This window comes from Bacillus piscicola (genome assembly GCF_022458745.1).
GTDB lineage: Bacteria > Bacillota > Bacilli > Bacillales > Marinococcaceae > Alteribacillus_A > Alteribacillus_A piscicola.
Window position 1 is genome coordinate 56,755 of the sequence record NZ_JAJJJF010000003.1, and the last position, 57,671, is coordinate 114,425.

A 57,671-nucleotide genomic window follows, 5' to 3' on the forward strand; every position below is an offset into this window, starting at 1 on the left:
TCTGGAAATTTCCTTATGTTACGGGAATGAGCGGCGGCGGGGCCTTCTTTCTTATTTTTATTCTATTCACCGTTTTAATCGGCCTTCCACTACTTATCTCTGAATTTATTATTGGAAGAGGCTCTGGAAAAGAAGCGATTAGTGCATACAAAAAACTTGCTCCTGACAGTTTGTGGGTCTGGGTAGGACGGCTTGGCGTACTTGGATGTTTTTTACTGCTTTCCTTTTACAGTGTCGTTGGCGGCTGGGTTCTCATTTACAGCGCGATGTCCATCCCTGGCCAAGTTATTAATGACAGTGCCGATTATCCGGCGTTATTCGGAGCAGTTACCGGTTCCCCATCAGTTACTTTGCTAGGTCTTTTGCTGTTCACTCTCATAAACGTGCTCGTCATTTCGTTGGGTGTCCGGAACGGAATTGAAAAAGCAAACCGGTACATGATGCCGCTTTTATTTCTGTTCTTTATCATTATCGTCATACGTTCCTTAACACTAGAGGGCGCGATGGAAGGTGTGACATTTTTCTTGGCACCGGACTTTTCAAAAATTACTGGTGAATCAATCTTATATGCACTAGGGCAGTCATTTTTCTCTCTTGCTGTTGGTTTTTCGTGCTTAGTTACCTACAGTTCTTATTTAAAAAGAGATGTCAATATCGTTTCATCTGCAAGCTCCGTCGTTGGAATGAATATATTCATCTCTTTATTAGCAGGGCTTGCTATCTTTCCGGTCGTATTTGCTTTTGGGTATGAGCCGGCAGAAGGGCCAGGGCTCCTGTTTATGGTGCTGCCGTCTGTCTTTGCCGAAATTCCACTCGGGCAACTATTTCTCAGTTTATTTTTACTGTTGTTCCTATTTGCAACTCTGACCTCTTCCTTTAGCTTATATGAAATCATCGTTGCCGCTTTCACGGCTAATGGAAAATGGACACGAAAAGGGGTAACATGGCTTGCAGGAGTTATTATTTTTCTGGCTGCCATTCCTTCCGCGCTATCGTCCAGTACACTTTCGAACTTTATGATTTTTAATAATAGCGTGTTCGACGCAACCGATTATCTTGTAAGTAATATCTTGCTTCCACTTGGAAGCCTGCTCATTGCCTTCTTTATCATTCATCGAATGAGCAAGCCCCTAGTGAAGGAGGAGTTCCAGCTCAACAATAGCGGCTATCCATTCCTGTATGGAAGCTGGCGTGTATTAATGTCTGTGGTTGTTCCGCTTACGATTATTGTTGTCTTTTTAAATATCTTAGGTTTTATATAAGTCTACCATGATTTAGGAAAGGATAGTTGAATGGATCGTTATGACAAAACAAGAATGGATTGACATTACCCAGCCGCTTACAGATGATATCGGTCACTGGCCGGGAGATATCCCCTTCTCGTACCGGCTGACCTACCCGAAAGAACAAACCGGCTCTGTGAATATTGGGCAAATGACAACGAGCCTGCACACGGGAACACATGCTGATGCACCTTTTCATTTTGACAACGAAGGGAAGAAAATCGATGAATTAGATGTAAATATTTATATCGGCCCTACTCGCGTAGTAGATGTTACAGGTGTGAAGCGCATAGGCAGCCATGAACTGAGTCAATTTGATCTAACAGGTGTAAATCGGCTTCTTCTCCGAACAACGAAAGACCATAATCCAAATCGTTTTCCTGCTAACGTTCCTGAAATCCAGGAAGATGCAGGTCCATTTTTAAAAGAGAAAGGAATTTTTCTGCTTGGCGTCGATGTCCCGTCGATTGATGCGCTTGACAGTAAAACGATGACTGCCCACCACTCCTTACACGCAAATGGGATTCATATTTTAGAAAATCTATTACTTGCTGGTATTAAACCTGGCGAATATGAATTGATTGCCCTTCCCATGTTGATAAAAGGTGCAGATGGCAGCCCAGTGCGTGCTGTGATTCGTCCGCTGCGTGCGGGCAACCGCACACAAACCGAAGAGTAGGAAACAAGAAAGCCGTTATCCGTGGTTCAGTTCTATTCAGGATAACGGCTTTAAGAATTTGAAATCTGTCAATCACCTACAATTGTTATCTTGATACATAGGGGTTTCCCGTTTCCCAAAAACGCCATGGATAATCTTTTGCTTCACCTGCATTATCAATTCCAATCCGGGGACCGCTTGTCACGGAAGCAGGTGGTGTTCCTTCTGCTATAAAAAGAGGCCTTTCAAAAAAAGGCCGCCCATAGTCTGCCTTTATAATCCCAAGTGCTTTTGTCAGTTTTCCAGGACCATTCGTTAAATCTTTCTTTTTTTTATCTCCTCTTCTTTCATACATCAATTCCAGGCCTTCAACTGGCTCTACTGCTCTAATCAATACTGCTTGTGGCAACCCGGGTCTTTCGCATACGACATTAACGAGACAGTGCGTATGCATCTCGTACGTATACACATAGCCTGGTTCCCCGAACATGATTTCCGTCCGCTTTGTCCGCCTGTTACCAAAACTGTGAGCGGCCTGATCATCTGGTCCTTGATACGCCTCTGTTTCAACGATCCGGCCGGCTGTCACTCCTTCCGTCGTTTCCTTGATTAATACTTGCCCCAAAAGGCTCTTCGCCATTTCAATAGTTGGTTTGTTAAAAAACGATTTCGTAACTGGCTGATAGTTCAATCTGCTCACCTCTTCCATAAATGGCTGTTCTGTTATGTATATCATTAACCTGTTTTGCTGTACTGAAACCTTTCCTGCCCCCATATATATAAAAGGATAAGGATAATCTGTGAAAAGGCAGGTTGATATAATGGCTAATAAACCCCCGCTGCTACAGGAAGGTGATACAGTTGGTATTGTGACGCTGGGAAGCCCGCTTAATCCCTCTGTAGTAAATGCTCGCGTGGAAACATTAGAAGCCATGGGACTTCGTGTTGTTTTGGGTGACTATGTATTTGAACAAGAAGGCTTTCTAGCCGGTACTTCGCGGGAAAGAGCGGCTGATTTCAATCGCATGGTAGCTGCAGACGAAGTGAAAATGATTCTTCCCTCCCGCGGAGGCGTCGGCGTGGCCGGTATTCTTCCCTATCTCGATTATGAACGCATTAGACAGAATCCAAAAGTTGTATCCGGATATAGTGATATTACTATCTTGTTAAATGCCCTGTATCAATTTGGTAATCTTATTACATTTCATAGCTTGTTACTGATTAATTTCACCCTTAGTACGCCTGCATTTAATTTTAACCAATTTTTCAATGCGGTTTCCACATTGAATGCCCCCCGTCCAATTGAAAATCCTCCCGATATGCCGCTTGTCAGCCTTGTTCCCGGTAATGTAACAGGACCTATTGTAGGAGGGAACTTGACTTCTTTCATCGGCACTCTCGGTACACCGTTTGAAATAGACACACGGGGAAAAATCATCGTATTAGAGGAAACGCACGAACCAATAAATACCGTATATCGATACTTAAAACACCTTGAAATGGCAGGGAAATTTGATGATTGCCTAGGCATCGTGATGGGAGAGTGTACGGGCTGTTCTGTTTCTTACGGGGTGTCGTATGAGGAGTTGATTGCTGATTTTCTCGTTCCTTTTGGCAAACCATTACTGACAGGGCTTGCCACGGGGCATGGCCTGTTTAAAACGACTATCCCAATCGGGGCAAAAGCGAATCTAAATACGTTTGATGGCACCTTCACCGTGTTAGAACCGACTGTAGAACTTATGGATTAAGGTATAGCTTTTAAGTAAAAGTTTCTCCGACCTTTCTATTGATTTTTCCCTAAAATGTTTAACCTCTCTTGTAAACGGTTAAACCTTGAGAGAAACATAGAAAGGGAGGACTAGTCAGTGAAAATTAAAACAATGCTCGCGTTTATCACAATTATCTTGTTTGTGGCTGTGCTTACGGCTTGCGGTTCCGAAAACGACAATGCGGAAGAAAATAACACAGGTGAATCCGAAACAACAGAAGCTCCTGATGCTATTCCTGAGGCTGCTGACGATACAGAACAAGCAGAAGAAAATAATCAACAAGAAGCAAGCATGGATGAAACGACTGACACGGAGGAGCCTATTACTGTTTCTCTGAAGAACAGCGACGGAGAAGAAATAGGAACTGCTGAGTTAGAAGAAACGGGTGAAGGGGTTGACATTCACTTAGAGGCAGCCAACCTTCCTGAAAACAGCAAACACGGCTTTCATATTCATGAGACAGGTGCTTGTGAGGCTCCTGACTTTAAATCAGCCGGTGGGCACTTCAACCCCGCAGATACTGATCACGGAAAAGAATCAGAAAACGGCCCCCATGCTGGTGATTTACCAAATATTGAGACGGATGAGAATGGGGAAGTAACGACTGACATTACTGCCGAAAATGTAACCTTAAAGCCTGGCGAAGAAAATTCTTTACTGCAAGATGAGGGTACTGCTCTTGTGATTCATTCCGGTCCAGACGACTACCAGTCACAGCCTTCTGGAGATGCAGGTGAGCGCATTGCCTGCGGTATTATTTCTAAAAGTTAAAGAACATCTTCCACTAGTGGATTGTTATTGCACTCCACTAGTGAAAGCTATCCCCATATGCAGCCTCGCGCTCCATTTCATCAAAATACACATCGACCGGTTTTTCCGTTTGTGGATTCATTAATACGTAGACATTCACTATCTTTTCTTCGCCTCCCTTTTTTACTGCCATTGTATACGTATATTGATTTCTCATAGTGGAAATAGCATGTTCTCCCTCATAGGAGTAAGTGACCAGTTTATAGTCTGGATATTCTTCTAAAATTTGTTTAGCGGCGAGCTCCCCCCATTTCTCGTGATCTGGCTGATCATAACCATCCGCCATAAACAAGTGCGCCACCCAAACCCCGTATACGAACAGTCGAACAACATACATACACATCGTCCTCCTTCCTTCCCTCATTTTTTCTTGTTACCGCTAAATTATGCACACTGACACACTTTTTACTTTCTTTTGAATAGGCTGATGACAGCTAATAAAGAAGGAAGTGAAAAAATGGACAATTTTTATCAACGTCTTCCCGTTCAGGTACAGACACATGCTGTCACAACTTCCAACATATCTGTTTTCTTTCCCTATCTGTTGCTGTATCATCCGAGCACGCAGCAAAAGTTAAACAATGTCATTCATCAAAAGGTGAATTCTCTTTTTCAGGAATTGAATGACATGGGCTATTATGAACCTGGGGTGACAGAACTTATCGGTAATTACGAAATTAAAAACAATCAACAAGGAATCGTTAGCTTTACATTTTCCTTATTTGCCAATAAACCAGGTCTTGCTCACCCAGTTGAGTTGATGAATTCGCTAACAGCTAATGTGAACACTGGAGAGGTTTACCAATTGCATGAGTTATTCAAGCCAGGAAGCAATGCCAATGAACGGATAAATACCTTAATAGAAGCACAGATTAAAGAAAGACAGATACCGGTTTTAGAAGAATTCCCGGGTATTTCTGCAAATCAAAAATTTTATGTAGCCGATCAAGTACTTGTTGTTTATTTTGATAAATATGAAATTACACCCGGCTATGTTGGCTTTCCAACGTTTCCGATTCCTATCTATCAGCTCGAGGACCTATTGAGGGAAGACAATCCTTTTTCTATATAAGCCGCTTCCGTAACCATCTCCACAAATGATACAATATAGTAAAATCATAAATCGACGGAGGAACTATGTTAACTTTTGAAGAAAAACTGCGCATTATTGAATCATTTCCTGAATTAGAGAAAAAGGAAGTTTCCCTTGGTCGGGTAAATTTCCACTATGCGGAGAGTGAAATGGATAAAAAGAATGTTGTCTATCACCTCCACCCAAACGGCAATGGATTTGTTTATGCTAAGTTGCTTGATGGCTACAACACGGATGAAAAAGGAATGGTGAACATTCGTGACTTTTCGGAATCCGAACTTCGTGATATCGTTCAGGCTTCCATTGAGTCACTAACAGTTGGGGACGAAGAATTTTTTATGGAAGAATGGGTCAATCAAGATGACCACATGCTGGTGCTTATCCGAGAAGAAGACACTTGGAACATTTACGCCGGAGTCGATCTTGACGGTACCTTTAACTCCTACGGGGAAGCGGCTGATTTTCTTGATCAAGAGGGGTTCCACCGGGCATGATGAAATGTACACAAGTTCACCTTATAAAAAGCTTGGTTTATGAGTTTTAAACCAAGCTTTTTTGATTCTTCCCAAGTGTAAAAAGAGATGAATCTCAAAATATGTACATAATATACTAACAAATAAATTGGGGGTGATATAGGTGTCAAAGCCACAAGAGAAAATATAATATGTACGAGGAAGCCAGGGTCAAAGAGCATTGGATTGTAGACCCGGCTTATGAAATTGTTGACGTTTTCGTACTTGTAGATGAATCATTTCACCGTAAAGATGTATTCACCAAACAAGACAGGGTGTCTGTAAGTGGATTTGGTGATTTCGCTATTAATTTAAGTCAAGTATTCGAAAGCACTTGAGCGGGCATGAAGCATTCAATTAGATCATTAGTAGCCCTTTACAAATTGGAATACACTCTGACCCAGCCTCATGTTTCTTCATTGAGTCTTAATTCGAAAAATCTGTCGGGGACGCCCTGCTTTTGGCGCTTCCTTTCCAATAATTTCAGCAAGCCCATGTGTAACCAGACTATTTAAGATTCTTCGTGCGTTACGTTCCGTCATTTTTAACCATTCCGCAATAATAGAGGCTGTAAGGATATTGTCCCCGTAATTTTTTTGCACGGATAACATTTTATTATAGGTAGTAATTGTTACCCCAGCTTTCTCCAGCTGAGCGTTAATTTCTTTGTTTTCTGTTCGATATTCAAACGAAATATTCTGCCTTTGCTGCAGCGGACCTTCAACCCCTCCCTTGTTATCAACCAAAAATGCACAGAAATCACCATAAAGCTGAGCATGATACAAGGCTACACGAGCATTTTCTTCAGCTGCAAGAGCCGAATCTCCATAACCAATCCCGATGTGAGAGGGGTAATCCGTTATTAACGCCAGCTGCTCAAGCAAGGAAATCGCTTCAGATTCATACTGTTCAATCGAGCCTCTTGTTGAAAAAATAATGAATTTTCCAATACCAAGAGCCGCAAACGATCCTGTAACCGTTTCTGCGTAATCAATGATTGACGACTGAAGCTTAAAATTTAAACGATGGGCATCATAAGAGACCGTATGCTTGTCATCAACATTATCCATATCACCTGTTCTAATTAACATTACCGCGATCTGTGATTGTTTAAATTGTAACGTTTCCCATCTTTGCAGTGCAGTCTCAATCGTAGATCGCACATTTGTTTTTGTAGGGGTGATACGATACACAGGAATTCCTTTTCTCTTTAATTCATCATAAACATATCTCAAACAAGTAGCACACACCTTCACTTTCCCTTGCATGTACAAATTACTATGAAAGTCTACGATTTCCGATATAGGTGTGTATCCGGGATATTCATAAATAAACACGTCTGTTAACGGAAGATCCAGATCTTGATACGCCTCATAAATATCCCGCTCTTTTAACATATCCACGCTGATCCTGCTAATATCCTGATAATCTTTGTAGTGCATTTTAACTAACACGTGCGTCAGGCTCGTCCCATTTAATTCTAGATAGAAAAAAGGCTGTCGGACACGGCTTTTTTTTGCTAATGTGAAAGGGGTCCTGCCTGAAAAAAACCAAATATCCATGTCTCGCTGATTTTTCTTCACAATGTCCGTTGTCTCTTCAGCATGTTTATAAACAAAGGGATATGCTGTAATCTTGTCCTCATATTCCTTCACTATTTTTAAAATTAAGCTTACTGTATCTTCCGGACCAACTATCCCTACATTTATTTTCAACATAAGTGTCCCTCCATTCTATCTGCTCTGTCCCAATCCGTAAGCACACAAGACATAGGTTTCAACGGCAGAAGCCAACACTTCCTCGTCTATATCGAACCATTCATTGTGATGACCAGCTGCAAGCGATGTTCCAAATACAATATAAGCAGCTTCTCCGCCGTTTTCCTGTACCCGTCTCATCATATGCGTGGCATCCTCTGACCCACCCGATGTAAAATTTCTTGTAATCGTATGAATAGCAGACACTTCTGAAGCTGTTTCTGAAATAAAGTCCAGCAGCTTTTCGCTCGGTTCGCCACTTTCAGAGGAACCAGCTATTGTTATTGAACTTTTTACGTCATACATATCTGCGGCAGCTTCTATTACGCGCAGTGCTCTCTCATACATATAATTATTTATGGTCGTTGTCTCGCCTCTCGTTTCAACTTTCAGATGAGCACTGTCAGGGATAATATTCCGGCCGCTCCCGGCAATAAGTTCTCCGACATTTATCCGGGAAGTACCTTCACTGTGTCTTGATATAGCGTGCAAATTCAGTGAGGCGGTTGCTGCAGCAAGCAAGGCATTGTTACCGTTGTGCGGTTCAGCCCCGGCATGAGCCGCTTTACCGTGGTAAGAAACATCCAACTTTGTCGTTGCCAGAAATCCAAGATCCGCACACACTATTTCACCAAGCGCTGCGCCAAGACCAACATGAGAAGCGATAAAGAAATCTGCATCATCCACCACTCCGGCCGAAACCATCGAATGCGCCCCTCGTGCCCCTTCTTCAGCTGGTTGGAAAACAAGCTTAATGCGTCCCTTTAATTTATCTTTTATTTCTGAAAGTATACATGCAGTTCCCAATCCTATTGCCGTGTGCGCGTCATGGCCGCAGGCATGCATCACAGAAGGTATCTGAGAGACAAAATTCTTTTGAACAGGAAGGTGTTCTTCCGATAATGATTCTTGTATTTCTAATGCATCCATATCAAAACGAAAACATATCGTAGGGCCCGGAATGCCTGTATCCAGTGTCCCGACTACTCCTGTATATCCACCTTCGAAATAAGACATCCATTTTTGGCTATCACCTTCCGACATTGCTGCTGATTGATATCTTTGCAACATTTCATCCCCAGGAACACCCATTCGTTTTTCACCTTCGACCACTTCACGTCCTAAAGACAACTGATAACCCCAAGACTCAAGCCTGGATGCGACGATAGATGCCGTACGAAATTCCGCCCAGCCCGGCTCCGGGTGTTTATGAAAATCACGACGCCATTCAACCAACGATGGGACTAACTTTTCGATTAACTCCAATGTTGTTTTTTTCATTTTCTTCCCTCCTATTTTTAAAGACAGGACTTACACTTTCTTTTCTATAACAAACATTTGCTAAAATAGAATATAAAATAACAAATTAATATTGACAATTGTCTGATTAGTAATATATATTATAAATTAAGGAACTGTTAAAGACAAATTCCTTAATTTAATATTTTACTAAAAGGGGGGATTTTGTGAGGAAGTTCCCTGCCGAACCCGAAAATGTTGATTATGCGGACCATAATTTGTATCAAAAAGTAATCGAACATTTCACAAGCGGTGTTACGGTTATCACAACGAAAGATCAGGGGTGCAATTATGGTTTAACTGCAAGTGCCGTCACCTCGTTATCAACAGACCCGCCGAGGTTATTAGTTTGTATTAATAAGAAAGCCGGCACTTGCCAGGCTATTTCAGAATCCAAAATTTTTGGTGTCAACATTCTTAACGAAGAACAGGGTGAGGTAGCAATCCAATTTTCACGTCCGGATACCGATAAATTTCGGAATATAGATATCGCCCTGGGTAAGTTGGGTATTCCCTTATTAAATGACGCACTTGCTCATCTTGAATGCCGTGTTATAGAAGAAGTTTCTGGAGGGACTCATTCTGTTTTCATCGCTGATATTCAAGAAGCTTCTGCGGGTAAAGGAACGCCTCTCACCTATTACCGGGGAAAGTTCGGGCGCTTTCAAGAGGCCAATGATGAGCTTGTTTACCGGCAAATACGAAAACAAGTACTAGAGAGAGACCTGCCAGTTGGTGAAATTCTTTATATCAAAGACATCGCTTCTCAATTGGATGCCTCCGTACAGACCGTTTATTACGCTTTAAAGAGATTAGTTGGTGAAAACTTGGTATCGAGGGAGGAAGATGGTGGCTACACGATAAGCCCTCTTAATGCCAAAATGCTAAACGATGCATTGGACACTCGCTGCGCTCTTGAAATTGCAGCCATTGAAAAAACAGTAGGTTCATTATCAGATGAAGAACTTAGCGAAATGAGAAAGCGCGTAAGTGACACGCTAATCCAGCGCAATAGTGATTTTGTATCTGCCGATAGTTACGTAGAAGCTAACACTTCTTTTCATGATTATACGGTTGCTTTGGCTAATAACACTACATTATTGGAAACATACCGTAAATTATTTGCAGAAGCAGTGATGTCCAGTGCCCTTCGTCAGGCTTTTGCGGCAAATGATCATACTGTGAAAGTTGAATTGGAGAGCCTGGTAGATGACCATACTGACCTTTTACAAGCATATGAAGAAGCGGATGTACAAAAAGCAACACGAATTATCCACCGCCATACAAATGAAACAAAAAAACTTGGGCGATATTTAATCGACCATGCAGGCGGTAAAATTTAATTAACTAAAAGGGGGAAATAAAAAATGGCTCTTATGACTGGTGAACAGTATAAAAAGTCACTGAATGATGGCAGAGAAGTATATATGGATGGAGAGCGCGTCAAGAACGTTGCCGAACATCCCGCTTTTAAACCAATTGTGGATGCAAAAGCCCGTATGTATGACCTCAATCACGTGCCGGAGCTTAAAGACAAAATGACAACGAGACTTCCGGACGGGGAAGAAATTTGCCGGGCATATAAAACACCGGAAACAAAAGAAGATTTAACTGCGATCCGGACGTATGTTGAAACATTCTTAGATGATTTAGGTGGTGTTGTCTACCGAGTGGGCGATGAGACGATTGGAGAAATGTGGTCCTTGTACGATGCCCAGGACAGACTGAACGAAATTGATCCTACATTCGCTAAAAACATCAAATTTCACATTGACCGGGTTGCGAGAGAAGATTTATTCCACGTCTCAGCGAATACAGATCCAAAAGGAGACCGCAGCAAACTGTTCAGTGGAAAAGACGGCGGTACCTTGTTGCACGTCGTTGAGGAAAACGACAAAGGGATTGTAGTTCGTGGCGCGAAGTTTGAAACAGCTGCCGCGTACGCTCACCAAGCGTTCGTTAAACCAACGATTCTCGACTGGCAGGGTAGCGAAGATAGCATGGCTCCATTTGCGAATGGATTTATTTGCGACATGGGTGCCCCTGGTCTAAAGCACATTTGCCGTAGTGCATTAGACACCGATCGAAACGAGAAAGACTACCCGATTTCTACCAAATTTGATGAAATTGATACGTTGCTTATCTTTGATGATGTGTTAATTCCTTGGGAAAACGTCTTGTTCAACCGTTCCTTAGAATCAGCAGCATATATCCGTAGTACACTTCACCGTTATTCTGCCTTTAATTATGTTCTTCGTATTTTGCGCCGTGCCGACTATCTTCTCGGTACTGCCCTGATGAATGTAGAACAAACCGGTCTTACAAAACTGCAGCCAGTAAAAGAAAAGCTCTCTGAATTAATTAGCTATCGTGAAGGCATTAACGCACACTTAACTGCGGCAGTAGCCAATGCTGAAAAGAGCCCAGGCGGATTAATGATGCCGAATCAATCTCTACTTTACACAGGACGCATTTATGCCTTGAAGCATTTCCCGGCTATGGCTCATTTGACGAGAGAATTAGTTGGCGGCCAGCTTGCGGTTACTCCGGATGCTTCCACCCTGTTAGATCCGGAACTTAGCGAATATGTCGATAAGTATTATTCCATCGGAGAAGAATGGTCAGCGGAAGAAAGAGGAAAACTGCTATACTTCGCACGCGATTTGCTAAATTCTTCCTATGCGGGACACCGGCAAACCTTTGAACTATTTGCCCAAAGTCCGCCATTCGCGCAACAGATGGCTGCATACAGTAACTTTGACATGGAGCCGCAGCGTGAGTTAGTTCGAAAAGCAGCCAATTTAAAAACAGAAGAGTTTGCTAAATAAAGACTTTTTAAGCCTATTGGCAAGGGGGTGATGGAATGGAAGTGCATCGTGCAGAGACATTACAGTTGCCAGCTTCATTATTGACAATCGGGGCCCTTGACGGCATACATCTTGGACATCAAGCGCTTATAAACCATGCACGTAAGCGGGCTGAACGGTTTAACGTTCCCTTAGTTGTGTATACGTTTGATCCACCGCCAAAGGTTTACTTTCAACATTCCAAGCTCCTCACACCCCTGCCTGAAAAATTAAAAAGGCTTGAAAAAATGGGAGTAGAACATGTAGTGATCGCGTCTTTCGATGCAAAATTTCTATCTAAAGGAACAGACGCCTTTATTAAAGAAATAAAGTGTTTAAACCCGGTAGAAATATGGGAAGGGTCAGATTTCCGATTTGGACGCAATCGAGACGGCGATATCCACTTGTTAAGAAAGCACTTCTCAGTTGGTATTTTTGAACCTGTACGCTGTAACGCTGGTGAAATTATTTCTTCCACACGTATTCGTAAGCTTTTATCAAATGACAGCATGGAAAAAGCTGAACAATTATTGGGTTGGCCCATCCGTAAATGTGATTCATTACTGTCTTTAGATTAATTTCATTAACATACTATGATTTTTGATTTATTCTTCTACTAACATTTTAAAGGAGCTGTTTCCCAATGAAAATTGAGAGATTTAGAAAGTTTAAAACAAAAAACTTCTATCCTACTGAGCTAGGAAAACCAGAACATCATATTGACAATGAATTAAGCATGGCTGTACGTGCAGGCAACAGAATATTTTTAAGAGGGCAAACGGGATTTGACTTAGAGGGTAATTTTCACGGCGAAGGTGATGCTGCCAAACAAGCAGATAACGCTTGCCGCTGTGTAAAACAACTAATTGAAGAAGCAGGCGGTACTGTTAATGACATTTGCAAAATGACGGTTTATCTACTTAATCGTGAAGACCGCAGTAAAGTTTACCCAGTGATTGCAGAACATTTTAAAGATGTATACCCATGCAGTACTGGTTTGATCGTAAGCGGCCTTGCTATGCCAGAAATGCTTATGGAAATTGACGTAGAAGCTGTGATAAGCGACTCCGCTAATGACTAGGATTACTTATTGAAAAACAAATATACCTTAACCTTTACGGCTCGTTTACAACATAATACTGTAAACGAGCCATCAGAGTTCCATAAGAATGTGCTTGACATAGAGAGCTGATGTATCACTTATATTAAGTAGACATGGAGGAGAATATGAAAATTACAAACACTTTTTCAGTTGCAGGACGCTGTGCAAAAACTGGAGCACTGGGAGCTATTGTCACATCCAGCAGCCCAGCTGTTGGCGCTAGATGCCCGTGGGTAAAATCAAATACTGGTGTAGTCCTCACTCAGAATGTTACTGATCCAAGACTTGCAGAAATTGGCCTGAAAACAATGGAACTTGGTTATAATGCGAGCGCCGCTATTAGAACAATGAAGGAATCTAGTAATTATCCTGAATTTCGTCAACTTGCTGCAGTAGATGTTAACGGGGAGTCTGCAGTGTTTACTGGAAACGAGGCTCTCGGTGTGCATGGTGAGTTTTCCGGTGAAAATGTTGCTAGTGTTGGAAACCTATTGAGTGATCCGGAAATACCAAAGGCAATGGGGCAGTCATTTTTAGACACTAGTAACCTTTCTTTGCCAGAACGGCTTATCGAAGCCATTAGTACAGGTTTTGACATGGGGGGTGAATTAGACCAAGAACATTCCATTGCACTCATAGTTTATGAAGATGTTTCCTTCCCTTATGTCGACCTCAGAGTAGATTATAGTGAGGATCCTCTTCAAGACCTGAGAAAGCTTTGGGAAATTTATGGACCACAAGCAGAAGATTATAAAGTAAGAGCTATTGATCCTAACAGAGCTCCTTCCTACGGAGTAAAAGGTGACGAATAGAAAAAAAAGGGTATCATAAAAACAAGGAACCGCTGACAGAATCTGTCAGCGGTTCCTTGTTTTAATTTAATGTTTCGTCTGTCAACTGAAGGGCATTTAATAAAACCTTGCCGGCGGCTGCGATATCTTCGGTTGTGCTATACTCTTCTGGACAATGGCTTTTCCCGTCAATGCTTTTAACGAATAACATAACCGATTTTGTTACAGATGCCATATGTGCAGCATCATGCACTGCCATACTTGTTAAGGTCATACACGACTCATTTACATTTGCTGCCGAGCGCGTGAGAATATCTGCCATCCCTTTATCTAATAAAATGGGATCCTGATCAATAATGATCTCTTGATCCATCGAAACACCTCTGTCAGCTGCTGTTTGATTGCACGCTGTCAGGACACTATCAATCACCTGTCGAAAAGCTTCACTATCACTTTTTCCGCGAATTTCTATTGTGAATTCAACTTTTCCCGGAACGATATTCATTGCATTCGGGGAAACATCTGCTTTTCCAACGGTACCGACGACGTCTTCTTGGTGCTCTCGACACACTCTTTCTACACTTAGTATCATTTCTGCGGCAGCTGTTAAAGCATCTATGCGATTCCCCATTGTTGTCGTACCGGAATGATTGGCTTCTCCCGTGATGGTTATCTTATTTCGATAGACACCTGCTATGCGATCCACAGCTGCAACGGGAATGTTTTTTTCTTCCAAGCGTTTCCCTTGTTCAATATGGAGTTCAATAAAGGCTTTTTTATCTTTATGAGTCTCATACATCTTCGGATATGCGTCTAGGCTTCCTCCAACACTAACGAGAGCGTCAGTAAGCTTTGTGCCTGCACTGTCTTCAGCCGTTCTTAATTCGTCAATATCTAACTTCCCAGTAAAAGAACGACTCCCAAAGGTTGATAAATTAAAGTCATTCGACTCCTCAGCTGTAAAAGAAACAATCTCGACGTCGTGGTCTAATTCGATTTGTTGTTCCTCTAAAGTTACGAGAAGCTCTTTTGCCATTAGCGTACCTAAAGGACCGTCAAACTTACCGCCATTTGGCACGGAATCAAGGTGGGAACCAACCACAATTGTCCCTTTTTTCTTCCCGGTCCCTTTTTTCTTTCCCCATATGTTGCCCGCACCGTCAATGGTAACTTCGAGTCCCATCTCCTCGAGTTCACCAACAAACTTCTTACGTACTTTTATGTCTTCCGCAGAAAAACTAGGACGTGTCACCCCCTTTTGTTCATTCATTCCATACTGAGCGTATTCGTCAATCTCTTGCATCAGCCTGTCAATGTTGATTCCCCTCATGTCTGTCTGATTCAACACGGTATCCTCCTCGTAAGCTTTGAAGTAAAAAAAGGAGCACCTCTCAAAAGACAATTTCAATTTGAAAGATACCCCTTTATCCCTTAAGATAATGGATTAAATTGACCAAACTTTCCTTGGAAATGTAATAGTGGATCTTTCTCTTTTACTTCCACTTTCAGCATCTCACCCATAAATATGGAATGCGTGCCGCCAATTGATTCCTGCGCTACCTTGCATTCAATACGGACAAAGTAATCGGTTAATAACGGCGTTCCCTGCTCCCCTACCTCTAATTCCAACCCTGCAAACTTATCAGGATTAGGCTTAGCAAAGTGCATAGCCAGATCTGCTTGATCTTCTCCCATAATGTGAACCGCAAAATAACCACTCTCTGCGATTGCATCTCTTGTGCCTGTTTCTTTATGAACACATACTAGTAAAGATGGCGGCTCTGCTGTGAGCGATGTAACAGAACTAGCGGTTAATCCGAATTTCTCCCCTTTGCTACTCTCTGCTGTAACGACAGATACCCCTGTCGCCAGTCTTCCCATCGCGGTCTTAAAAGAATCCAAGTCTACTGTTTGAGTCATTGTTCCTTCACTCCCTCAATTAAGGATTAATTATGGATATATTCCTTAATAATTATTATAAACATTCACTATTCAAATAGCAAGATTTTTTAAACATATTCATCTCTATCTTTTCACTTTATTGCTGTACCTGCAGGTGAATGCTTTACTCGCTCTATCATCTTCCCGTATACTTGACATCATAAGTATTGTATCTGCTGTTACTTGTTTTCTTAATTAATCTGTAAACGAGGTTTTATATATGAGAGCTGGTATTTTAGGTCCGAGCGATATGGTTCTATCCATACGGACATTAATAGATCGTGAATTTGAACAGAAGATAACCGCTGTTCCCTTTCCCTACCATCAGCCAAGCGAAGCCACTTCTCTTATAAATGAAAATATGGACCGAGTGGATGTCTGGGTGCTATCAGGTCCTGGGCTTTATCCATTTGTAGAGAAAAGCGATTCAAAGCAGCCCTTTTACTATTTAACTGCAGATAACTTCAGTTTATTACAAACATTAATGAACATAAGCTATAACGACGGCAAAAGTATCGAACGTGTTAGCATTGACTTTTTAAATCCTCTCACTGTTGCAGAAACATATGATAATTTAGGATTACCTGTTAGCGATGTAATGGTGAAAGAATATTCCGGGGAAATTCCATTGAAAGACTATTTAATTTTTCATAAAAAGTTGTATGAGGAAGACCAAGTGGATATCTGTATTACTGCTTTGCGCTTTGTATATGACGAGTTAATCAAGCAAGATATCCCTGCTTACCGCATTCTACCTACACGCACTAATATTAGGGACAGACTTCAAGATGCCTTGCAAGATTGGAACCTTGCCCATTCTATTGATTCACAAATTGCCGTCGTTCTGATAAAAGTAAAAAAACATTTGGAGCACCTTCATTACCAGGAAAATAACTATGCAACCGAGCGGCTTAATATCAAATTAGAAGAACTCATTATTGAATTCTCTGAAAAAATTTCAGGTTCTTTTATACCTGTCGGAACAGATACGTTCCTTATCTTTTCCACGCGTGGTCCCATTAATGAAGAAACCAAAGCGATACAGGAATTATTAACCAAATGTGCCTTTTTAATTGATCTGCCTGCTAATATCGGCATTGGTTACGGAAAATCCGCCCATCAAGCTGAAACAAGCGCAAGACTTGCCTTGACCCGGAGCCAAAATAATGGGTTTTTCTCTGCCCATTCATTTGATGCATCAAATAATTCTGAAGAGCTTCTGCAGGACCCAGAGTACCTCAATTTCGAAAATATAAAAGTACCAGACCACATCCTAAATAAGCTGAAACACCTCGGGGTACCGCTTTTAACATTCCGTAAAATGATATATTTACAGAGATATATAAACGTTTATGAAAGCGGCATAACAGCACTGACTGTATCGAAATGGCTCCAAATGACAGAAAGAAATGCCAGAAGAATACTTTCGGAACTAACAGACTCCGGGGTTGCTTCCATTGCTGGCACCATACCAGCAGAAACAAAAGGAAGGCCACGAAACGTATATCTTATTAACATAGACGAGGAAAGGTCAGAGAGCAGATGAAGATTCGAGCAGGTATTGTCGGAGCAAAAAATTCCGTTCAACGGGTTTGCGACATGATGAAAGATACACCTTACCCAGTTACTTTCGTTCCTCTTCCTTATGTTAATGTGGAGGAAACAACGAATATCATCAAGCAGAATTCCCATTTAGTTGATGTATGGGTATTTACGGGGGTGGTACCCTATGTCCGCGCAGAAGAAACGACCGACAGCAGCCTTTTATTCTATTTGCCAATCGATCATTCAAGTGTAAAAGCAGCTATGATTAAAATGTCTTATATTCATCACATGAACTTAGAAAGAGTGAGCTTCGATACCATACGCATGGATGTGTTAAACGATATATACCTTGATTTGGGATTAGCAACCGATCAAATCTTTTCTTACGAGATAACAGATAAAGTGAGAGAAACTGCTGAAATAGTGGATTTTCACGAAGGTTTATATCGGAAAAGACAGGTTGACAGCTGTGTGACCAGCATTAAATCCGTCTATGATCGGTTAAAAGAAAAGCGAATACCCGTGTTTAGGGTAATGCCCTCCAAGCAAATTATTAATGAAACCATCCACACAGCATATTTATCTTTTCAAGCAAAGCAGTTTAAACAGTCTCAAATTGCGATCATGCATATCAATTTAGCAGAATTTGAAGTCCACACGTCTGACTTGAAGAATTCCTATGATGTGTACCGTTTGAATTTAAAAATTAGGGAACAGATTCTCAACTTTTCCGAGTCTATTTTTGGCACATATCACTTAGCAGACGTTGGCAAGTTTCTGATTCTTTCCACCAGAGAGAGTTTCCAAACATTTGGAGAGATGGGGCATACTTTACTCAGACAAATAACTTCCTTAACAAAGTTAAATGTCTATATCGGGATTGGTTACGGAGACACAGCTCTGTCTGCCAATAACAAAGCTGCTTTAGCCCTTCATTATGCTGAAAATTATGCTCGCTCGTGTATTTTTATCGGTGATGAACTTGGCAGTATTGAAGGTCCCCTTGATAAAGCCGACTCCATTTCTTTCAGTTTTCGTACTGATGACCAAGAGATGATGGATAAACTAGGCAAGGCAGGCGTCTCTGTTGCCTCCTATAATAAAATTCTATCTGTCCAAGATAAAACAGAAGGAAACAGTGTGACAGCCGCACAGCTTGCTACTTGGTTAAATATGACCCAACGAAATGCCCGGCGAATTTTGACCGGCCTGATGAAAGAAGGACTGGCAGAAATTATTGGGGAAGAGCTCCCAACTTCAAAAGGACGACCACGAAAAATATTTAGGATTCATTAAAAAAGACGAACCTCTGAAAAAGGTTCGTCTTTTTTAATATTATTAATCTTTTATTCTAAGTTCACCCACACACTTTTCACTTCTGTGTAGTTTTCAAGGGCGTATGAACCCATATCTCTGCCAAACCCAGATTGTTTAAAACCTCCAAATGGAGAGGCTGGGTCGACTAAATCGTAACAGTTAATCCACACACTCCCTGACTTTAACTTATTAGCCACATTATGTGCATCCCTGATATTCTCAGTCCAGATCCCTGCACCTAACCCATACGGTGAGTTATTAGCTCGTTCAATTACTTCATCTACCGTTTCGTAAGGCATCACTACTACTACCGGGCCAAATATTTCTTCTTGAGCGATTGCCATGTTCTCTTGTACATCAGTAAAGACAGTTGGTTCCACAAAGAAACCTTTATCGGTTTTAGCTCCTCCAGCTAACACCGTTGCTCCTTCTTCTTTACCTTTTTCAATGTAACTCCATACTCTCGCTTGTTGCTCTTCAGAAACGAGAGGTCCCATTTCCGTATCTGAATCTAAACCGTTTCCTAATTTTACATTTTTTGCGTAAGTAACGAGGCCGGAAACAACCTCATCAAATTGATCCTTTTGTACATACACTCGTGATCCCGCACTGCAAATTTCTCCTTGATTAGTCATAATACCCGCAAACACACCAGGAATTGTCTTTGAAAGATCTGCATCAGGAAGTACAATATTAGGAGACTTACCCCCCAGTTCAAGAGTTAATCGTTTCATTGTATCTGCAGCTTGTTTCATAATTCTTTTTCCTACGTTAGTAGATCCGGTAAAGGAAATCTTGTTTACATCAGGGTGATCTACAAGCGCAGCACCGGCGACCTCACCATAACCGGTCACTATATTAACAACCCCTTTTGGAAAACCAGCCTGTTCAACAAGTTCAGCAAAATAGAGAGCGGATAGTGAAGTTTGCTCGGCAGGTTTTAATACAACTGTACACCCTGCAGCCAATGCTGGGGCTAGTTTCCAACCAATCATCATTAGAGGGAAATTCCAAGGGATAATTGCTCCTACTACACCTACGGGCTCGTGACGGGTGTAATTCAAATATGAATCAGATATGGGGATAGTTTGCCCCATATTTTTCGTTGCCCATCCTGCAAAATAACGAAATTGTTCAATTGTATTGGGTAAGTCAGCAACACGCAATTCATTAATAGGCTTGCCGTTATCTAGCGCATCTAACTGTGCCAGCTCCTCCTTATGGTCTTCTATCAGATCCGCTAACTTAAACATAAGCTTAGCTCTTTCAGCTGTACTCATGGACGACCATGGTCCATTTTCAAATGCTTCTTTTGCTGCCTTTACTGCCTGATCAACATCTTTTTCTCCGGCTTCATAGATTGTGGCCAGTACTTCTCCAGTAGCCGGATTAGGAGTGTCAAATGTTTTCTCAGAGACCGATTTTGAAAATTCACCATTTATATACAGTTTTTTAGTTTCCTTCAAAAAATTTGTAATTTTATCGCTTATTTCGAGAGTTTGATTAGCCATTTCTCAGCCCCCTAGTTACTTTTACTTAAGTGTTTTTTCAAATTCAGTGAGTGCCGTGTCGATAATATTAATCATTTCGTCAATCTCTTCTTTGTTAACAATAAGTGGTGGAGCTACCGCAACGATATTTTTGCCTTCTTCAAAGTCTGCCGCCCTCAAAATAAGTTTCCGTTTAAAACATTCTTCAACAACAATGGAAGCTGCTCTAATAGAATTGTCAAACGGTTTGTCGGTGTCTCTATCTTCTTGAAGATCAAATCCAGAAAGCAGTCCAACTGATCTTGTTTTAGCTACGTGAGGATGCTTATCCGATAAATAAGTGAAACCTTTTTTAAGTTCTTCTCCCATGGTGTTAACGTTATCAAGAATGTTATCACGTTCAATAATTTCCATCGCTTTAAGACCTATCGCACAAGCTGTCGGATGTCCGCTGTATGTGAAGCCGTGTCCTAAAATTTTATCAGATTGAACGAGGAGATCTCGAATGGTTTTACTCAATAGGACACCACCAAGCTGCGCGTACCCGCTTGTAATCCCTTTTGCAACACTCATCATATCTGGAACAACATCCCAATTATCAACACCAAACATCTTACCGGTACGGCCAAACCCGCAGATAACTTCATCTGCGATCAGCAGCACGTTTTGTTCCTCACAAAGGTCTTTAACCGCTTTCAAATAACCGTCTGGTGAAACATGAACGCCGCCTGCCCCTTGAATTGGTTCGAGGATGACTGCTGCGATTGTATCTGCGCCTTCGCTTTCAATAAGACCCCGTATACTTTGGTTGTAATTTGGATCGCTTTTATCTCCTAATTCACAGTTTGTCAGATGTGACTCTGCTTTCAGCATAGCGCTGTCCTTAGAACCGGCAAAGTTACGAAAACCTTCAATTCCAGTTGCGGAACCAGCTGATATAGTAGCACCATGGTAACTGCGGTTAATAGAAATAATTTTCTTCTTATTTTTATATCCTTTCAAATCCCAATAATGCCGTGCTAGTTTAAAAGCAGTGTCATTTGACTCAGAACCGCCTGATGTAAAAAATACAGCACTTAAATCTCCAGGTGCCATATTCACTACTTTTTCTGCCAAATGAACAGCATTTTCATTTGAGTAACCGTAGAAAGAGGAACTGTAACCCAGTTTTACCATTTGGTCGTATGCAGCCTGAGCAATTTCCTTCTGGCCATGACCCAGATTAACATTCCATAGCATGGATACACCGTCAATGTAAGTATCCCCTTTTATATCTGTTACACGTACACCGTGCCCTTCTTTAAAAACAATTTTCGGCCCCTTTTCAATAAATTCGCTCGGCACAGTAGTAGGATGCAGGTAATATTTTTTATCTAATTCACTTAGTTTTTCAATGTACCCGGCATTAGTAGAAACAGACATAATAATGACCTCCATTGTAGTTAGTTTTTGATGTACAATCATCCCTTAAGGATTACTTAAAGAATAATTCCTTAATTACAATATACGTAATTGCACAACTCTTGTCAATGTAATAATTATTTTAACCTTTCAATTTTTTATACCGTCAAATCTTTACTTTCTTGGGTCGTTTTTTCTTCTTTAGTATCCGTTAAGTTGTCAACCAGTTCTTCTAATGGGACCGCTTTAAACAGTGGGTTTTTCATTTTAAACTTCACCCACAATACGGAATAAATCACGGTTAACGCCAAGAAAATCACGGTGTACGTATAGATGTCTTTTGTTATTTCAGGATCTGGTGAAATATTGAAAATAATATAGACCAACCCTACGATACCAATGATCTGAAAAGTCAAACCAAGTGGTGATTTGAAGCTTCTAGGTACGGAAGGATATTTAACCCGCAAAAATATAACATTCAGGTGAGCAACAATATACGCAATCATCCAACATAGGCTTCCTGCTAAAATAAACGTAGTGATAGAAGATCCGTCCGTGAAACCAATGAGTAGGAAAAATACAAACAGAAACGATAAAAACAGAATAGCTGCTGAGGGGGCTCCCCATTTATTTAACTTTCCAAATGTTTTTGGCATCTGACCTTCTTTACCCATGTCATACAGCATCCGAGCTATTGATCCTGTAAGCGTGTTTAAAGTACTGGCAGTAGCAAGCACGGTAACAATCCCCATCCAGATAAAGCCAGTCTCTCCCAAAATTGCCTGCGCTGCAACAACGTGGGGGGAACCAGAGCCAGCCAAATCGTCCAACGGAGCATGCTTAATAGCTGCAAAGCCAAAAACCAAATGGGCTATAGTAATGATAACTAATCCCAAGATCATGGATAACGGAACATAAATCTTTGGCTTTTTAATTTCTTCAGCTAATGGGGTTACGAACTCTACCCCGACAAACAGCCAAAATGCCAGGGCGGTTAAACTTAATACACTCCAACCCATTGGATTAAACTCCAATGAGGTAGAAATCGGTTCTCCCGCACCAAACCCAGTTAACCCAATGACACCTAGAGTGATTGTTGACGCAATCAAAAAAGTCGTCAGTATCACTTGGACTGTACTGAACACTTTGACACCAAACAGATTTGATATCCCAATAAAAGCGACTGCAAGAATAGAGATAATCATTGGATTAATATCAACGGAAAACACATCCGTAAATACAAAGCCAATAATCGCCGCTTCTGCACTCCCTGCAAAAATAGTCACTAACACATACCCGCTGATCACGGCAATCATGCCAATAAGTGGTCCCATTGCAGGAAGAGTAAAGTGATTGAGTCCACCTGCACGCGGGATGATCCCTGAAAGTTCTGAAAAAGAGAATGCTACAAACATATTTAACAACAGAGCAAATACTACCGCTATTATGAACCCAGGACCCCCGATACCAAAACCTTCACCTAATGAGACCATCGCACTCGAACTGACCACAATACCAACAGCCGTTGCAACACCTGCCCACAATCCTATATTTCGTTTTAGTTGGTTGCTCATAAAAGCATTTCCCCCCAATCACATTTTAAAGACTTGTTCCTTAAGTATTCCTTACATAGCTAACTAAAATCAATATTACTTGCTTTTTTAAGTGCAGGAGAATCCGTTGTTATTTTCGACCATACAAAATATAAACTAAAACCAATGACAATACCAACCAGCCAAGCTACATCCGTGCCACCTATCATCTTAGAGACTGGGCCTTGATATATTTCCGTATTAATAAAAGGGATCTGACACATTACTGTCAGCAAATAAATAATCAGTGTACTTTTATTTAATTTTCCAAATATACCATCTTTCTCCATCAGTTCACGTGGATCATAATTAGTATGCTTTAAAATATAAAAGTCAGTTAACGTAATGACACTCCATGGAATGATGAAGAATAAAATAAACCCTAAATAAATTTGAAAATTACTCATAAAATTATTTGCACCAACGGTTGAGAACAGTACAATCAGCGCACCTATTACTGCAGAAGTGATGACGCGAAGTTTGATGGTTGTTTGAAACTTAATAAAGTTACTAGCTATTGATAAGGCAATAATCCCAGCACCATAGATGTTTAATGAGTTGACGACTATTAAGCCGAGCGCTAACAGTATAACAATGAGGGATCCAAAACTAGAACCTAAATCCTTTATTTGAGCCATCACATTTCCATTTACCGTCATTGTCGCAACCGCTGCACCTAAAATCATTAACCATGTTGAACTTAGATTGATTCCTAAATACGTATATAGAAAGGTTCTCTTTGCATTATCCGGATGCATATAACGTGAATGATCAGATACATACGGACCGTACGTAATTTGCCAGGTAATACCAAGTGAAATTACTAATAAAAATTGTCCGAAAGAAAAACTTCCTTTATTTAAAACTTCCATCGACAATTGACTGATTACAATAATATTCAGTACAAGGAATACAGCAGCATAGAAGATGGTATAGATTTTCATAGACCTTTCAATAATTCCTTGACCATAAATGGCTAGTAACACCATCGGTACCATAGCAATAATAATAACTGCGTTTAAATTAATACCAAGTGTTTCATTGATACCCTGCCCTACTAAGACTGTATTAGTTGAACCATAACCCACATACATTATAAAAGCTATTATCATTGGCAGCGCGACGCCATAATAACCAAATTGTGCCCTGCTTTGAACCATTTGTGGGGTTCCGATTTTCGGCCCTTGTGCAGAATGCAGTGATGTTATTACTGCACCAAAACTGTTACCTAATATAAGCGCCAAGCTCCCCCACCAAAAATTCAAGCCAACTATAATTGCCAATGCTCCAGTTACTAACGTTGTCGAAACCGTATTAGCAGCGAACCAGGTGAAAAAGAACTGACGCGGGCTTCCTCCCCTTTCCTCTAGTGGGATATACTCGTAACTTTTATTTTCAATAGAGCTGGTATTATTGTTCTCCCCCAATTGCATCTCCTCCTGCTGGTTACAAATTAGTCAATCCCTTTTTTCCACTCTACTTATGACATTATTTACTGAACCTCACTTAAAAAGCTGCTCCAATATTTAGATTGTATTTCGATTACCTCGTTTATTACTTGTCGTTGGTTTGGATAAACTTTATCAGGATACCCATTAGCACCCGAAGCGAATGGATCCTTCACATCGCTTTGTTTTTCACTAAGTGCTTCAACAATTCGTAAAGTACAGAAGGGTACGTATCCATTACTGTAACCGCCCTCATGACAGACAACCAGCTTACCGTTACACTGTGTTTCTGCAATTCTTTTTATTTTATTGGTCATTTTTCTAAAACCCTCGGCTGTCATCAACATTCTTCCCAACGGATCGAACATACTTGGATCCTGTCCTGCGGATACAATGATTAGTTCTGGTTGAAATTCACTTGCAATCGGTTCAATTATTGAGTCAAATACTTCCAAATATCCAGCATCCCCTGTTCCTGGAGGAAGTGGAATGTTCACATTGTAACCCTGGCCGTTCCCGCTTCCAACATCCTCAGCAAATCCTGTGTCTTCTGGAAAGCTTAGATGTTGATGGATGGAGATAAATAACACATTAGGATCGTTATAAAAAGCTTTTTCCGTTCCATTTCCATGATGGACGTCCCAATCAACAATCATTATTTTTTCTAAGCCATATTTTTTACGAGCATAATTAGCTGCTATCGCAACATTATTAAAAATACAAAATCCCATCCCAAAATCTGCCTCTGCGTGATGACCGGGTGGTCTTGTAAGCGCATACACATTATCTACTTGATTTTCCATTACTGCATCAACGCTAGTAAGTGCCCCTCCTGCTGACAGTAGTGCAATCTCATAGGAGCCTTTTCCTACGATGGCGTGATCACCTGCATCTCCACCATTCGTGTCGCTTAATTGCTTGACTTTATCCACGTATTGGGGCGTATGCCACGATTCTACTTCCTCACGAGTTGCAGGGCGAGGTACTAGCTTAATTAATTCATCCATAAACCTTGATCTTTTCAGTAAATTATTTACTCTTTTCTTCGTGGCTGGTGATTCAATAAATTCATCTTTTTCTAGATATCCTCCTGATGAGAGATAAAGCGTTCCGCTGCCATTATCATGCCAAAAGTAACTTTCGTCATATATATATCCAGTTCTCAAAAAAAGCTCCTCCCTTCAACTATAAAGGAATTTATCTTTTATGATTCCTTTATTATAGAATAATTGTTACTTATTTCATTGTCAATGCCAAATTAGACTATTTAATCATTTCTAAAAATTCAATGAAAACTTAATTTATATATAAGTTAGTGACACATTAAAAGTATTCTTCTCCCCTATATTTTCATCTATGCTCGTTCACTCACCGGACGCTCCGGTATGAAAAAACCCCTTGATAATTTGATTACCGGTGGCAAATCACTGAGTTTATTGAGACTTGGCTAAACTTTGATTATCCTCTAAATTCATGTCCATATTTTTTCTTTCTCTATTGCTAATCGTTATCACAAGAATTAATGAGGTTAATGCTCCCAAGGGACCTCCAATAAAAGGAGTTGGCAATGGTATGAACTGAGCAATTACCGCTACTGCAAATCCACCTATCATACCCGCAAGGGCTCCCTTTGATGTAGCTTTTTTCCACCACAAACCTAAAACCAACGGAACTAAAAAAGCCCCTATCATTAGCGATTGTGCTAATGCCATTACTAATAAAATTAATTCAGGTGGCTTCAAAGTTACCAATATAGCAATCACTCCAATTACCACTGCTACAATCCGATTCACAAACACTACTACATGATTGGGTAATGTCTTTCCTGCAAGAATGCTGTATATGTCATTAGTGATAGCCGAAGTAGCGTTGAGCAGCATTGCATCTGTCGAAGACATAGCTGCTGCTAAAACGGCTGCAACAAAAATACCTGCAATAACCGTTGGTAGTAGATCAAGTGTATGAAAGTATCCCATATCTGGGTTTTCCAAATTTGGAAAATTAGAGATAATGAAAACACCTACTAATAACAGCACAAAATAAAATATACTAAGATAAGTGGTGGCTAATGCAGACGTAGTTTGTGCCACTTTATTTGACTTTGTAAACATATACATCAAATAAACATACGGGGCGCTCATAGCACCCAAGGTCATCATGACAAAACAACTGATAGCATATAACAGTCCATTTTCTCCCTTAAGTTCAAACATCAATGGTTGATTTTGAAGCGCTTGGGTTGTTGTACTTCCCCATGGTTCCGCATTAATAACAACAATCGCCACTGTAATCATTGCTACTGCCATCATTATAAACTGAATAAAACTTGCCATAATTGAAGAATGACTCCCACCCAATACGACGTACAATATAAAAACAGCCCCAATTACTAGAACCCCAACCCAGTAATCTATTCCTAGTACATATTGTATCGCATACGCTCCTCCTTGTAGTTGTGCCATTATATATACAAACATAGCTACAACAGTAACGATGGCGCTTACAAAGCGAACCTTTTTATTGTAACGCATTTCAAAAAACTGGGAGAAACTAAGAGAGCCGTAATTTCTGAATTTTGGAGCAATAAATACTGTAGCTAAAGTGAAGCCAATGATCACTCCTGCATTTTGCCACAATCCAAAGGCAACCCCAAAAGCATACATTGCCCCTAAAGTACCAAGGAAACTTGACGTACTAGCATAGGTCGATGCTAATGCACCTCCGCCAAGACGGGGTCCCATACTTCTATTTGCAACCAAAAAGCTCTCCCCGTCTTGAGATGCTTTTTTTCTGTAGAAGAATCCAATTAAAATCATTGCAGCTAAATAAATAATCACTATTAACAAAATAGTATTCATTCGTAAACCACCCTATAAAAAGTATTTAAAAGTCGTCTGAAAATTATCTTGATTAATCTTGTACGACTCACACTAATGAAAACTAAACTAGTATATTATTCTTCCATTTTTACTTTCTTCACTAAAAACCACACCATAGGGATAACACCCAAGTATAGAATCCATAAAACAAATATGTTAAGCGGGAGATTAATAACAGTAACGTGCGACCCTGTAAGTAACGGTAATACTACCATTATGATGCCTAACGTAACGATCATCATTAATGCTTTTAACGGCTTCATCTCAGTTAAACCCCCTACATCTTCCTTATTTAGTAAACTATCACTTTATTAAACTAAACGAGCTTTAGAAAGGTCATGCTAATAGTTTTCGTCCTATATCCGGTTATCTAACCCAGTTACCTCCCTTATCTTTTTAAGGAATTATTCTAAATATATTCCTTATTTATAGAATAAATGGTTTTTTGATTATTTGTCAACATCAAATTAGACTATTAAATTATTTCTAAAAATTATAACGGAAATTATTTATATTAAAAAAGCCTGGCAATCACAAAGCCAGGCTTTTTTACAATACTTATTCTTTTCCATCCATCTGCATTACGAGTCCCGTGATAAAATTTAGCCATGCATAGACCCCAGCCTTGACCGTTTCGAGGACTACTGAATCTTTATTTGGATCCAAGCAAACGAAGTCAATATGCTGAATGGGATATTTGCCGATTTCCAACAATGTATCAAATAGCTCAATCGTTGTCATGCCGCCGGGTGTAGAAGCAGGCACACCTGGGGCAAAAGCAATATCCAGTACATCAACGTCGACTGTAACATAAATCCGATCTACTGTAGTAGCCAATCGTTCCAGTGCCTTTCGAACCGTAAGAAGAAGCCCTTGTTTTCTAGCTTGTTTCAGCGTAATCATTTCTATCTTGTGTGTTACCGCATAGTCTATCAAAGGTTTTGCGTTAAAATAACCGTGCAGCCCTATGTTTGTAACGTTTTCTCCTCGAACGGTTTTTCCGTCGATTAATTGACGAATTGGAGTTCCGTTTGCAGGGCCTAACTCTTTCGGATCACGCACATCCAGATGAGTATCAAGCTGTAAAATTCCAATCGTTTCATCCATGTAGACATCTTTGATTCCTCTTACCGCGCATGCCGTTATAGAATGATCACCGCCAATCATACACGTTACCGTATCCGGGTATTTCGTTACAATACTTGCCGTTGTATCTTGAATTCGTTGATGAGAAAGAGCTATATCTGTTGTATGCATTGCTACATCCCCCGCATCAGCAACTCGAAAAGCAGATAAATCAACACCTTCATCCAAATTGTAGGTAGTGAACTTTTTCCACATCTGTCTGAACTCCGATGGATACAAGGATGCGCCCGATACACTAATGGATGAGCGAGAAAGAGGCGCTCCGTATAAAATTAAATCTGGGGTATTGCCGCTATCGCCAAGTCTCTGTACCCATTGATGGACGAAATGTCTCTGATCTTTAGAAGTTTTCCATGACCACTCCGGCGTTTGCAGCCACTGCTGAGTCACCTAAATTCACCACCTTCATTCCTTTTTTCCAAACAGACCTGACATGATTCACCCCAAACAAATATTGCAGCTCTTGATAATTTTTCACATCCCATAATACAAAGTCAGCTAACTTTCCGGTCTCAAGTGAACCTATGGAGTCTTCTTTGTTAATTGCACAAGCTGCGTTATACGTGGCGGCCGTTAATGCCTCGGCTGGTGTGAGTCTCATTGAAATACACGACAAATTCAATACAAGTGGCATGGAGGTAGTAGGTGATGAACCAGGATTACAATCGGTAGAGATCGCCACAGCAACCCCTTCATCAACCATTCGGCGACCGGGTGCCGCCTCTTCACGCAAGTAAAGTGCTGTAGCAGGCAGGAGACAAGCAATAGTCCCTGACTTTGCCAATGCCCGAATTCCTTCTTCTGAAACTTTTAATAAATGTTCAGCGGATACGGCTTCTGTTTTTGCAGCTAGCTCTGCACCTCCATAAGGTTCGATTTCATCCGCGTGAATTTTAGGTTTTAAATTGTAACGCTTTCCCGCTTCTAATATTCGTTCAGATTGTTGTGGCGTAAAAACTCCTTTTTCACAAAAGACGTCGTTAAATTCAGCCAATTTTTCTTCTGCTACTATTGGAAGCATTTCATTTATAACATAATCCACGAAATCATCTTCACGTCCTCTGTATTCTTTAGGAACTGCATGAGCACCCATAAAAGTAGGGACAATGTCTATTACGTGTTTTTGTTGTAACTCTTTCATTACCCGCAACTGCTTTAGTTCTGTATCTAAATTCATGCCATAACCACTTTTACTCTCTATTGTCGTTACCCCATGAGTGAGAAAGGAATTAAGACGTTTTGTTGTCTGCTCAATCAATTCCTCTTCTGTTGATTCCCTTGTCATACGTGTAGTAGCATGAATGCCGCCGCCAGCATTCATTATTTCCATGTAAGAGGTGCCTTCGAGACGCTTTTCGAACTCAAGTGCACGGATTCCTCCAAATACAACGTGTGTGTGAGGATCCACTAAACCCGGGGTAACTAGTTGACCCGATGCATCGATAACTTCAGCTTCCTGCAGGCGATCCGCATACTGCTTTTCAATATCTTCGGTCGTACCAACAGCTTGGATTATGCCATTTTCGATCCACATACTACCGTCTTCGATCAAACCAAGTTCAGACATTGCCTTATTCGTACGAGGTCCTTTCTTATCAAAAGCAAGTGTCGCCAATTGTGATGCATTTTTAACCCAAGAAGATTTTGTCATTCTTTATCACTTCCTATATCAAAATGAATTGTAAAATAACACACCGTAGCATATTACTTGCTAAATCTTTCGATAATTAAATAGTAACAACACCTCAAGCGAAAAAACAACTCAGTAACTTATGATTTTAAAATCATGATAAAAGGCGATCAGAGTCTTCCGTCGGTTAACTTAAGCCTTGACCGGGCAAGCGAACCTGAAGAGCCATTTATACGAAAGGGGATAAGTTATTCTTAACGACAAAACTTATAGAATTGAAATAAGGGCTGTCAAAAGGGCATTTTTATGACCTTTTGATACAGCCCCTTTTTAGAGCTCACTCAAGTTTGTCAATAATTTCCTCAGGGATATTATTCACGGGTAGTATTCCGTAAAATTCTGCCCGGTTATTGGTCACGAACTTAACGTAGTATTCACCTTCTCCGAACTCTTGATAGTGGTTAAGTGCTTTTTCGATGATTTTTGTGTCTTCGAATTTCACGCTTTTCCCCATGTCTTCCCAGAAAACCTGGTCAGGGAAATCAACGCGGCCATTCGTTTTTGACACATACCTTACTTCAATATGCGCGATCTCATCCGGCACTACACGGGCTTGGTCGAGATAATTTTTGTCTTTGAGCCATTTTTCAAGCTCCTGGAAGGATTTGTGCCACGGAATGGACGGTCCCTCTCGATATTCTTTCCTTTCCATTTCAATATCGTCGGTTTCTAATATAATCTGTCCCCAATCCGCGCGGTGGGATTTCATTTCTTCCATCTTTAATGACGCAATCTCGTATTGTAAAATACTTTTTATCTCCTTGATCTCTTCCTCATCCGTTATAGTTAGGCTCTTCGGAATTGGAGCATGGGGAGTGAAGACAATTTTATCAACTGGTTTCGTTAAGGCATCCAGTTCATACATCATTTTTTTATAAGGCTCCGACTCTAGCACCGACGCCAGTTTATTATCATTTATCGTGCTTTCATGCGGCAAACGATATTCACGGACGAGACGGGAACCGTTTTCCAATTCATAAGCAATGGCAATTTCGTTGAACTGGTAAGGATAACGGACGTTTTGTATCGTTTCAGGCTGTTCTGCGACAATTTCTTCGTGGAGAGCACGAACTTTTTCAACATATGCCTGTTTGTTAACAAATTCAGCTTTCGTTTCTGAATCCTGCGTGAGCGCATACGTATCAGGCCCAAAATAAACACCCTCAATTTGATCAACAGCCGGCACTCGAGTTTCATAACCGGCGATATCGGTTTTGATAATTATTCCGATAAAGACAATAAATACTGCGAAAACACCGTAGCCAAGCCATGCTCTTCCCCTGATTCTCCACGTCTTTTGTAAAATAATTTCTGCCACGGTATAGCCTATGAGAGAACCTGCAACATAGCCAAAAATCAGCCAGCCGGTGCTATCATATATTTGAAAATACGAAGCGCTGACAAGCATAGTACAAAAGGCGACACCATATTTAAAAATCGGCCGCAGTGCCGGAAATGTAATAGCTTGGGAAGCCGTTTCGACGCTACGAAATCTGTACAGCGCCCAGCCAATAAAAATGACAAGAACAGCAAGTACCAGGTAGATAATCACTTCACGAGCTGCTAATTCTTTATATTCAAGTTCTGCCAGCCACATAATCGGTGACCAACTAGTAATCATTTCACTACTGTAATATCTTTGCGAAAATCCATACAAAAACATCGAAAGATTTTCAGTGACCAAAAAAAACAAGGCAGGCGGCAAAACTAGCAAAATAAAGGTTAATATGCCCTGCGCGACAGACATCCCTGTCATCATGCCGACAAAAACTGAAAAACTAAATAAAAAGACGGTCATGACGCTGACGACACCGAGCCAGCTCCAGATATCAACAGCGGATAAGTAATCAAATAAAGGGGTTGAATTGACCACCATCATAGCAGTTAATGCTGTTATTAAAAGTGGCAGCAAGAGCATAACCAGTCCGCTGATCATGTGGTTAGCAAACAAGCTTCCTCTCCGAATAGGCAAGCTGTGAATCATATCGACCGCCGGCTTCATCTGCAAATATCGAAATAGAATAATCCCGGCAAGAATCGGCACACCGACAATGAATATGATCTGGACGGGAAAGCCAAAAGAAAATAAGTTTTCTACTGGTTTGTGATACTCCCTCTGTTTATCGGAGGCAATCAAGAGCATTTGCAGCGGAAGGGCAAATAAAAGACCGACTAAATAAATGACACTAATCCAGCCATGCTGCTTGATATTTTGTTTCTGGATTCCTTTGTTAAAGAAGGACATTTTCGATTTCATAGCCCGCACCTCCCATCTCATAGATAAACATTTCTTCCAACGTGAGCGGAAGTATATCAAACACCAATGGATGCTTGGCCGTTATTGTCTTCGCTACTTCCTTTTTTGCTCCCTTCACGATCATGAGTGACACACTTCCTCGTTTTTCATGATGCATCACCTCTAGTTGTTCGAGTAAGTCTTGTTCATCATTCTTAGCTGCAAAAGCCACCTGGATTTTATGGGTGTCTGTTTTTAGATCATCCAGTTCTTTTTCAATCAGCAGTTGTCCTTTATGCATAATGCCGATATGATCACAAATATCTTCAATTTCTCGTAAGTTATGAGAAGAGACAATGACAGTGAGCTCTCTTTCCGCAACCTCTTGGAATAAGAGATTTTTTACTTTTTGGCGCATGACCGGGTCCAGTCCATCTACTGGTTCGTCCAAAATCATGACCATTGGCTTGCAAGAAAAAGCGAGCCAAAACGAAACTTGTCGCTGCATTCCTTTCGATAGTCGCTGTATCTTGCGTTTTGGGTCGATGGAGAACACCTTTCCCAGCGCTTCAAACCGTTTGTCATCCCATTCTGGATAAAATGAACGGTAGTAATCAGCCATTTGTCGAATAGTAGCCTGTGGCAGGAAATAGAGGCTGTCAGGTATAAAAACAACCTTCTGTTTTAAAGAGACATTTTCATAGATTGGCTGTCCTTCAATATGTATCTGACCACTATTCTGACGGTAAATTCCAGCCATCATTTTTAGTAACGTTGTCTTACCGGCTCCGTTCGATCCAAGCAAACCATAGATAGATCCTTTTTTCACTGCCAAATCTAAGTTATGAACAGCAGTGACTCCTTCAAAACTTTTCGTTATCTGCTCAACGTGAATCATCAACATTCCCTCCTTTCGTTGTTTCCTCAAACCATTCCACCAACTGCTCTTTTGTTAGCCCTAAGTAAATAGCCTCCTGAATTAACTGTTGGAACTGTGGTTTTAATTCGTTCAGTTTTTCATCGGGTTTTATCCAATCAACTGGTGCCACAAAATACCCCTTTCTGTTCGCAGAATATAAATAGCCTTCACGTTCCAATTCCCGGTACGCTTTTTGGATTGTGTTCGGGTTTACCGTTAATTCTTTGGACAACATACGTACGGAAGGTAGTTTCGCATCCGTTGTCAGCACACCCGTCATAATTAACTCTTTTATATTATCCATTAACTGTTCATAAATCGGTTTCCGGCTCCGTACATCCAATTCAAACAATTCTTCGCCTCCCTTCTGTCATATCTGTATTATTTATATTAATACAGATAGTATAGTCAATCATTTCTTTTTTGTAAATAAAAAACCCGCTTATAGGCGAGTTTTTTTCAAACATTTATTTTCTTTGTAAGTCTTTGTAAAGCTGCTGATACGCTTTTGACTCCTCTTTTTTATCCAATTCATAATATATTTTTGAAAGCCAACGCACCGGAATCGGATTTGTATGGTCAAGCTCCATTTCCCAGCTGAAACAGTCAATCGCTTGTTCTAACTGCGAAAATTCGTAGTACAGTTCCCCCAGTTGCATTTGCGCATCCGGATCATCACTCAACTCCTTCATTTTTTCGATCCTATTCACAACTGGCAGCTGTATATGTTTTTCTTTTAGAGTGGAAAGCCACTCTAAAATGTACGTAATGTCATGGCTGGTCATTAATTGGTTCACACATTTTTGGAGAATCAGCTCTGCCTTATCAGGTGAGTCTGTGTAAAGAGTGGCAATGTACGTGGTCAGCTCGGGCATTTGCAGCAATTCTTTCCCGACATCCGTTTTCTCAAGAAGCTTGGTCATAGTCTTGGCCTGTGCATTCGGAAGGGAGAGCTGGTGATGATGGATTAACCGTATAGCTTTCGTCAGCTGGCGGGAGTCCAAATACAGTTGCAATAAATCTTGCTGCAAGGGCTTAAAGTGGGGGGCAAGATCATACAGGTCTTCGAGGATATCAATCTGGTCAACATTTTGATAATGTTTATTCATCCAATCTTGATACATGTCATAGTAACCAGACGAAGCATTCCGTTTCATTTTCTCTCTTATGAGAGCGGCACCATCTATAGGGCGCTTTTCTGTTTCAAAATGAGTAAGCAGCTTCTGAAATACCTCTGGATTCTTTCTATTTTTGAAGCTCGCTTTTTCAATGAATAAAGAGTCACTCACCCATAAATCCTCAGAAAAGTCTTGGTACATTTTTTTGAATTTGGCAACGCCTAGCTCGTTTGACAATTCTTTAACCCAGCTGTGATTGGGAGTGAAGTCAACAAGAATACGAAGGATACGGTAACCTGCGAATATCTGGCCATTGCGGCGATAGTGATAATAAATAGATTGAATGCGTTCGAAGAGATCTTTTTTTGAAAGGAAAGAGTCCAAAAAGGTGATGATGAGGGCTGTTTCGTGAGGGGTGTAATCGCTTTGCAGTTTCTGAAAAAGTTGAGTGGCACTTCGTTTCTGGAAAAGGCGGTTATGGGGTAAAAAAGCTTGCACTAGTGGATGGGAGCCAGGAAAAGCCAGTCCGTTTCTTAAGGCTCTAGCCAAAAAAGAACGTCGACGGACACTATCTGCTTTAAAAGAGTTTAGATAATTATTTTTATAAAACAAAAGGTAATATACTTGGCTATGCTCATCTACAGCCTCTACTACTTTACTCTGAAGGTAAACGACAAAGCGTTCCAGCCGAATAGATATCTTTTTCTTGCCGTCCGTAATAAAACAGTCTAAGTTTCCCATATTATCCCTCCCTTATTCTCTCCACTGTATCATATTTGCATAGTGAAATCACGATAATAAGAAATGGGCTTGGTGTTGTGGACCAAGCCCAGTGCATTTTTTCAGTTGTTATCAATTTGGGCGCGCTGCAACTTGCCGCTGTAATCGACGTAAACGCTCTTCCACTCTGTGAATACATCGAGAGAAGCGGTTCCGGAATCGCGGTGGCCGTTCCCGGTTGTTTTCGTACCCCCAAATGGCAGATGAATTTCAGCTCCCGTTGTGCCGGCATTGACATATACAATTCCGGTGTCCATCTCGTTCAAGGCTTGGAACACTTCGTTTACATTCATTGTGAAAATGGAGCTGGACAAGCCGAATGCCGAGTTATTGTTTACTTTTAAGGCTTCTGTAAATGAATCTACTGGGATAATTGAAAGGACTGGACCAAATATTTCTTCTTGGGCTATTCGCGCCTCTGGCTGTACATTGGTAAAAATGGTCGGTTCATAGTAATTGCCGCCTTGATAGGAAGCGTCTCTCAGTACCTGGCCCCCGCATAACAGCTTTCCCTCTTCTTTTCCAATTGTCACATAGTGGTGGATTTTTTCTAAGCCCTTTTTATTGATAATAGGTCCTACTTCTACTGCTTCGTCCGTGCCGTTCCCAATCTTTAATTGCTTCGTCCGCTCGACAAGTTTTCTCTCTAATTCATCCTGCACTCGGCGATGGACAATCACGCGGCTTGCAGCCGTGCAGCGTTGGCCGCTTGTCCCAAATCCGCTCCACAGAATTCCATCAACGGCCAAATCGATATCAGCGCTGTCCATCACTGTAATGGCATTTTTTCCACCCATTTCAAGCGATACTTTCTTCAAACGTGCCCCAGCCTTAGCGGCGACTTGTCGTCCGGTCTCTTCTGAACCCGTAAAGGAAATGATGTCAATATCTGGATGCTCTACCATCGCAACACCCGTTTCCTCACCGGTGCCATGAATGAGATTAACGACACCTGGAGGCAGCCCACACTCTTCCAGGATACGAACAAAAGCGTCAGCCATCCCGGGTGTTTCTACAGCCGGTTTCCAAACAACTGTATTCCCCGTCATGATGGCAGGAAACATTTTCCAGCTGGCAATCGCAATTGGGAAGTTCCAGGGAGTAATCAACCCTGCTATTCCTACTGGACAGCGCATGCTAAAGGCCTGCTTATTTGGAAGTTCCGCTGGTACGGCTTGTCCAAATAAACGCCTTCCTTCTCCCGCCATATAAAAACCCATATCAATCGCTTCCTGTACCTCGCCGCGCGCTTCTTGAATGGGCTTCCCATTTTCAGATGTTAACAACTGAGACAGTTCTTCTTTCTTCTGCTTCAATTGTTGGGCAATCTCAAATAGCAACTCTCCTCTTTCCGGTGCCGGCACTTTTTCCCATGAAGAATATGCATTTTTAGCTGCAGCTACAGCTTCTGTCACCTCGCTTGCCGAAGAGAGTGTGACGTTGGCGAGAACTTGTCCATTCGCAGGATTTAATACCTTTCTCCGTCGTGCGCCTACCGCTTCCTTCCATTTTCCATCCACATAATTATGATAAACAGGGATGCTGCTCACATACATTCCCCCTCACTCATGTTCTGCACGATCCTGTCCATTCACTATATGAATAAACTTATACGGATAGAACAAAAAAACAGACAACCTTCCTTTATTAAGAGTGTTGTCTGTTGCAGAATGAGTGGTTCGTAGTCTCTTTTTGTTTGTTTTTTATCGATAATATATAGTAGCTAATATAACCGACTACTAAAAATAACAGGATTTGTACAGCTAGAAGCGGCACGAGAACCAGAATAGAGTATAGCGCGCTACTCCAAAGCACTGTCAAAGCAATAACTTTTGACTTAACAGGAATGCCTTTGCCAGAGCGGAAATCCTGAATATATTGGCCAAGCCACTTTGTTTGCAGCAATCTTTCATATAACCTGTTAGAAGAACGAGCGTAACAATACGCAGCTAATAGCAAAAAGGGCGTTGTTGGCAGGAGCGGAAGAATGATTCCAATTACTCCCAGCGCAACAGACATGCTTCCCAAGACAATAAGCATGTACTTTTTAAATATACTCATTCTCTCCCCCCTCATCTACTAAGAAATTTTCATCTATTTGAGATACTGTATGACATTTTGGCTGAACAGTCCATGATAAAATGTATGTAATATATATATTACCATATCTCTTGGAAAAAGGGGTGGAAGCCTATGTATTCTCCAACACAAGAAAATAAAAAAACGGCCAAATTAACACCAGAGCTACATGAATTACTGGTATCCATCAGCACCGTACGGCAAGTAACAAACGGAACGTATCTGTATGAAGAAGCGAGTGAAGCAGACAAGCTCTTCTATATCCAGTCCGGTCTCGTACAACTACAGAAGGTTACCATTGACGGACAGCAATTAATTCTCCGCTTTTGTCAAAAAAGTGACTTCGCAGGAGAATTAACGTTGTTTATGGATAATCCTGTGTATATGTACAGTGCCAAAGCTATCCGTGACGGTTCGGTGCTCGTTATTAAAAAAGACGTTTTGGAAAAGGAACTAGAGGAAAACAGTGCGTTGACAATCGAGTATATGAAATGGATGAGCAGACATCTTCGAGATATTCAATCAAAAATCGGAGACCTGTTACTAAATGGAAAAAAAGGGGCGCTTTATTCTGCGCTCCTGCGGCTGGCTGAGAACTTCGGAGTTAAACGGGATAAAGGAATACTCATAGATCTCGTACTAACCAACCAAGAGTTGGCCTCCTTCTGCGGATCAGCACGGGAGAGTGTAAATCGAATGCTTAGGAATTTGCGCCGGGAAGGTGTTATTGCAATGGAGAACACTGGAAAAATTGTAATTTTGGATGTTGACTATCTAAAATACGGTGTTGGCGGGGGACCTTGTCCGCTTCACATTTGTACAACAAACAGCAATGTGTGATATAAGTCATAGCACGTCCTTTATTTATTTTATATTCTTAACGTACAGGAGGTGCTTACTATGAAAATGAATATTGAAGCGACCGCAACTATTGGAGAAATTGTGACTGAATTCCCAAAAACCAGTGACTATTTTAAGAGCCGGAAAATAGACTTTTGCTGCGGGGGAAATCGTATGCTTCGAGAAGTATTGTTAGAAAAATCTCTCGATGAAAATGTAATTCTAGCAGAATTACAGGATTTAACCAGTGAAAGTCCGGCAACAGATACGCAAACCGACTGGAAAGTAGTGCCATCCGTTGAGATTATTGAACACATTCAAAAAACTCATCATGCTTTTTTAAAAGAAGAATTAGTTCAGCTGGCTCCTTACGTCAAAAAAGTACGTGCTGTCCACGGTTCTGTCCACCCATTTTTACAAGAGGTTACAGAGCTATTCACTGCTTTTAAAGAAGAATTACTGATCCATACTGAAAAAGAGGAACAAACGGTATTCCCTGCAATCGTCGCATTCGAGCATGAAACGGGAGAAATTTCTCGCGACAGCTTGGTTACAATGATTGCAGCACTAGAGGCAGAACATGATGATAGCGGTGATATATTAAAGCGAATTCGACAATTGACAAATGACTTCACACTGCCAGAAGGGGCATGCCGTACTTTTCAGCTTGTGTACAAAAGACTCGAAGCTTTAGAAGATGATACCTTTACACACATACATTTAGAAAACAACATCCTATTTCCAAGATACTCTGAGTCAATTTAATCATTCCGTTAACGTTGTTGAATTCCAGTCAATCAAAGCTTGGCATTGCAAGAAACAGCAGGTCGTTCAAACACCTGCTGTTTCTTCTGTATTCTCATCCATAGCTGAGTTTAGTTGATCTAATAGTACATCTACTTCCTCTGCATCTTGAATATGTGATTGGATCACTGCGTTCGCATTTTCGAAAACTTTATTTGCACCTTCAATATTATCACGGACATATTTGGATAGCTCTTGCTGCTCAGCAGTTGTTTGTAATAATTGCTCCATTTCAGTATTGGATTTTTTCGTGTTCGCGGCCATTGTTTCAATCATCTCAGTGGTTTCTTGGCTTTTTTTCTTGCTATTTTCGATCAACGTACTGCTTTTTTGGCTTAAGAGGAGGGATTGTTTAATCTCGGATTCGATGACCTCAGTTTTATTTCGGATATTTTCCGTGCTTTCCTCTGTATACTCGGCAAGCTTTCTAACCTCATCTGCTACGACCGCAAATCCGCGACCGTGTTCTCCTGCCCTGGCTGCTTCAATAGAGGCATTCAATGACAGTAGATTTGTCTGGGCAGCTATTTCCCTGATAACTTGTACGATATCTTCTATTTCTTTCGAACGCTCCCCCAGTATGTTCATTTGTTCTGTTGTTTTTACAAGTAGCTGGCTTAACTCATTCATCGATTGATCTGTTACAAAAACGAGTGATTTACACTCTTCCGCTTCCCCGATTAATAAATGATGAACCTCATTTAGATGTTTCCCTTTTTCTCTTAATACATTGGAGTGTTCAAAGGTCTTTTCCCCTAAAGAACTAACAGCATCAAATTTTTCCTGCAGCTGGTTAACTGCTTCTTGAAGAGTATAGTGCTGTTTGTTCACATGATGGTGTTGCATCGTGACGTCACCAATACCAGCCTCACATTTATTTTTCCACATGATCGTTTTTTCCCTTTCTTCTTGCAATTCCAGCTCTTTCTTTTCAAGCTCCCTTTCTAATTTTGCAATCTTCTCAAGTTGATCCTGTTTGTTATTACCGAATTTCAACATGGGAATCTCCTCCTTCTCTCAGGCTTTATTCACGTTAACTCATTAATTTTATGTGTCAGCTGTTACAAAAGTCACTCTCTCTTTTTATCGGCTGTTACTAGAATGTTGTTAGGACAAAAGTAAAAAAGACTGATCCTTTAGAATTGGACCAGTCTTCTTCCTTATTGTGTAACAGCTTGCGGATGATCCTCGGTTACCATCTCTAACTCTGCCGCCTTCGCATTCATCGCTACTTGTTCAGGGTTTTTGCATCCCGGTATCACCGCTGTCACGGCTGGATGTTTTAAGCACCAGGCTAGCGCCCATTGCGCCATCGGAACATCTTCCGACACTTCATTTTTTTGAATTTCTGCGGCAAGTGCCAGTTTCCGGGCCGTGTCTTCTTTATCCCGCAGACTGCGGACATCGTCTTCCCCAAACGCCGCCCCCGGTTTATACTTTCCACTCAAGAAGCCACTGGCGAGCGGAACACGTGCAAGAACTCCTAAATTTAATTCCTTACATGCTGGTAGCACTTCTTCTTCCGGTGTCCGGTCAAGCCTGTTATAGACAACCTGGATCGTTTTTGACTGAAATACAGCAGATTTCTCCGTTTGAAAAATGTTATCATTCTTTGCAATGGACGTGCCAAGGTGACGAACTTTCCCCGCTTCTACTTGTTTATCAAGCATTGTCCATAAATCATCATTATCAAACATGTCATCCCCGCCCGAGTGAAACTGATATAAGTCGATATAGTCCGTCCGTAAAGCACGGAGCGAATCATCCAGCTGCTTTAGCACTTCTTCTGGACGGTAGCGGTTGGTGCGGTCATAAAATCCGTGAAATTCATGGCCAAATTTCGTTGCAAGCACCCACTGTTCCCGGTCTCTTTCGATTGCTTTGCCGATCAACTTTTCAGAGAGATGATCGCCATAACATTCCGCTGTGTCGATCAAATTGATCCCAACTTCTCTAGCCTTTTCAAAGATTTCTTCGACTTCTCTTTCCGCATAGTCTTTTCCCCATTCACCGCCAAATTGCCAAGTTCCAAGACCGATGACGGATACATCCATTCCTGTTTTTCCAAGTGTACGATACTTCAATGATTGTCACTCCTTCACTGTTCCGGCCGTTTGGGCTGCTTTTTTTGAAAGGATAAAAGTAATGAAAAAACCGAGCGCCAGTAGGATAGCTATTCCCTCAAAAGTCCAAGTGTACCCCCCTGTTCGCATCAAATAGATTGAAATCATCGGACCGATAGTTGATCCGACAAAAAGAAAGAAGGAATACAAAGACATGGCTGTCGCTTTTTCTTCCCCACCGTATTGACCAATAACGGAAATGACCGATGGGACGGTTACAGAAATTCCTGCCGTGAAAAGAATGCTCATTCCAATGATCATACTCATGTTTGAAGCAAATCCAATTAATACAAGCCCTAAAGCTGCAAGGAAAAGCCCGCTTCTCATCATCACAAATGGGCCGAACCTCCCTGCTAAACGCCCTCCGAATGGAGCGATCAACATACCAATAATACCAGCGGATCGTACGATTAAAATCTCAGAGGGACTCATCGCATAAGTCTCCTGTAAATAACTCTCAAGCGTCGAATAAACACCTACAAAGCTAAGTAACACCAAGATCGTAATAAAATAACACGAAAGAAAAAATGATTTCGTTAACACAATAGAGATTGTACCGAAAATCGACCGCAGTTCACGACGAGCCTGCGCATCACTTGGAACAGCCTGCCAAAAAGCGGCAGCTAACAATGCATACAGGACGCCAAATAAGTAAAAAACGTAATTCCAACTGAGCATACTTTCCATGACACTGCTGTACACTTGTCCGACGATTCCAGCCATTAGAAATGCGGCACTGATAAAACCAACGGCAACCGCTCGTTTTTTCGGCGGATACAATTCCGTAATAAAAGTTAACGCTGTCGGGGCAAAGGATGCTGCTACAAATCCTTGAATCCCTCTAAAGGCAACAATCGCTCCATAATTAGACAGCAGGCCGATTATCGGGGAGATCACCGTTAACAATAAAAGTCCGAAAATAATGACTCTTTTTCTACCTAGCCGGTCAGAAAGAGGAGCAAATACGATGGTGCCGAGCGCATAACTAAAAGAATATACACTTGTAGTAAGAGCAGCTTGCTCAGCAGATAAGTGAAACTCTGCTGTAAATACAGGGTTTAAGGGAATGGTTGCAAATAGGGCTGATACGACAAACAGTCCACTGAAAAAAAAGACGACTGTCATCAGTCCGTATTTTACTTTCACTTGCTCATAGTCTGCTTGTGTCTGTGTTGCGGCGTTTGCCAAAATACTGCTCCTTCCTTCCTTGCCACAGGATAGAATATTCAATATACTCTTTATTTATCATAACATATGATCCAGAATACTTTTAACCGAATTAGCTAGCAGGTAACCGCCGGCAATCCATGAAAAAACGGAATCACCTGTCGAGAACTTACAGGGATTCCGCTGAGACTTACAAACGATCGCATTCATCTAATATTTTTACGTAGCTTTCCTTTTTTTCCGCATCAAAGCTTGTATTTTTATAAGCAATGGTCCCGTTTTTATCAATAAGGAAGCAGGACCGAATCGCGATCTCATCCTTATCATTAAACACGCCGTATTTTTTCACTGTTTCTTTATGCCAGTCAGCTAAAAGAGGGTAAGGGAGTGTCCCCAGGCTTGACTCAAAAACGTTTTGTGAATAGATATGATCACAACTGATGCCAAGCACTTCTGTGTTTCTCGCTTTCAATTTTTCATATTCCTCTTTCCAAGAGGTCAGTTCTTTAATTCAGACCGGGGTGAAATTCAACGGATAAAACATGATCAACACATTTTTCTTACCCTTGTAATCCGAAAGTGCAATGTCTTGTTTAATCGTAGAAGGCAATGAAAATTCAGGTGCTTTTTCGCCAATTTCTAAACTCATACGTCCCCTCCTTTTTGTTCGTACCATTATTATTCCACGAGACTAAAGAATGTAATCAGATTTATACATTTTAGAAAAACGCACATACTGTCAAAGGTAAAGAAAGGAGGGGACAACTATGAATACAATGCGTGCTCAGGAAATATCTGAATCACCAGTTATGGCCAACGTCACCTATGACGGCACCCCAGTTTACATTCAAAAAGTTGATTCAGACAATAACACAGCACGGATTTATGCCCTGGATGATCCTGACAATGAAGTAAGTGTTCCCTTGGATCAACTGGTAGAGCAGTAATCGTGAAAGTGCAGCATCGGCCGGTTGTCATGAGCCGGCCGATCTGTGCGTATTTTTAAATACTTACGCGGCTGGCTGTTTTGGGGGGTCTTGCAACAACTTTGCCTGAATCAACCGCTTTCTTACGGTTATTCCAATCCAGCTTGCTAAAAATGCTTTGATGAGACCAACAACGATGAAGGGATAAATGCCTGCCGCAAATGCTGCCGGCCAGTCTAACCCTAACACAAATTTTATTTGAACCGTCCCGCATGCTAATGTAATCAACATGCCGACTATGTTGGCAATCAGCGCCATTTTAAGATTAAAAGCTGTTTTCTCCAGAATGAGGCCTGTAATCAATGCAGTTAATATAAAACCAAAAATATAACCGCCGGTGGGACCGACAAGAACTTGGAGTCCCGCTTTCGCCTCCGCAAAGACAGGCAATCCTACCGCTCCTAATAGTGTATAACAGATCATGGAAAGTGCCCCGTACCTGCTTCCAATAATCGTAGCTGTCAGCCCTACAGCAAGCGTCTGTCCACTGATCGGTACAAGCGGCAGAGGAATAACTAGCTGAGATAATACTGCAGTCAATGCTGCAAACATACCTGCTATGATCAGCATCCTCAATTTACTTTGGTTATGTAACAATTTCTCCACCTCTTTGTTAACTTTATTTTTATTAACGTTAACATAAATTAAGATGACCGACAAGTAGATTTTTTTGAATAAAATGAACAGGCAGTTCACACAGGCGAGGTTACCGGATCACACTTGATAAGAAACTACCAAAAAAACAATGGCCCACGTTACGATGGAAGCCATTGTTTTCTAAGTTATTTATTTATCGACGATTTACATACTTTTACGTTCGGTGGCGACTACGTCATTCGTATCTACTGTTTTATTTTCATGAAATCCTTCTTCGTATTCAACGCTAAAACCGGTGAATCCGTAAATAATAGCAAACACAGGGCTTAACAGACATAGAAATGCAAACGGCGCATAAGAGAAAGCGCTTACACCTAACGTAGCGTACATGAAGGCGCCACATGTATTCCACGGTACCAGCGGAGATGTCATCGTCCCGGCATCCTCAACGGTACGCGATAGATTTTTCATTTTCAAGCCGCGTTCTTTGAATTCCTCCGCATACATACGCGCTGGAATAATGATTGCCAAATACTGATCACAGCCGATGATATTAGAAGCGATGGAAGTAGTAACAGTAGTTGAAATTAAGCTACCTGTTGACTTTACCATTTTCATTAAGCTGTCTACGATTGCCTGGAAAAATCCTACCGTTTCAAGTAATCCCCCGAAACTCATAGCCACAAGTATCAATGATATTGTCCACATCATGGCTTCTATCCCGCCGTTATTAAGGAGATTATCCAGCACTTCCATACCTGTTTCTGCTGCATAACCGTAGTACATGGAACCAATCGTTTCACCTACCGGTACCCCTTGGACGAGTACAGCACATACCGCCCCCATTAAGGAGCCGATGGCAAGTCCAGGCATTGCCGGAACCCGGCTGATCATCATCACAATTACAATTGCCGGGACAATTAAGAGCCAGGGTGTGATTGTATAGATATCGTTTAAATTATTTTGCAGCAGCGTAACTTGATCGATGCTCGAGCCCTCGTTTGAAACAAAAAAGCCTAACACGAAATACAAGATGAGTGAAATAACTAACGCAGGAATCGTTGTAAACATCATATGCTTGATATGCTCAAATAGCTCTGACCCTGCCACGCCCGGGGCAAGATTGGTGGTCTCTGACAATGGAGAAATTTTGTCACCGAAGTACACACCGGAAATGACAGCTCCTGCGGTCATTGCAGCATTCATTCCAAGTCCTTCCCCTACACCCATTAAAGCAATGCCGATCGTCCCCGCTGCAGTCCACGCGTTACCCGAAGCAATCGCAACAATACTAGAAATAGCACATGCAGCAAAAAGAAAATATGTCGGCGATAATATCTCTAAACCATAATAAATCATCGTCGGCACGATTCCGCCGGCAAGCCAAGTGCCGATTATCATACCAATAATCACCAGAATCATAACAGCTTGAAGAGACAAGGTAATACCTTTAATCATACCGCTCTCAATTGTTTTCCACGTGTAGCCTAATGACAGAGCAACGACAGCAGCTACAATGGCACTCAGAAATAATGGTATATGGGGATCTGCCTCATAGTAACCAATTCCAACGATGAGCGCTGCTATCATAAACACGATAGGAATTAAAGCAATAAGAAGCGTTGGCTTTTTAGGATCATTTCCTTTTTGCGTCATGTGTTTCCCTCCCAAATTGTAATTATCCTGGTTATTTCTGAATATTTTTCCATTCCATTAATGCTGCATATTCGCATGACTCTTCGTCACCCGGCAGATAGTTTTTAAGAATCCGTAAAAACGTAAACCCATTATTTAATTGAAACGTCATCACCGGATCATAGATTTCCCGGGCCACTACTTTTTCTGCATATTCTTCCGGAGTCAGATGTTCCTTGTATTTGTAGTAGTAAGGAATCCGTCCTCCAAGTAAAATACTTTCTAAACCGAGCTCGCGGCATAATTCCCGGCGCGCTTCATAAAGCTTTTTTCCAATTTTTAAATTCCGGTAATCTGGATGAACAATCACCTCAATACCGTATAAATGGCCGGCAGCGGCATCATGATTACGAATATAGCCTTCATCGCATATCTCATCAAACACATGGTCTCTCTCCCACGCCTCCCGGGTAACCATCAAACTTCCTGAAGCCCCCACAATCTTTCCGTCATATTCCACACACCGCTGTCCTTGTGGAAAAATGGTAACCTGGCTTTCGTAATGCTCTCTTTTAAAAGCAACATCTTTTCCGAAACCATCCATAGCTAGTTCACGAATGGCTGGGATATCCTTCGCTTCAACAGGACGAACAATGATGCTTTTTTCTTGTTGTAACGTGTGATGATTCATTTGGAACACTCCTTCTTAGTAAGATAGAAAACGCTTACACCTGTATAATGCAATTGTTGTGCCAATTTAAAATATTTTATAAAAACAATTAATTCCCTACGTGTTTCGTTGAATTTTACATGCGAGCGATTACATATTAGACAGAAAAAAGCAAGTAACCAGCCAAAATCCAGTTACTTGCTATGATTTTTTGCATAAATTATACCATTGCGCATAAGCGCGAATTAGCACAAAAAAGCCAGCAGGACTGCCCTGAGGTACTTAACCTACAAGGACAGCCTGCCAGCTTTATTCTTTCGTGCTTGCTACTTCTGCTTTCGCAGTCTCATAATCTTGCTTACTATCCTCAAACTCGATGCTGAAGCCGGTAAATCCATAAATAATAGCGATGATTGGGCTTAAAATACAGAGAAATGCAAACGGTGCATAACTGAACGCGCTTACACCCAACGTCGCATACATGAATGCTCCACATGTATTCCAAGGTACAAGCGGAGAGGTCATTGTCCCAGCATCTTCCACCGTTCTCGAGAGGTTTTTCATCTTTAATCCTCTCTTTTTATACTCTTCTGCATACATACGTGCCGGAATAATAATCGATAGATATTGTTCACAGCCTACTACATTGGCAGTAATAGACGTAGCCACCGTAGTAGAGATCAGTCTTCCGGTTGATTTTGCGAGTTTCATTAAATTTTCCACAATTGTGGTAAAAAATCCTGCTGTCTCTAAGATACCGCCAAAGCTCATTGCAATAATAATGAGTGAAACCGTAAACATCATTGCTTCAATACCGCCATTATTCAGTAAATTATCCAGAATCTCTACACCTGTTTCAGCAGCATAGCCATAGTACATCGCCGAAATTGTCTCTCCAACAGGAACTCCTTGAACCAATACTGCACAGATGGCTCCAAGCAAGGCACCGATCGAAAGTGCCGGAATAGCGGGTACTTTACTAATCATCATAATGATAACGATTGCAGGCACAATTAAAAGCCATGGGGTAATAGTGAATAATTCTGTCAAATTATTTTGCAAGGAAGCTACCTGACCTAAATTAGAGCCATCTCCAGATGAAACGAAACCCAAAATCAAATAGAGTATCAACGAAATAACTAATGCAGGAATCGTCGTAAACATCATATGTTTAATATGCTCAAACAGCTCTGCGCCCGCTACACCTGGCGCCAAGTTTGTCGTCTCTGAGAGTGGTGATATTTTATCACCAAAATAAACACCTGAAATTACAGCACCTGCCACCATCGCAGTGTTAACGCCTAAGCCTTCTCCGACGCCCATTAAAGCAATGCCTATGGTCCCAGCTGCCGTCCAGGCATTCCCCGCAGCAATTGCAACAATACATGCAATTACACAGGCTGCGAATAGAAAATAAGTAGGTGATAAGATCGTTAGACCATAGTAAATCATCGTTGGAACAATCCCGCCGGCTAGCCACGTTCCAATAATCATACCGATGATAACAAGGATCACCACAGCTTGAAGGGCTAAACTAATTCCTTTGATCATTCCACTCTCGAGTGTTTTCCATGAATAACCGAGTGACAATGCTACAATGGCTGCAACCACACCACTGAGGAAAAGAGGAATATGTGGATCGGCACCGTACTTAGCTATTCCGACGAACAGTGCAACCACCATAAAAACAATGGGAATTAATGCCACTAGGAGTGAAGGCCTTCTTCCTTCTTTTGTTTCAGTTGTCATATAGATTTCCCCCTGCTGAATGTTTCATCAATTTTCTTAGATGATTAAATGAAGTCCTACTTTGAGTAACCGCTTGCTAAAAAGCAAGCAGCTCTTTATTCATTTCTCCATTCCATGAGTGACGCGTTCGTGCAAGATTCTTCGTCATCAGGTAGATAGTTCTTCAAAATACGAAGAAAAGTAAAACCATTGTTGAGCTGAAATGTCATCACAGGATCATAGATTTCTTTTGCTGTCACTTTCTCCGCATATTCTTCGGGTGTATACTGATCAGCATACTTATGGTAGAAAGGAATTCGACCCCCAATAATGATACTTTTCAATCCAAGTTCTTTACAGAGTCTTTTGCGTTCTTCGTATAGCTTTTTGCCCAGCTTAAGATCTCGGTAATCAGGGTGCACCACTACTTCAATTCCGTATAAGTGTCCACCATCTGGGTTGTGATTGCGAATGTAACCTTCATCACAAATATCATCGAATGTGTGTTCTTTCTTCCAATCTGCTTCTGCAACAATCAAGCTTCCAGATGCACCTATAATTTTCCCATTATATTCAATACAACGCTGTCCTTCTGGAAAGATCTCCATCTGACTTACATAATGTTCCGGGTCGAAGGCAACCCCTTCTCCAAAACTGTCTACAGCAAGCTCCCAAATAGCTTGGATATCTTTTTTCTCTACTTCCCTTACAACTACCTGCTCTTCTGTTTTTGCGTCCATCTGTTTTTCCATGTTGAAAACGCTCCCTTTTTGATGTGAAACATGAAGAGACGGGGGCTCACAAGAATAAAACAGGCTTCCATACTCTGTTCTGCCCCGTCTCTTCGTGCTGCAAAAATTGCTCAAGAATTCATCGCTTTTATAACTATTTGAAATTAAAACTAATTCCATAATTCGAATTCGGTATTTAAGAAATTGATTACATTAAAATAACTTAGCATTGGTTCGAATTGATACGAACTTTTCTTCCATAAACTCATGAAGTCCGGACGTACCGCCTTCTCGACCAATCCCGCTTTCTTTCATACCGCCAAATGGGGCATGCGGCACAATCGGAGCAGGGTCGTTAATGCCTACCATGCCGTAATCAAGCTGATGCATCATCCGCATTCCCCGTCCAATATCATTCGTGAAGCAATAACCCATTAAGCCGTACTGCGTATTGTTCGCACGTTCGACGACCTCTTCTTCTGTTTGAAACGTAAAAATGGGGGCAACCGGACCGAAAGTCTCCTCTTTTGCGATTGTCATCTCGTCAGTCGTACCCGCAAGGACGGTAGGGGCATAGAAATAACCTTTCGTATCTTCTAAACGTGAGCCGCCTGTTACTACTGTCGCTCCCGATTCCGCTGCTTTTATGACTTGCTGCTCTACTTTGAGAAGAGCTGCTTCGTTCACAAGAGGTCCCATGTCTGTGTCTTCTTCCATTCCATTGCCGACTTTCAATTCACCAACGGCTTCGGCGAGCCGCTTGCTAAATTCATCTTTAATGGATTCTTGAACGTACACTCGATTCGTACTAATACAAGTCTGGCCGGCATTTTTAAATTTCGTGCCAATTACGGAAGCCACGGCATCATCCAGATCAGCATCATCAAAGATAATAAATGGGGCATGGCCTCCTAATTCCATGGAAACTTTCTGGACGTTCTCCGCTGCGTTTCGCATTAACAGCTTTCCAACATTGGTAGAGCCGGTGAATGTGATTTTCTTCACGATTGGATTGCTTGTCATTTCCTTGCCAATGGCTTCGGCATCTCCGATCACTAGGTTGGCTGCACCAGCTGGCAAGCCTCCACGCTCAAAACATTTGAATACTTCTATCGCACACTGCGGAGTCGATGGTGCGGGCTTGAGGACAGCCGTACAACCGGCGGCTAAAGCAGGCCCGAGCTTCCGAGTAATCATCGACACTGGGAAGTTCCAAGGGGTGATCGCTCCAATGACGCCGACCGGTTGGCGGAGGACCATTAATTGTTTTGCCGTATCAAGAGCAGGAAGAACTTCCCCATACACACGCTTCGCTTCTTCTCCGTACCATTCAAGGTATGCTGCCGCAGAAACTACCTCTCGACGAGCATCGGCAATAGGTTTCCCCATCTCATTTGTTATTGCTTCGGCAATAGGAGTTTGTGCTTTCAGTAATTCGGCAGCAATATTTAGTAGTATCTTTCCTCGCTCATTCCCTGAAAGGGCACGCCATGTTTTAAAAGCTTGGTGGGCAGATTGGATGGCTTCTTCTGCCTCTTTTTGACCACCTATATATACTTCCCCAACTGCCTCTTCCGTAGCTGGATTTATGATGGTTTCTTTCTGATTTGTCTCTATCCATTTACCGTTAATATACACCTTGTCATCTCCCCCTTACTTGCTCAAAAAGAGCTGCTTCCTCTTAATGAGCGCACTTCCGTCGCTCACTGAGAGTAGCCGCATCCCTCACTGTATACGTTGCTTCTTAAACCGACATTTAATCAGCGGTCTGTCTTTCTTCTTTGCGTTTTACTGAGTATTGTTCAAATGGCTTATGGGCTGGCATACCGTCACAAACATAGATATTGTTTTCAGTCAGATTCATCACAATACCAAATACTGTTTCCATTCGTCGGTGAACGGGCGCTTGTTCATTGACGTAATGATTAATGGAGTTTGGCGCGTTAAACGTATCACTCAGCCACGTCTTAAACGATTCTTCTGTAATCGCTGTCTTATCTTGAATTGCCTGCGCAAGCAGCTGCTCAGCTCGGCGTTTTCTAATCTCTGAATCGCTATAGCGCAAATTGTTCCCTTCTCCGACTTTCATTTGAATCTCCTGGGAACAGATGTGATTCGAGTGGACACCATGCGATGCTTCCTCATTAGTGATGGCTATTCCAAACGGGGACACTTCCACATGGAAAGCCATACCACGATGTTTTCCTTCGCTGTAACCGATCATGAAATTTGCCGCTGATGCCATTTGTCCTTCTTGGATTTTGGCAAATGCTTCATGAAGCGAAGCCGAATCCAATATCGAACGAAGCCCTAGATGAATGGGGACGCCATCTGATTTCTTCCCGGAATGCAGGGCATTAAGGCCAACTCCCAGTGCATGTTCATTACAGCCGATTTTACCGATGATGCCACCTTCTGTGATCATTAGAATGTTTGGCCTGTCTTCCCTTTCAATGTTCAACATGAGCAAGCTGTCTTTTTGAGCACTTTTCCAATCCCAGTTCTGCCCAATAATCGTATCTGCTGTCAGCGGGCTGCACGTACTAATACTCGTACAGCCGTCGCTAAAGGAGGTGTGGGCGTTGCCGGTAAGTGCAATTTCGCTCCGTGCATTTAAAGCTAAGATATCTTCAAAAGCAAGACCGGCGCCTTCGGCAACCCCTTCCATTTCCTCCAGTAATGCAGGGTCAAAGGCCTCGATTGCGGGCATGTGAATTTTAGCCCGCTCTCGTACCTTTTTCCAGTCAATCCCTTGATAATCATAAAAAAGGCGTTCATACGTTTCCATGCTTTGTGCAATTTGTGCCTTTCCCTGCTCTCCATGCTGGCGGCCAATTTCCCTGGCACTTCCCTGCAAGTTCAAAACTTTCATTCTCGTTCATCCTTTTTAATTGTAGTCGTACTATCTATTATGCTTGAAAATTCACTAATGCGTCATCCATGATGGAGACCATCTTTTCGATTTCCGGCTTGGTGATAACGAGAGGTGGAGCGAGTGCAATAATTGCCTTTCCATCTGCTGCTCCCAACGCGCGCAAGATTAGGTTTTTCTGGAAGCAATCTTCTACATACTGAAGCCCTGCTTTTTTGTCCGCTGCAAACCGTTTGCCACTTGCACTATCTTCGAATAATTCAAACGCTCCCATTAAGCCTTTATTCCTCGTCAGACCCACGGTAGCATGCTTTTCTTCTAAATAAGCAAGCCCTTTATTCAAGACTTTCTCCATTTCTTTCACATGGTTTACAAGATTCATTTCTTCCATGATTTCCAGGTTCCGAATACCGACAGCACAAGCCATTGGGTGCCCGCTGTACGTAAACCCGTGGGCCATCACTTGGCCAGAGGTATTAATTACTTCTTTCACTTTATCATGAATCATAACGGCACCTAATTGTGCATACCCGCTCGTAATGCCTTTTGCAAGTGACATTAGGTCAGGAACAACATCCCAATGGTCCACTGCAAACTTTTCGCCCGTTCTACAGAAACCGTTGATCACTTCATCCGCAATAAAGAGAATGTCAAATTCATCACACAAATCTCTCAGCGCTTCAATATATCCTTCTGGAGGCATATAGACACCGCCTGAGCCTTGTACCGGTTCAATAATGATCCCGGCAATGGTGTCAGCTCCTTCCGTCTCAATCAAATGGCGAGCCGACTTTTCAAAATCCGGATGGGAGCGGTCGCCCTTTTCGCATTCTGTCAAATGTGCGGTTGCATGGTAGACTTCGGGCATTTCTGTTCCAGCAAAACGGTGGAACCCAGGGATTGTTGTTGCTGTACCCGCGCCAATCGTCACGCCATGGTAACCGTTCACAAAGGAAATGAATTTGGTTTTCTTTGGCTGTTCCTTTAGCTGCCAATAGAGCCGAGCTAACTTAAAAGCAGTGTCATTGGCTTCCGAACCACCAGAAGTATAGAAAACTGTGTTTAATCCCTCAGGAGTCCAATCTGCTAATTTCTTTGTCAAGCGGATGGCTGGTTCATTCGAATAGCCTGCAAAAGAGGAGGCAAACGCAATTTTGTCCATTTGCTCCTGGGCTGCCTTACCTAATTCTTTGTTTCCGTGGCCTAAGTTCACATTCCAAAGCATCGAGATTCCGTCAATGTAAGAGTCGCCATCAGTATTTTTTACATAAATGCCATCTCCGCTTTCAAAAATCATCTTCGGCAGCTGGCCCGGAATACTAGTTGGGTGTAGATAATGTTGAACGTCAAGCTGTTCAAGATCATGAGTCAATTGGTTTTTAACAGGTGCTTTTTGCATGTATAATTCCTCCATTTCAAATATGGCAATAGTGTTTGTGTTTTCACTTTTATGTAATATGCAACATTTGTGCCAACTTAATCTAAATCAATTTTTTTAATTCTAAAACGCTTACAAAACAAGTAATGCGGTCACTAAAATAAATGTATCTAGACTTTATTGAAGTGATTCTACAATGCTTCCATATCTTTTTTTATGCTTTTTAGCATAATATAGTTGTTTATGCATACCAGTCCAGAAATCAAGTTGTATGTAAACATCTTAAACTCATGTTTCTCAAATAAATGCAACTAAAAATCTTACAGTTATACATTCATTTTTATTATACCTTATTATCTATGACTCTACCTATTTATGCAAAAAAACATAAATAATGGGCCGTGCCCTACATTTTAAACGGGACTCTTCGACAAATAATGTCTGAGAGCCCCGTACTAGTTAATCGATTTAATTTAATAAAGATCTGTGCGCCTATCAGAAAGCGGTGTCACGGTTCCAATTTTCCGATCACGACGAATCAATTCCAAGTCGACATCACTATGAAGAACCATTTCAACATTTGCGTCTGCTTCGGCAACTACCCCGTTATGTCCAAAGCTTAAATCAACTGGGGAAAATATCCCGGATTGAGCGTACTGTGCATTCATCCGATACACGCCGGTTATATGTCCCGTCATTCCTGCGACCACTGTGTATACTTGATTCTCCACTGCACGCGCTTGGGTACAGCAGCGGATACGCGTGTGACCTTGCTGCTCTTCCACTGTATAAGGAGCAAATATTATATCAGCTCCTTGATCCACGGCTATTCGTGCCAATTCTGGAAACAGCATATCGTAACCAATCAGAATAGCCACTTTTCCGCAATCAGTATCGAAAACCTCCAGTTGGTTACCCGGCTTAATCCCCCACCATTTTCGTTCATCAGCTGTAATGTGAAGTTTGTACTGTTTATCAATCTTGCCATTGCGATGAAACAAGAAAGAAACATTGTAAATATCGTCACTTTCTTCAACGAAATGGGAGCCGGCAATTATATTAATACTGTAGCGAAGAGCAAGTTCTGAAAACAATTTCATGTAGTCATCAGTATACGTTGTCAATGTGCGAATTTGTTGACTAGGAACCTTTTCATTCAAGAATGATAGAAGCTGCAAAGTTAGCGCTTCCGGCAATACTGCAAAATTGGAGCGTTTCTTCGAAGCTGCATGAATGAAATATTCACACCGCTTCGCAAACTCCTCGAATGAGTGAATCTCTGTTAGTCCGTACTGAATGGCTGAAATTCGTGCCGGTATCGCATGCTGGTAATATTGCCGTCCTTCTGGGACATAATCGACGTTTTTCCACTCCAATATAGTAGCGTACTTTAAAGATGCTTCGTCCTCCAGCAAATAATCCGCTTTAACTCCTCTAATCTCAAACCCATTCATTAATTGAAAAACAAGAACTGGGTCGTATATTTTTTGGTCTCGTACTTTCTCGACGTACTCCTCAGCAGTCATTTTGTCCGCATATTTATGGTAGTTAGGTATCCTTCCACCAAAAATAATGCTTTCTAAATTTAATTTTTTACAAAGATTTCTACGTTCTTCATAAAGACGTCTGCCGATCTTCAAGTGCCTGAAATCAGGGTGTACAACCACGTCGGTACCGTATAAATGTTTTCCTTCCGGGTTATGGTTGGTAATGTAGCCCCCACCGGAAATCTCATCAATAGAGTGGTTATCACCATAATCATCATAATTAACGATCAAGCTTGAACTGGATCCAATAATTTTTCCATTGTATACGACACACATTTGCCCCTCAGGGAATAATCGGATATGGCTCTCATAGTGTTTTTTCTCAAATGCGATATCGGGGTTGTCAAACCCAAGCTGGGCAATTCGTACAATCTCATCAATATCTTCCTTCTTTATTTCACGGATAACAATTTCATTTTCAAAAGCCGAAATGTCTGTTTCCGTCATAATATCTCATGTCCCTTCTACTTTTATACGAAATTTTTCTTTATACCACGATTCAACTTCACCATTCAGTACAGTTATTAAAATACGGACGATTTTTTAATTTAATTTAATTTAATTAAATTCTTAAGTGCTTAATTAAAAACACGAATGATCATATGGTAATTACGTTTAAACATTCGCATAAATTGCGAATACTACTAGTTGATTGCAACCGAAGGCGGGGGCCATGCCCGCGGCAAAGAAGACAAGCATAAGCGCAGTCTCGAACTGATGTTGCCCCTGTGCCTGTAGGTGAAAGCGTCCGCCTGCAGTGGAAACCAACCGCTCTATACTATATCCGAATTGTTTGGATGTCGATAACTGTATTGAATTATGACATTGATTCTAATTATCCTAGCTTAAAAAACGATCCTGGAATTGTTTATAGAACTTTAGTACACCAACGGCCTTTGTGTGCTGGCCGTGAAATGGGATCGGGCGGAGTTTTTTGACACGAAGCGGGTTGTCCGGATCGCCTTCTTCCAACACATCCTCCGCTATTGTTTTCCCTAATAGTGATGCCATTGCTGCTCCATGGCCGCCGTAACCAAACGCATAATGAGTGCCGTCTTTTAATTGACCGACATACGGAAGCATGTTCTGCGTGAAACCCACTTTTCCTCCCCACCGATACTCGATTCGAGAATCCTTCAGCTGAGGAAAAACTTGCAACATCCCATCTAGCAAATTATCGTAAATTTGATTCTGATCCCGTTTACTCGATGCTCTCCCAGAACCTCCAAATGCCAGCCGGTTATCGCCGGTCCGTCGGAAATAATAAAGCAGATTCTTCGTATCAGAAACGGCACGGTCATTTTTAATTAATTGTTCTACTACTTCTTGCGGAAGTGGTTCTGTGGCGATCATAATGCTTTCAACAGGTACAACAGATCGTTTTATTTTTTTATTCAAATCCCCAGAATAAGCATTGGTGGCAATTACAAGCTTATCGGCAATTACTTTTCCTTTTTCAGTCCGGACAATCACCTTATTTTTTGAGTTTCTTTTTACACTTAATGCTTTAGAGCGCTCACATATATAAGCCCCCTGCTCTTCCGCCGCTTCTGCGAGTCCTAATGTATAGTTGAGCGGATGAAAGTGCGCACTGTTATAATCAATCTGCCCGCCAGCATAGAAAGACGTCTCTAATTCACTCTTCAAGTCCTTTTTTTCGACGATATCAATCTCATGATAGTTTAATTGATTGGCCATAAACTCTTGGTCTTTTTTCATCGCTTCCAAATGAGAGGGTTTATAAGCGGCGACAAATTCCCCATTGCGTTTGAAATCACACGCAATGTTATGTTTGTTAATGATCCCTTCAATCAAGTCAATAGAATCAAGAGATAGCTGCCACATCTTTTTCGCAGTATCCAGACCTTTTTTCTTCGCCCAGTATTCCATCGAACCAAGGTATCCAGTTAAAACTTCACCGCCATTTCTCCCACTTGCACCGATCCCGACTTTCCCTTGTTCTAAAACGATTGTACTGCATCCTTTTTCTTGTAAATGATAGGCAGCAGAAAGACCGGTAAAACCGCCTCCTATTATAACAGTGTCGCAACGCTTCTCTCCTTCCAGCTGCGGACGCTGCGAGCTTTTATTTGCTGTTCCTTCCCACATTGATAAGAGATCCATTTTTTCACCTTCTATTTTAAATTATGTTCTATCATCTGCTGCGCTTCTTTATAGTAGCGAGCTGTCATCTTCTGAGGAAGTGAATTTCATCAGGACAACAATGGAGATTAAAACTAAGATCATTAATAAGAGAGAAATCGCAGAACCAAGCTGCCAGTTCATCTCTACTAAAAATGCATCTCGAATGACATTCCCGATCATTAAGAGACGCCCGCCAGTCAACAGGTCTGTTACGACAAAGACACTAACTGCTGGAACAAACGTGATAATCGTTCCGGATAGCACCCCTGGAAAAGTTAGCGGTAGTGTCACCGTTAAGAACGTTTTAACAGGATTAGCTCCCAGATCTTCAGCGGCTTCTAAATATGTTTTATCCAACTGTTCAATAGACGCATAGATAGGAAGTATCATAAATGGAAGAAAACCGTACACTAACCCGATAATAACGGCAAAAGGAGTATAAAGCATCGTGATCGGTTCATCGATAATCCCTATTTTCATCAAGATATTGTTAATAACACCCTGGTTATTCATTAGTATGATCCAAGAATACAGACGGATCAGCAAGTTTGTCCAAAAAGGGACCATGACAAGCAGCAGTAATAAGTTTTTCCATTTGCCGGCATGCGCGATAAAATAGGCAAACGGATAAGCAATAACGCCGCAAATCACTGTCGCTACAATAGACCACCATAATGACTGCCATATGGCCTGTGCGTATAAGGAGCTAAATGCTAATCGATACGCTTCCGTACTAAATTCATAAAGGATGCCACCAAATCCGAGGTTCGTCGTGAAGCTGATAACAGCAATCATCCCAACCGGAACAACTAAAAAAATGAGGAGCCAAACTAATGTCGGTGACAACATCAAATATGCTGCTCTAACGTTGCGAATCATATCAGACCTCTCCCTCTTGTTTATTCATCTTGTTCATTCTCCAGCCAACTATCGCGATGACAAAT

53 protein-coding genes and 1 pseudogene (2 of these 54 only partly in view) are annotated in these 57,671 nt (G+C 41.4%); 17 read left to right on the plus strand and 37 right to left on the minus strand.

What is annotated here, in order from left to right; genetic code table 11:
• Together LOR49_RS07820 and kynB are read left to right on the plus strand one after the other, a co-directional pair.
• Window positions 1-1,262, plus strand: the 3' portion of a protein-coding gene (locus LOR49_RS07820; RefSeq protein ID WP_240375847.1) for a sodium-dependent transporter. 82 nt of this gene lie to the left of the window's left edge; 1,262 of the gene's 1,344 nt are visible here — the last part of the coding sequence; its start codon lies off the left edge, out of view; it ends in the stop codon at window positions 1,260-1,262.
• Between the two features lie 40 nt (window positions 1,263-1,302).
• Complete coding sequence (gene kynB, locus LOR49_RS07825; protein ID WP_240375848.1) at window positions 1,303-1,962, plus strand: arylformamidase; 660 nt, start codon at window positions 1,303-1,305, stop codon at window positions 1,960-1,962.
• A gap of 85 nt (window positions 1,963-2,047) precedes the next feature.
• On the opposite strand, the gene LOR49_RS07830 is transcribed toward kynB, so the two are convergent.
• Window positions 2,048-2,650 carry a DNA-3-methyladenine glycosylase gene (locus LOR49_RS07830; RefSeq protein ID WP_240376080.1) on the minus strand — a complete coding sequence of 201 codons (603 nt, stop codon included), beginning with the start codon at window positions 2,648-2,650 and terminating at the stop codon, window positions 2,048-2,050.
• 112 nt (window positions 2,651-2,762) lie between these two features.
• Between LOR49_RS07830 and LOR49_RS07835 the strand changes: the two genes are divergently transcribed.
• Entirely contained in the window at window positions 2,763-3,692 is a 930-nt protein-coding gene (locus LOR49_RS07835) for a S66 peptidase family protein (protein ID WP_240375849.1), read from the plus strand.
• Window positions 3,693-3,809: 117 nt separating this feature from the next.
• Window positions 3,810-4,484 (plus strand): superoxide dismutase family protein, encoded by a 675-nt coding sequence (locus LOR49_RS07840; protein WP_240375850.1) that lies wholly within the window; start codon window positions 3,810-3,812, stop codon window positions 4,482-4,484.
• A gap of 37 nt (window positions 4,485-4,521) precedes the next feature.
• On the opposite strand, the gene LOR49_RS07845 is transcribed toward LOR49_RS07840, so the two are convergent.
• Window positions 4,522-4,860 carry a DUF3889 domain-containing protein gene (locus LOR49_RS07845; protein ID WP_240375851.1) on the minus strand — a complete coding sequence of 113 codons (339 nt, stop codon included), beginning with the start codon at window positions 4,858-4,860 and terminating at the stop codon, window positions 4,522-4,524.
• A gap of 120 nt (window positions 4,861-4,980) precedes the next feature.
• On the opposite strand from LOR49_RS07845, the gene LOR49_RS07850 reads away from it, so the two are divergent.
• From LOR49_RS07850 to LOR49_RS07860, 3 genes are all read left to right on the plus strand, one after another.
• Window positions 4,981-5,595, plus strand: a complete 615-nt coding sequence (locus LOR49_RS07850; protein ID WP_240375852.1) for an RsiV family protein — start codon at window positions 4,981-4,983, stop codon at window positions 5,593-5,595.
• A 65-nt stretch (window positions 5,596-5,660) separates the two neighbouring features.
• The gene (locus tag LOR49_RS07855) at window positions 5,661-6,110 is read left to right on the plus strand and encodes a hypothetical protein (RefSeq protein WP_240375853.1); all 450 of its coding nucleotides are present in this window, start codon (window positions 5,661-5,663) and stop codon (window positions 6,108-6,110) included.
• Between the two features lie 170 nt (window positions 6,111-6,280).
• Complete coding sequence (locus tag LOR49_RS07860; RefSeq protein WP_240375854.1) at window positions 6,281-6,466, plus strand: PDDEXK family nuclease; 186 nt, start codon at window positions 6,281-6,283, stop codon at window positions 6,464-6,466.
• A 78-nt stretch (window positions 6,467-6,544) separates the two neighbouring features.
• Here the strand turns inward: LOR49_RS07860 and LOR49_RS07865 are convergent, their stop codons facing one another.
• Both LOR49_RS07865 and LOR49_RS07870 read right to left on the minus strand, forming a co-directional pair.
• Window positions 6,545-7,846 carry a hypothetical protein gene (locus tag LOR49_RS07865; RefSeq protein WP_240375856.1) on the minus strand — a complete coding sequence of 434 codons (1,302 nt, stop codon included), beginning with the start codon at window positions 7,844-7,846 and terminating at the stop codon, window positions 6,545-6,547.
• Between the two features lie 15 nt (window positions 7,847-7,861).
• A complete protein-coding gene (locus LOR49_RS07870) occupies window positions 7,862-9,166 on the minus strand; it encodes an amidohydrolase (protein WP_240375858.1) in 1,305 nt (434 codons plus the stop codon).
• A gap of 185 nt (window positions 9,167-9,351) precedes the next feature.
• On the opposite strand from LOR49_RS07870, the gene LOR49_RS07875 reads away from it, so the two are divergent.
• The 5 genes from LOR49_RS07875 (at window position 9,352) to LOR49_RS07895 (ending at window position 13,944) form a co-directional block, all read left to right on the plus strand.
• Window positions 9,352-10,527: a flavin reductase gene (locus LOR49_RS07875; protein ID WP_240375860.1), complete on the plus strand. Its 1,176-nt coding sequence runs from the start codon at window positions 9,352-9,354 to the stop codon at window positions 10,525-10,527.
• 24 nt (window positions 10,528-10,551) lie between these two features.
• Window positions 10,552-12,012: a 4-hydroxyphenylacetate 3-hydroxylase family protein gene (locus LOR49_RS07880; RefSeq protein WP_240375861.1), complete on the plus strand. Its 1,461-nt coding sequence runs from the start codon at window positions 10,552-10,554 to the stop codon at window positions 12,010-12,012.
• Window positions 12,013-12,047: 35 nt separating this feature from the next.
• Window positions 12,048-12,608 (plus strand): FAD synthetase family protein, encoded by a 561-nt coding sequence (locus LOR49_RS07885; RefSeq protein ID WP_240375862.1) that lies wholly within the window; start codon window positions 12,048-12,050, stop codon window positions 12,606-12,608.
• 65 nt (window positions 12,609-12,673) lie between these two features.
• The gene (locus tag LOR49_RS07890; protein WP_240375863.1) at window positions 12,674-13,111 is read left to right on the plus strand and encodes a RidA family protein; all 438 of its coding nucleotides are present in this window, start codon (window positions 12,674-12,676) and stop codon (window positions 13,109-13,111) included.
• Window positions 13,112-13,257: 146 nt separating this feature from the next.
• The gene (locus tag LOR49_RS07895; protein WP_240375864.1) at window positions 13,258-13,944 is read left to right on the plus strand and encodes a DUF1028 domain-containing protein; all 687 of its coding nucleotides are present in this window, start codon (window positions 13,258-13,260) and stop codon (window positions 13,942-13,944) included.
• A 61-nt stretch (window positions 13,945-14,005) separates the two neighbouring features.
• On the opposite strand, the gene LOR49_RS07900 is transcribed toward LOR49_RS07895, so the two are convergent.
• Window positions 14,006-15,268, minus strand: coding sequence for a Zn-dependent hydrolase (locus tag LOR49_RS07900; RefSeq protein WP_240375865.1), 1,263 nt, complete (start codon window positions 15,266-15,268; stop codon window positions 14,006-14,008).
• A gap of 86 nt (window positions 15,269-15,354) precedes the next feature.
• Entirely contained in the window at window positions 15,355-15,843 is a 489-nt protein-coding gene (locus LOR49_RS07905) for a flavin reductase family protein (RefSeq protein WP_240375866.1), read from the minus strand.
• Window positions 15,844-16,084: 241 nt separating this feature from the next.
• Between LOR49_RS07905 and LOR49_RS07910 the strand changes: the two genes are divergently transcribed.
• Both LOR49_RS07910 and LOR49_RS07915 read left to right on the plus strand, forming a co-directional pair.
• A complete protein-coding gene (locus tag LOR49_RS07910; protein ID WP_240375867.1) occupies window positions 16,085-17,410 on the plus strand; it encodes a hypothetical protein in 1,326 nt (441 codons plus the stop codon).
• A gap of 53 nt (window positions 17,411-17,463) precedes the next feature.
• Window positions 17,464-18,705: a helix-turn-helix domain-containing protein gene (locus LOR49_RS07915; protein ID WP_240375869.1), complete on the plus strand. Its 1,242-nt coding sequence runs from the start codon at window positions 17,464-17,466 to the stop codon at window positions 18,703-18,705.
• Window positions 18,706-18,755: 50 nt separating this feature from the next.
• Here the strand turns inward: LOR49_RS07915 and LOR49_RS07920 are convergent, their stop codons facing one another.
• The 15 genes from LOR49_RS07920 to LOR49_RS07990 all read right to left on the minus strand — a co-directional run bounded on the left by LOR49_RS07920 (window position 18,756) and on the right by LOR49_RS07990 (window position 37,486).
• Window positions 18,756-20,237 carry an aldehyde dehydrogenase family protein gene (locus tag LOR49_RS07920; protein ID WP_240375870.1) on the minus strand — a complete coding sequence of 494 codons (1,482 nt, stop codon included), beginning with the start codon at window positions 20,235-20,237 and terminating at the stop codon, window positions 18,756-18,758.
• A 21-nt stretch (window positions 20,238-20,258) separates the two neighbouring features.
• Window positions 20,259-21,638 carry an aminotransferase family protein gene (locus LOR49_RS07925; RefSeq protein ID WP_240375871.1) on the minus strand — a complete coding sequence of 460 codons (1,380 nt, stop codon included), beginning with the start codon at window positions 21,636-21,638 and terminating at the stop codon, window positions 20,259-20,261.
• Between the two features lie 137 nt (window positions 21,639-21,775).
• Complete coding sequence (locus LOR49_RS07930; RefSeq protein ID WP_240375872.1) at window positions 21,776-23,191, minus strand: APC family permease; 1,416 nt, start codon at window positions 23,189-23,191, stop codon at window positions 21,776-21,778.
• Window positions 23,192-23,250: 59 nt separating this feature from the next.
• The gene (locus LOR49_RS07935; RefSeq protein ID WP_240375873.1) at window positions 23,251-24,636 is read right to left on the minus strand and encodes a purine-cytosine permease family protein; all 1,386 of its coding nucleotides are present in this window, start codon (window positions 24,634-24,636) and stop codon (window positions 23,251-23,253) included.
• Between the two features lie 65 nt (window positions 24,637-24,701).
• Window positions 24,702-25,823, minus strand: coding sequence for a class II histone deacetylase (locus LOR49_RS07940; RefSeq protein ID WP_240375874.1), 1,122 nt, complete (start codon window positions 25,821-25,823; stop codon window positions 24,702-24,704).
• Between the two features lie 267 nt (window positions 25,824-26,090).
• Complete coding sequence (locus tag LOR49_RS07945) at window positions 26,091-27,515, minus strand: sodium:solute symporter family protein (RefSeq protein WP_240375875.1); 1,425 nt, start codon at window positions 27,513-27,515, stop codon at window positions 26,091-26,093.
• Between the two features lie 95 nt (window positions 27,516-27,610).
• Window positions 27,611-27,799 carry a hypothetical protein gene (locus tag LOR49_RS07950; RefSeq protein WP_240375876.1) on the minus strand — a complete coding sequence of 63 codons (189 nt, stop codon included), beginning with the start codon at window positions 27,797-27,799 and terminating at the stop codon, window positions 27,611-27,613.
• Window positions 27,800-28,094: 295 nt separating this feature from the next.
• Entirely contained in the window at window positions 28,095-29,072 is a 978-nt protein-coding gene (locus tag LOR49_RS07955; RefSeq protein WP_240375878.1) for an agmatinase family protein, read from the minus strand.
• A complete protein-coding gene (hutI, locus tag LOR49_RS07960) occupies window positions 29,023-30,333 on the minus strand; it encodes an imidazolonepropionase (RefSeq protein WP_240375880.1) in 1,311 nt (436 codons plus the stop codon). The genes LOR49_RS07955 and hutI overlap by 50 nt, the downstream gene beginning before the upstream one ends.
• Before the next feature lie 316 nt (window positions 30,334-30,649).
• Window positions 30,650-32,629: a hypothetical protein gene (locus LOR49_RS07965; RefSeq protein WP_240375882.1), complete on the minus strand. Its 1,980-nt coding sequence runs from the start codon at window positions 32,627-32,629 to the stop codon at window positions 30,650-30,652.
• Window positions 32,604-33,506, minus strand: coding sequence for an ABC transporter ATP-binding protein (locus tag LOR49_RS07970; RefSeq protein ID WP_240375884.1), 903 nt, complete (start codon window positions 33,504-33,506; stop codon window positions 32,604-32,606). The genes LOR49_RS07965 and LOR49_RS07970 overlap by 26 nt, the downstream gene beginning before the upstream one ends.
• Entirely contained in the window at window positions 33,493-33,879 is a 387-nt protein-coding gene (locus tag LOR49_RS07975; RefSeq protein WP_240375885.1) for a GntR family transcriptional regulator, read from the minus strand. Before LOR49_RS07975 ends, LOR49_RS07970 begins: the two co-directional genes overlap by 14 nt.
• Before the next feature lie 115 nt (window positions 33,880-33,994).
• A complete protein-coding gene (locus LOR49_RS07980) occupies window positions 33,995-35,386 on the minus strand; it encodes a hypothetical protein (protein WP_240375886.1) in 1,392 nt (463 codons plus the stop codon).
• A 101-nt stretch (window positions 35,387-35,487) separates the two neighbouring features.
• Window positions 35,488-36,966, minus strand: coding sequence for an aldehyde dehydrogenase family protein (locus LOR49_RS07985; protein ID WP_420830418.1), 1,479 nt, complete (start codon window positions 36,964-36,966; stop codon window positions 35,488-35,490).
• 106 nt (window positions 36,967-37,072) lie between these two features.
• A complete protein-coding gene (locus LOR49_RS07990; RefSeq protein WP_240375888.1) occupies window positions 37,073-37,486 on the minus strand; it encodes a YbaN family protein in 414 nt (137 codons plus the stop codon).
• 132 nt (window positions 37,487-37,618) lie between these two features.
• Between LOR49_RS07990 and LOR49_RS07995 the strand changes: the two genes are divergently transcribed.
• Together LOR49_RS07995 and ric are read left to right on the plus strand one after the other, a co-directional pair.
• Window positions 37,619-38,344, plus strand: coding sequence for a Crp/Fnr family transcriptional regulator (locus LOR49_RS07995; RefSeq protein ID WP_240375890.1), 726 nt, complete (start codon window positions 37,619-37,621; stop codon window positions 38,342-38,344).
• A gap of 60 nt (window positions 38,345-38,404) precedes the next feature.
• Window positions 38,405-39,109, plus strand: a complete 705-nt coding sequence (gene ric / locus LOR49_RS08000) for an iron-sulfur cluster repair di-iron protein (RefSeq protein ID WP_240375891.1) — start codon at window positions 38,405-38,407, stop codon at window positions 39,107-39,109.
• Window positions 39,110-39,175: 66 nt separating this feature from the next.
• On the opposite strand, the pseudogene LOR49_RS17700 reads toward ric, so the two are convergent.
• From LOR49_RS17700 to LOR49_RS08020, 4 genes and pseudogenes are all read right to left on the minus strand, one after another.
• Window positions 39,176-39,727 (minus strand): annotated as a pseudogene (locus tag LOR49_RS17700) (methyl-accepting chemotaxis protein); the annotation flags it as partial.
• A 581-nt stretch (window positions 39,728-40,308) separates the two neighbouring features.
• Window positions 40,309-41,232 (minus strand): aldo/keto reductase, encoded by a 924-nt coding sequence (locus LOR49_RS08010; protein ID WP_240375893.1) that lies wholly within the window; start codon window positions 41,230-41,232, stop codon window positions 40,309-40,311.
• A gap of 6 nt (window positions 41,233-41,238) precedes the next feature.
• Entirely contained in the window at window positions 41,239-42,459 is a 1,221-nt protein-coding gene (locus LOR49_RS08015) for an MFS transporter (RefSeq protein WP_240375895.1), read from the minus strand.
• Between the two features lie 169 nt (window positions 42,460-42,628).
• Complete coding sequence (locus LOR49_RS08020) at window positions 42,629-43,114, minus strand: redoxin domain-containing protein (protein ID WP_338021132.1); 486 nt, start codon at window positions 43,112-43,114, stop codon at window positions 42,629-42,631.
• Window positions 43,115-43,205: 91 nt separating this feature from the next.
• On the opposite strand from LOR49_RS08020, the gene LOR49_RS08025 reads away from it, so the two are divergent.
• Window positions 43,206-43,385 carry an H-type small acid-soluble spore protein gene (locus tag LOR49_RS08025; protein WP_240375897.1) on the plus strand — a complete coding sequence of 60 codons (180 nt, stop codon included), beginning with the start codon at window positions 43,206-43,208 and terminating at the stop codon, window positions 43,383-43,385.
• Window positions 43,386-43,448: 63 nt separating this feature from the next.
• On the opposite strand, the gene LOR49_RS08030 is transcribed toward LOR49_RS08025, so the two are convergent.
• The 12 genes from LOR49_RS08030 to LOR49_RS08085 all read right to left on the minus strand — a co-directional run.
• Window positions 43,449-43,994, minus strand: coding sequence for a biotin transporter BioY (locus LOR49_RS08030; RefSeq protein ID WP_240376082.1), 546 nt, complete (start codon window positions 43,992-43,994; stop codon window positions 43,449-43,451).
• 231 nt (window positions 43,995-44,225) lie between these two features.
• Entirely contained in the window at window positions 44,226-45,677 is a 1,452-nt protein-coding gene (gene nhaC, locus LOR49_RS08035; RefSeq protein WP_240375898.1) for a Na+/H+ antiporter NhaC, read from the minus strand.
• A 31-nt stretch (window positions 45,678-45,708) separates the two neighbouring features.
• Window positions 45,709-46,347 (minus strand): GNAT family N-acetyltransferase, encoded by a 639-nt coding sequence (locus tag LOR49_RS08040; RefSeq protein WP_240375899.1) that lies wholly within the window; start codon window positions 46,345-46,347, stop codon window positions 45,709-45,711.
• A 288-nt stretch (window positions 46,348-46,635) separates the two neighbouring features.
• Window positions 46,636-48,075, minus strand: a complete 1,440-nt coding sequence (gene nhaC / locus LOR49_RS08045) for a Na+/H+ antiporter NhaC (protein ID WP_240375900.1) — start codon at window positions 48,073-48,075, stop codon at window positions 46,636-46,638.
• A 95-nt stretch (window positions 48,076-48,170) separates the two neighbouring features.
• Window positions 48,171-48,806 carry a GNAT family N-acetyltransferase gene (locus tag LOR49_RS08050; RefSeq protein ID WP_240375901.1) on the minus strand — a complete coding sequence of 212 codons (636 nt, stop codon included), beginning with the start codon at window positions 48,804-48,806 and terminating at the stop codon, window positions 48,171-48,173.
• Between the two features lie 192 nt (window positions 48,807-48,998).
• Window positions 48,999-50,423 carry an NAD-dependent succinate-semialdehyde dehydrogenase gene (locus LOR49_RS08055; protein WP_240375902.1) on the minus strand — a complete coding sequence of 475 codons (1,425 nt, stop codon included), beginning with the start codon at window positions 50,421-50,423 and terminating at the stop codon, window positions 48,999-49,001.
• A gap of 118 nt (window positions 50,424-50,541) precedes the next feature.
• Entirely contained in the window at window positions 50,542-51,657 is a 1,116-nt protein-coding gene (locus LOR49_RS08060) for a C45 family autoproteolytic acyltransferase/hydrolase (RefSeq protein WP_240375904.1), read from the minus strand.
• A 37-nt stretch (window positions 51,658-51,694) separates the two neighbouring features.
• On the minus strand, window positions 51,695-53,056 hold the full coding sequence (locus tag LOR49_RS08065; protein WP_240375907.1) for an aminotransferase family protein: 1,362 nt from the start codon (window positions 53,054-53,056) through the stop codon (window positions 51,695-51,697).
• Between the two features lie 452 nt (window positions 53,057-53,508).
• Window positions 53,509-55,029, minus strand: a complete 1,521-nt coding sequence (locus LOR49_RS08070) for a bifunctional GNAT family N-acetyltransferase/carbon-nitrogen hydrolase family protein (RefSeq protein ID WP_240375909.1) — start codon at window positions 55,027-55,029, stop codon at window positions 53,509-53,511.
• Between the two features lie 393 nt (window positions 55,030-55,422).
• Window positions 55,423-56,706: an NAD(P)/FAD-dependent oxidoreductase gene (locus LOR49_RS08075; protein ID WP_240375910.1), complete on the minus strand. Its 1,284-nt coding sequence runs from the start codon at window positions 56,704-56,706 to the stop codon at window positions 55,423-55,425.
• Between the two features lie 48 nt (window positions 56,707-56,754).
• Entirely contained in the window at window positions 56,755-57,606 is an 852-nt protein-coding gene (locus LOR49_RS08080) for an ABC transporter permease (RefSeq protein WP_240375911.1), read from the minus strand.
• A 1-nt stretch (window position 57,607) separates the two neighbouring features.
• A protein-coding gene (locus LOR49_RS08085) for an ABC transporter permease (RefSeq protein WP_240375912.1) crosses the window boundary here: on the minus strand, window positions 57,608-57,671 show its 3' end. Its footprint extends 731 nt past the window's final position; 64 of the gene's 795 nt are visible here — the last part of the coding sequence; its start codon lies off the right edge, out of view; the stop codon is at window positions 57,608-57,610.

Coding starts and splice junctions, on each gene's coding strand:
- hutI (WP_240375880.1), bottom strand. CDS start 30,333: ATGACAAAATCTTCTTGGGTTAAAAATGCATCACAATTGGCGACACTT.
- LOR49_RS07835 (WP_240375849.1), top strand. CDS start 2,763: ATGGCTAATAAACCCCCGCTGCTACAGGAAGGTGATACAGTTGGTATT.
- LOR49_RS07990 (WP_240375888.1), bottom strand. CDS start 37,486: ATGAGTATATTTAAAAAGTACATGCTTATTGTCTTGGGAAGCATGTCT.
- LOR49_RS07930 (WP_240375872.1), bottom strand. CDS start 23,191: ATGAGCAACCAACTAAAACGAAATATAGGATTGTGGGCAGGTGTTGCA.
- LOR49_RS07880 (WP_240375861.1), top strand. CDS start 10,552: ATGGCTCTTATGACTGGTGAACAGTATAAAAAGTCACTGAATGATGGC.
- ric (WP_240375891.1), top strand. CDS start 38,405: ATGAAAATGAATATTGAAGCGACCGCAACTATTGGAGAAATTGTGACT.
- LOR49_RS07855 (WP_240375853.1), top strand. CDS start 5,661: ATGTTAACTTTTGAAGAAAAACTGCGCATTATTGAATCATTTCCTGAA.
- LOR49_RS07980 (WP_240375886.1), bottom strand. CDS start 35,386: ATGGGAAACTTAGACTGTTTTATTACGGACGGCAAGAAAAAGATATCT.
- LOR49_RS07950 (WP_240375876.1), bottom strand. CDS start 27,799: ATGAAGCCGTTAAAAGCATTAATGATGATCGTTACGTTAGGCATCATA.
- LOR49_RS07970 (WP_240375884.1), bottom strand. CDS start 33,506: ATGATTCACGTTGAGCAGATAACGAAAAGTTTTGAAGGAGTCACTGCT.
- LOR49_RS08040 (WP_240375899.1), bottom strand. CDS start 46,347: ATGAATCATCACACGTTACAACAAGAAAAAAGCATCATTGTTCGTCCT.
- LOR49_RS07830 (WP_240376080.1), bottom strand. CDS start 2,650: ATGGAAGAGGTGAGCAGATTGAACTATCAGCCAGTTACGAAATCGTTT.
- LOR49_RS07895 (WP_240375864.1), top strand. CDS start 13,258: ATGAAAATTACAAACACTTTTTCAGTTGCAGGACGCTGTGCAAAAACT.
- nhaC (WP_240375898.1), bottom strand. CDS start 45,677: ATGACGCAAAAAGGAAATGATCCTAAAAAGCCAACGCTTCTTATTGCT.
- kynB (WP_240375848.1), top strand. CDS start 1,303: ATGACAAAACAAGAATGGATTGACATTACCCAGCCGCTTACAGATGAT.
- LOR49_RS07910 (WP_240375867.1), top strand. CDS start 16,085: ATGAGAGCTGGTATTTTAGGTCCGAGCGATATGGTTCTATCCATACGG.
- LOR49_RS07920 (WP_240375870.1), bottom strand. CDS start 20,237: ATGGCTAATCAAACTCTCGAAATAAGCGATAAAATTACAAATTTTTTG.
- LOR49_RS07915 (WP_240375869.1), top strand. CDS start 17,464: ATGATGAAAGATACACCTTACCCAGTTACTTTCGTTCCTCTTCCTTAT.
- LOR49_RS07995 (WP_240375890.1), top strand. CDS start 37,619: ATGTATTCTCCAACACAAGAAAATAAAAAAACGGCCAAATTAACACCA.
- LOR49_RS07870 (WP_240375858.1), bottom strand. CDS start 9,166: ATGAAAAAAACAACATTGGAGTTAATCGAAAAGTTAGTCCCATCGTTG.
- LOR49_RS08060 (WP_240375904.1), bottom strand. CDS start 51,657: ATGAAAGTTTTGAACTTGCAGGGAAGTGCCAGGGAAATTGGCCGCCAG.
- LOR49_RS07885 (WP_240375862.1), top strand. CDS start 12,048: ATGGAAGTGCATCGTGCAGAGACATTACAGTTGCCAGCTTCATTATTG.
- LOR49_RS07850 (WP_240375852.1), top strand. CDS start 4,981: ATGGACAATTTTTATCAACGTCTTCCCGTTCAGGTACAGACACATGCT.
- LOR49_RS08075 (WP_240375910.1), bottom strand. CDS start 56,706: ATGGATCTCTTATCAATGTGGGAAGGAACAGCAAATAAAAGCTCGCAG.
- LOR49_RS07865 (WP_240375856.1), bottom strand. CDS start 7,846: ATGTTGAAAATAAATGTAGGGATAGTTGGTCCGGAAGATACAGTAAGC.
- LOR49_RS07965 (WP_240375882.1), bottom strand. CDS start 32,629: ATGAAATCGAAAATGTCCTTCTTTAACAAAGGAATCCAGAAACAAAAT.
- LOR49_RS08025 (WP_240375897.1), top strand. CDS start 43,206: ATGAATACAATGCGTGCTCAGGAAATATCTGAATCACCAGTTATGGCC.
- LOR49_RS08065 (WP_240375907.1), bottom strand. CDS start 53,056: ATGCAAAAAGCACCTGTTAAAAACCAATTGACTCATGATCTTGAACAG.
- LOR49_RS07945 (WP_240375875.1), bottom strand. CDS start 27,515: ATGAATACTATTTTGTTAATAGTGATTATTTATTTAGCTGCAATGATT.
- LOR49_RS08070 (WP_240375909.1), bottom strand. CDS start 55,029: ATGACGGAAACAGACATTTCGGCTTTTGAAAATGAAATTGTTATCCGT.
- LOR49_RS07905 (WP_240375866.1), bottom strand. CDS start 15,843: ATGACTCAAACAGTAGACTTGGATTCTTTTAAGACCGCGATGGGAAGA.
- LOR49_RS07845 (WP_240375851.1), bottom strand. CDS start 4,860: ATGTATGTTGTTCGACTGTTCGTATACGGGGTTTGGGTGGCGCACTTG.
- LOR49_RS07925 (WP_240375871.1), bottom strand. CDS start 21,638: ATGTCTGTTTCTACTAATGCCGGGTACATTGAAAAACTAAGTGAATTA.
- LOR49_RS08030 (WP_240376082.1), bottom strand. CDS start 43,994: ATGCTGATCATAGCAGGTATGTTTGCAGCATTGACTGCAGTATTATCT.
- LOR49_RS07860 (WP_240375854.1), top strand. CDS start 6,281: ATGTACGAGGAAGCCAGGGTCAAAGAGCATTGGATTGTAGACCCGGCT.
- LOR49_RS07890 (WP_240375863.1), top strand. CDS start 12,674: ATGAAAATTGAGAGATTTAGAAAGTTTAAAACAAAAAACTTCTATCCT.
- LOR49_RS08050 (WP_240375901.1), bottom strand. CDS start 48,806: ATGGAAAAACAGATGGACGCAAAAACAGAAGAGCAGGTAGTTGTAAGG.
- nhaC (WP_240375900.1), bottom strand. CDS start 48,075: ATGACAACTGAAACAAAAGAAGGAAGAAGGCCTTCACTCCTAGTGGCA.
- LOR49_RS08080 (WP_240375911.1), bottom strand. CDS start 57,606: ATGATTCGCAACGTTAGAGCAGCATATTTGATGTTGTCACCGACATTA.